Origin of the sequence: Arthrobacter sp. NEB 688, from assembly GCF_013201035.1 — a bacterium.
In the GTDB taxonomy this organism is placed as follows: Bacteria; Actinomycetota; Actinomycetes; order Actinomycetales; family Dermatophilaceae; genus Phycicoccus.
In genome coordinates this window covers 3403989-3461115 of sequence record NZ_CP053707.1, presented here as the reverse complement: position 1 = coordinate 3461115, position 57127 = coordinate 3403989, and the positions used below count along the sequence as shown (strand labels likewise).

The following is a 57127-nucleotide window of genomic DNA, read 5'->3' as shown; positions in this document are numbered from 1 at the left end:
CGCGGCGGGTCCCCGACGAGACGGAGACTCGGACGAGCGACGCGGACGCGGCGCTGGACTGGCTCACGGTTTCGACTCTCCCCTCGACGGCCGGCCCGGTGCCGGTCCCGACGCGCCCCGAGCATAGACGCGTGGGGTTCGGGGAGTTCTCCCCATCGACCCTTTTCACATGGCACCGTAGGGTCGAATGCAGGACGAGGGGCCGCACCGGAACCACGTCCGATGGACACCAGCCCTTCAGGGGGTCAGTGAAAACGGCTGCGGCACGATCGTCGTCGCACGAGGGAAGGACACAGCATGGGTGACCAGTTCAGGGCCGGCGCAGGCGTCGTCAAGGCCAGCGCCGACATCGTCTCGGCTGCGCGGGGGGACCTCCGCAAGCAGGTCAACGACCTGCGCACGCAGATGGAGGCCGTCAAGGCGCACTGGGAGGGGCAGGGTGCCGCCAGCTTCCAGAGCGTGAGCGAGGCGTGGAAGGTGCAGACGCAGGACATCGTCGACGTGCTCGACACGTTCGAGGCGAACCTCACCGGCACGCAGCGCCAGTACGACGCCGATGACGCCGCGGCGTCGTCGAACCTCAGCAAGTACAGCAGCATGCTCGGCAACGGCTGAGCCGACGAAGGGGACTGAACGATCATGGGTGACGGAATCAAGGTCGGCGGCGCCGGCATCGACGCGCTCGTCGACGACATGCAGAAGGGCCTCGGCCAGATCGAGGGCCGGCTCGGCGACATGAAGAACGACCTCAGCAAGTACGTCGAGCAGTGGGACGGTTCGGCCCGCGCCGCGTACTCGCAGGCCCAGGCCGACTGGGAGAAGCAGATCCAGGAGTGCAAGCAGCTCCTCATGGACGTCCGCCAGGCGGTCATCTCCTCCAAGGAGGACTACCTCGCCGGCGAGCTGCGCAACACCAACATGTGGGGCTGAGCGCCCGACGTGCACGCGCCGGGTGCCGGTGCCTCCTCGGGAGGCACCGGCACCGCGGCGTGACGGGGAGGACGACGGGGGCGAGGCGCCCGTGACGGAACGGACCGAGGAGACGACGTGCCACGACTCGACGACGGCGGACCGGGCGCTGGACCCATCCAGTACCCGAGCATCCTGCAGACGCTCGGGCTGGACTACGAGCAGGACTGGACGAGCTCGACCCACGACGCGCTGAGGACGGTGGAGTACACCGTCGCCTCGCGCTCGACCTTCGGGGAGATCCCGGAGGCGCAGGACTTCGCGACCGTCTACACGGCCGCGGCCCACATCTACGAGGCCACGCTGCGCGGCATCCGCGACGACCTCACCGCCGCCGCGCAGGCGCTGGCCCAGGCCGGCGCCGAGATCCGCGAGCGCGACGAGGCCTCCGGCGACGCCTTCCAGACCCTCCAGGCCCGCTGGGCCGGCGGCGACGGCTTCGCGTCCACGCAGCAGACCGAGCAGGCCGCGCAGGACGAGGCCGCGGTCGAGGGCGGCGCGGCGCAGGTGCGCATCGCCGAGGCCACGCCGGCGCCCGCCGACCCCGCGGACCCCGGTGTCGACACCGGCACGGACGGGGCACCCAGCAGCACCCCCTCCGGACCGTCGAGCGGCAGCGCCGCGCCGTCCACCCCGCCGCCCTCCAGCGGCATGGACGTCGGCTGATGCGTCGAGCCCACCTGCGTCGCACCGTCGTCGCCGCGGCCCTCGTGGCTGCGGCGAGCGGTGTCGCAGCCGTGCCCGCGACGGCCGGGACGACCGCCGGCGCACCGTACCGCCTCTCGGCGGCCGCGTCCCCCGGTGAGTGGTGGCGCTCGGCGATGGGCGTCGACGAGCTCAACCGCCGTGGCACGGGGAAGGGCGTCACGGTCGCCGTCATCGACGGGCCCATCGACGCCGACGTCCCCGAGCTGCGCGGGAAGGTCGTCTCCAGCCGGAGCTTCTGCACGGGGGCCCGCTTCGGCTCTCCGCTCCGCTCGCCGTCCGCCACGGGCAAGCCCGCCGAGCACGCCACGAGCATGGCGGCGCTCATCGCCGGCTCGGGGGAGGGGACGGGACCGGGAGGGCGCGGGATCCGCGGCATCGCGCCCGACGCGACGATCCGGCACTACGCCGCGATGTACCGGAACGACGAGGACAAGGCCACCTGCCCGCTGGTCGACGGCGCGGACGACGTCGACGAGGGCATCGCGCGGGCGATCGACCGCGCCGCCTCCGACGGCGCCGACGTCATCAGCATCAGCCTCATCGCGGGGTACGACCCGGAGCTCATCGACTCCGTCCTCAACGCCTACCGCGCCGACGCGATCGTCGTGGCGGGCACTCCCAACGACCGGAGCGGCGTGCAGTACCCGGGGTTGGCCAACGGGGTGCTCGCGGTGGTGGGCGTCGACTCGGCCGGGCAGATCCCGGAGTTCGGCGCGCGGAGGAGCAACGCCATCGCACTCGCGGCTCCCGCCAAGGAGGTCATGGCCGGGAGCTACGACGGCACCGGCTGGCACAGCGACACCATCGTCTCGGGGTCGTCGATCGCCACGGCGATCGTCGCCGGCGGCATCGCAGCGATGCGGTCCGCCCACCCGGGCGCCAGCGCCGGGCAGATCCTCCACGCGGTCAAGGACAACGTGGGGCTGCGCGAGAAGAAGAGCGGCAGCGGCTACGAGACCTGGTTCCGGCGCAGCGGGTCCGACCTCCCCACGGTCCGGACCGCCAACCCGGCGTTCGGATGGGGGATCTTCGACCCGGCCGACGCCGTGCAGGTCGACCCCTCGGCGCTGCCGAAGGACAACCCGTTCGTCCGCCAGGGCAAGAACGAGGAGCCGACGGCGCAGCAGGTCGCGACGTTCATGAGCCTGCCGGCGCCGACCCCGACGGGCTCCGCGAGCCCGTCGGCGTCTCCGACCGCCGGCGTGACGCAGTCCGGCACGCCTGCGCCCCAGGCGGCCCCGGCCGTCCGGGACGACGGCGGGAGCGGTCCGCCCTGGCTCCTCCTCGGCGCCGTGGGGCTCGTGCTCCTGCTCCTCGCCGGAGGTGGACTCGTGCTGCGCGGACGCCGTGCGGCCGCGGGAACGTCACCCGTACCGACCACCTCTGTCACCACGACCAGCACCACGACGACGGACGGCGCCGCGGGCGCCGAGGGGAGGAACCACTGATGGTCATTCCTGACGAGGGCCCGAGCAACCCGGCGCTGCCGGCCGATGCCGGACCCAACGAACGCAGGCTCTACGACATCTACGGCTTCTCCACGGTCCTCGTGCGGATGACCGCCGACGACTGGGGCACGACCGCCGACACGGTGAGCAACCTCGCGACCGAGGTGCGCTCGGTCATCACGAAGCTCCAGGGCGCGGACCGACCGTGGACCGGCCCGGCGGCCGACGGGGCCTACGCGACGCTGCACCAGCTCGCGGCGCAGCTCGACGCGCGGTCCGAGGAGATCACCGGCATCAAGCGGGGGCTGACCAAGGCGGCCGACGCCGCGGACACGGCGCGTCAGGCCTACCAGAACACGGTGCGCACGATCTCGACCGACGTCGACCGCTCGTCCTACGAGCGCACCCAGGCACGTCAGGGCGGTCAGCCCGCGCCCGACGGCAAGGTCTTCGACCAGGCGGGCTTCGACGCGGCCGTCGCCGCGCAGCGCGAGCAGCGCGAGCAGCAGTCCGCGACCGTCCTTGCCGCCTTCAGCGGTGACATCGGCACGGCGGCCAAGGAGATGCCGGTCGAGGCGAAGGACTCGGTGACCATCGACCCCGGGTCCTCCGGGGGGAGCCGTGGCGGCGGTGGGTACCCGTCCGGCGGCGGCCCGAGCGGTGGGTCGTACGTCGCGCCCTCGGGCGGTGGCGGCGGTGGCGGCGTCTTCCACGTGAACCACCCGACCGGCTGGGTCGAGGAGCCGGTCGTCGAGAACCCGCCGCCGACGACGACTCCCCCCACGACCACGCCACCCACGACCACCCCGCCGGTCGGGCCGCCGACCCCGGTGAGCCCCGTGAGCCCGACGCCGACCCCGGTCCACCTCGACGGTGGCACCACGGGCTCGGTGACGCCGGGTGGTCCCGGCAGCACCGGCTGGGCGGGCACGTCGCCCGCCGGTGGTTCGGCCTCGGGCGGCGCCGGAGGCCTCGGCGGCGCCGGCGCGGTCGGTGGCGGAGCCCTCATGGGCGGGGCCGCGCTGCTCGGCAAGGGCGTGCTCGGGCGGATGGGCGGCGGCGCGTTCGGCGCGGCCGGTGCCGCCGGACGCCCCGGCCTGGTGGCCGGCAGCACCGCGGCCGCGGGCCGCGGAGCCACCGGGGCAGCGGGTCGCGGGGCGACCGGCGCGGCCGGGCGCTCGACCGTCGCACCCGGGGGGCAGGGAGCCGCCGCGCGCGGTGGTGCGCGCGGCGCCGGGGCCGGCCGCGGCGCGGCCGGGGTCTCCGGGTCGCGCAGCACCGGGAAGTACGGGGTGCCGAAGGTCGGCGAGAGCGGCGGTCGCGGCGCGGGCGCCAAGGGCGCCGTCGGTGCGGCCTCCGGGGGGCGCGGTGGACGTCGGTCCCGCGACGAGCAGGCCCAGGACGTCGACCACCTGACGCACGAGGACGAGGAGACCTGGTTCGAGGGCGAGGACGACGCCACGCCGCCCGTGTGGCGCTGACGTCTCCACACCGGCCGCACCGGACGCCTCGACGCGAGCGCCCCTTCCCCGCCCGGGGGAGGGGCGCTCGCGCGTGCCGGTGTCATCTCGCCCTGCCGGTGTCATCTCACCTGGCCGGGGTGTCGTGGCGGGTCGGCGGGGCGAGGTCAGGGCGGCCGCGCGAGGTCGGGGCGGCGGGGCGAGGTCGGGCCGGTCAGCCGGAGGTGAAACGCCGCAGGGCCTCGACGAGGCCGCCGGCGAGCACCGCGAGCGGCAGGGCGAGGACGACCGCGAGCCCCTCGAGGCGGTCGGCGCCGCGGGAGAGCCGGGTCGAGGCCCAGCCGCCGGAGAGGGCGACCGCACCGACGATCGCGGCGACGCCGAGGACGACCGCGCCCGCGACGACGCCCCACCGCCAGCCGCCGTCCCAGTCGACGACGGCGACCGACGTCGAGAGCGCCAGCGAGGCCGAGGTGGCGAGCATCGCGGCGCGGGCCGTCCGGTCGCGCACGTGGCGCGCCTGGTAGCCGAGGGCCGCGGCCGAGGCGAGGAGGAGCGCCCAGCGCGCCCACGGCGCGAGGGTCGAGAGCGGTGGGGTGAGGGCGACGACCCATCCGGCGACCGCCGCAAGGGCGCCGAGGTAGGTGGTGCCGACCGACACCACCGAGCGGGCCTGGGCGACGCGGTCGCGGACGTCGGTGGCGGTGACCCGGCGGCGACGCGTGGCGTGCCGCTCGCGGACCGACCAGACGGTCGTCGAGAGGCGGTCGGTGTCGATGAGCTGGGTCTGGTCGACGTCGAGGCTGGCGCTCGGCAGCGCGCGGACGACGACCGGTACGAGCCCGACGACGAGGGCGGCGGCGACCGTGACCGGCTGCTCGGCGAGGACGGTCCCGGCGACGAGCGCGGCGAGCCCGCCGAGACAGGCGAGGGCCGTCCGCTCGGCGCGGTCCGCGGGGGAGCCGTCGGACGACGCGAGGGCGAGGACGACGGCCCCGAGCGCGGCCGCCACCGTGACGGCGACGGCGACCCTCGACGGCGAGGGCGAGAGCGGCACGAGCAGGCCCGCGGCCCCGGCCAGCGCGGGGGCCCCGACGAGCCGGACCAGCCCGGCGCCGCTGCGGTGGCGGGCGGTGAGGAGGACGGCGGCCACGGCAGCCGCGAGCAGCACGCCGCTCGCGGCCCAGCGCACGACGACGGCGTCGAGCAGCTGGTCCGTGGAACCCGCGGGGGCGACGAGCGCGAGGGCCGCGGCGACGAGGGCGACGAGCGCGCTGGCCGCGACGAGCACCGGGCCGAGGTCGGACGCCCGCCGGGCCGCGCGCCGGGCGGGGCTGCGCCGGCGGCGGCGCGGGTGGTGCAGGGCGGAGCGGCTGACGGTGGCGTCGACGTCGTCGACGGCGTCGCGGCGCTGGGTGGCGTCGTCGACGAGCGAGAGCCCGGGGTCGGCGGTCGCGACCGACGGTGAGCGCGACCCGCCGGCCCACGCGGGGGCCGACGGCCGGGCGCCGGGTGCCGCGGACGAGCGGTCGAGGCTGACGACGCCCCGGTGCACCGCGTGGGTCGTGGTCCGTACGACGGTGAGGACGGCGCCGGCGGGCAGGTCGCCGGAGATCCGGTCCTGCGGCCCGAGCACGTGGCCGGCAGCCGTCGCGACCGAGCTGGGCGTCGCGCTCGAGGAGATGCCGAGGACCGAGAGGACCTCGCTGACGCGGGTGCCGACGGGGACGACGAGGTCGTAGCTGCGCTCGTCCGCGACGAGCGTCAGCTGCTGCGTCGTCCCGTCCATCGGGCCCTCCCGTCGTTCTCCCGCACTCGATCCGGCCCGGTCCGGGCCACTCCCCGCGGGGAACAGTATCCACGGGTACGGTAGGCCGAGCGCCAGAAGCACCACGGGAGGGGAAGCAGCATGTCGGTGCCCGCACGCAGCGGCACGCGAGAGCAGGCACCGGAGGTCCCCTCGGGGCGCCTCGTGCTCCAGCCACCCCCCGAGATCACCCCGTCCGAGGGCGCCAGCGGCCTGCTCATGCAGGCCGTGCCGATGCTCGGGTCGCTGGGCTCGATCGGCTTCGTCGCGCTGTCGCAGCAGGGCGCCCGAGCCTGGCTCACCGCCGGGATGTTCCTCGTCGCCAGCGTCGGCTTCGTCCTCGCGAGCGGCCTGCGCCAGCGCCAGCAGCACTCGGCCGGCGTCCTCGCCGCGCGCCGCGAGTACCTCGCGTACCTCCAGGAGGTCCGCGGCACCATCCGCGACGCCGCGGCCCGCCAGCGCGAGGCGGCCCTCTGGGACTACCCGGACCCCGCCGCGCTGCCGGTCATCGCGGCGGAGGGCACCCGCGTCTGGGAGCGCCAGGCCTCCGACGTCGACTTCCTCCAGGTCCGGATGGGCACGACGTCCCAGCCGCTCTGCCTCGAGCTCGAGCCGCCGGAGACCCCGCCGCTCGCCCAGCTCGACCCCGTCGCCGCGTCGGCGCTGCACCGCCTCCTCTCGACCCACCGCGTCCAGCCCGGCCTGCCCGCCTCGGCGGCGCTGCGCGCGTGGCCGCACGTCGAGGTGACGGGGGACGCCGACCCCGCGCGCTCCCTCGCCCGCTCGCTCGTCCTCCAGGCGGCGATGCAGCACGCCCCCGAGGACCTGGTCATCGCCGCCCTCGTCTCGCGGGAGGCGCGCGCCGAGTGGGAGTGGCTCAAGTGGCTGCCCCACGCCCTCAGCCCGCGCGAGCACGACGCGGTCGGGCCGGTCCGCCTCGTCGGGGAGTCGGTGCACGATCTCCTGCCGCTGCTGCCGCAGGAGATCGTCGAGCGCCCGCGCTTCGGCCCGAGCGAGCGGGGCGCCCTGCCGCACGTCCTCCTCGTCGTCGACGGCGGGCACGTGCCGCCCGGCAACCCCGTCGTCACGCCCGACGGCGTCCTCGGCGTCACCGTCCTCGACCTGCCCGAGCAGTGGGGCGAGCTCGACTCCGGGACGACGCTGCGCCTGGCCGTCGGCCCGCGCACGACGAGCGGGCCGCGCGCCGGCACCGCGCCGCTCGAGGTCATCAGCCTCGCCCGCGGCGTGGCCCACGGTGTCGCGGACCAGGTCTCGACGACCCGCGCGGAGGCGGCCGCCCGCCGCCTGGCCCCGCGCTACACCGCCGACGAGCCCGAGGCCCGCGACGCGCTGAGCGCCTCCACCGAGCTCGTCGACCTGCTCGGCACCGGCGACGTCCGCGACTTCGACGTCGACACCGCGTGGCGGGCCCGGCTGCAGCGCGACCGCCTCCGCGTGCCGATCGGCGTCGACGAGAGGGGTCTTCCCGTCGCGCTCGACATCAAGGAGTCGGCGCAGCAGGGCATGGGCCCGCACGGCCTCGTCATCGGGGCCACCGGCTCCGGCAAGTCCGAGCTCCTGCGCACGCTCGTCCTCGCGCTCGCGATGACGCACTCGCCGGAGTCCCTCAACTTCGTCCTCGTCGACTTCAAGGGTGGCGCGACCTTCGCCGGGATGGCCGACATGCCGCACGTCTCGGCGGTCATCACCAACCTCGGCCAGGAGCTCACGCTCGTCGAGCGCATGCAGGACGCGCTCCAGGGCGAGATGACCCGCCGCCAGGAGCTCCTGCGCTCGGCCGGCAACTTCGCCAACGTCACCGACTACGAGCGCGCCCGCGCCGGCGGCGCCGACCTCGAGCCGCTGCCCGCGCTGCTCATCGTCGCCGACGAGTTCTCGGAGCTGCTCGCCGCCAAGCCCGAGTTCGCGGACCTCTTCGTCGCCATCGGCCGCCTCGGCCGCTCCCTGTCGATGCACCTGCTGCTCTCGTCGCAGCGTCTCGAGGAGGGGCGCCTGCGCGGCCTCGAGTCGCACCTGTCCTACCGGATCGGCCTGCGCACGTTCTCGGCCGGCGAGTCCCGCACCGTCATCGGCGTCCCCGACGCGTACGAGCTGCCGCCCGTCCCGGGCCTGGGCTACCTCAAGCCGGACCAGACGACCCTGACCAAGTTCAAGGCCGCCTACGTGTCCGGGCCGCCGAAGGGCCGTCGGCGCCGCGCCACGAGCGAGACCGGCGGCTCCGGGTCGTCCGAGATCCTCCCGTACACCCTCGCCACCGTCGCCGCGGGCCGGCGCGCCCCGGTCGAGGCCGCGGCCCCCGCCCCGCAGGAGACCGCCGAGGAGCGGGCCGTCTTCGACATCGCCGTCTCGCGGATGAAGGGCCACGGCCGCCCCGCCCACCAGGTGTGGCTGCCGCCGCTCGACGTCCCGAGCTCGATGGACCAGCTGTTCGGCGACCTGCGCGAGGACCCGGCGCTCGGCCTCACGAGCCCGTCGTGGCGCAGCCGCGGCGACTACGTGCTGCCCGTCGGCATCGTCGACCGTCCGCTCGAGCAGCGCCGCGAGCTCTTCGTCCTGCGCCTCGGCGGGGCCGGCGGCCACGTCGCCGTCGTCGGCGGGCCGCGCTCGGGCCGCTCGACGTTCGCCCGCACGCTCGTCACCGCCATCGCCCTGACGACGACCCCGCTCGAGAGCCAGGTCTACGTCCTCGACTTCGGCGGCGGCACGTTCACGCCGATGGCCAAGCTCGCCCACGTCGCCGGGGTCGCCAACCGCAGCGAGCCCGAGGTCGTGCGGCGTCTCGTCGCCGAGATCCGCGGCATCGTCGACGCCCGCGAGGCCTACTTCCGCGCGCAGGGCATCGACTCCATCGAGACCTACCGGCGCCGGCGGGCCGAGGGCCGAGTCGACGACGGCTACGGCGACGTCTTCCTCGTCGTCGACGGCTGGCCGACCGTGCGCGCCGAGTTCGACGAGCTCGAGGGGCAGATCACCGAGCTCGCGGGCCGTGGCCTGACCTTCGGCGTCCACGTCGTCCTCACGACCTCGCGGTGGATGGACTTCCGCAACCAGATCCGCGACGTCCTCGGCACCCGCGTCGAGCTGCGCCTCGGCGACCCGACCGACTCCGAGGTCGACCGGCGCGTCGCCGCCAACGTGCCCAAGGGGCGCCCCGGCCGCGGCCTGACGATGACCAAGCACCACTTCCTGGGGGCCGTCCCCCGGATCGACGACCGCGGCAGTGTCGACGACCTCGGCGACGGCGTCGAGGACCTCGTGACCCGCGTCAACGCCGCCTGGCAGGGTCCGCGCGGCCCGAAGCTGCGCCTGCTGCCCGAGGAGATCACCCTCGAGGCCGTGCGCGGGCTCGCCGGCCCGGACGAGCGCCGGCTCCTGCTCGGCGTCGACGAGGCCAACCTCGCCCCCATCGGCCTCGACCTCGCCGAGGAGCCGCACGTCTACCTCCTCGGCGACGGCGACAGCGGCAAGACCGCCTTCCTGCGCACCGTCGCCCACGAGGTCGCGCGCCTGCACACCCCGGACGAGGCGAAGCTCTTCGTCGTCGACTACCGCCGCGGCCTGCTCGGCGAGCTGCCCGAGGCGCACGTCGGCGAGTACCTGACGACCGAGGAGCAGACGGTCGCGGCCGTCGAGGGCATCACGGAGTTCCTCCGCACCCGCCTGCCCGGCCCGGACGTCACGCCCGAGCAGCTGCGCGCCCGCTCGTGGTGGTCCGGCGCCGAGGTCTACTTCCTCGTCGACGACTACGACCTCGTCGTCACCTCGTCCGGCTCGCCGCTGCGCCCGCTCGTGCCGCTGCTCGCGCAGGCCGGCGACGTGGGCCTGCACCTCGTCGTCACCCGCCGCAGCGGTGGCGCCTCGCGGGCGCTCTTCGAGCCGGTGCTCCAGAGCATCCGCGACCTCGGCAGCCCCGGGATCCTGCTCTCGGGCAGCCCGGACGAGGGGATGCTCATCGGTCGCGTCAAGGCGTCGCCGCAGCCGCCCGGCCGCGCGCGCATCGTCTCGCGGGACCTCGGCGACCAGGTGTTCCAGACCGCGTGGCAGCCTCCGCGCCACCGCTGACCTAGGCTGCCCGCATGGAGCCCGTGTACCGCCCCGTCATCCACGCGGCCAAGACCCTGTTCTTCCTCCAGGGCACCCGCTTCACCATCACCGGTGAGGAGAACGTGCCCCGGACGGGTGGCGCCGTCATGGCGATCAACCACACGTCCTACCTCGACTTCATGTACGCCGGCCTGCCGGCGTGGCCGCACCGCCGGTACGTGCGGTTCATGGCCAAGAAGTCGATCTTCACCCACGGCGTCGCCGGGCCGCTCATGCGCGGGATGCACCACATCCCCGTCGACCGGCACAACGGCGGCGACGCCTTCCGGCTGGCCGTGGCCGCGCTCAAGGCGGGCGAGATCGTCGGGGTCTTCCCGGAGGCCACGATGTCGCGCTCGTTCGAGCTCAAGGAGTTCAAGCCGGGCGCGGTGAAGATGGCCCAGGTGGCCGGCGTGCCGGTGCTGCCGACGACGATCTGGGGCGGGCACCGGGTCTGGACGAAGGACCACCCCAAGCGCCTCGGTCGCGCCGGCATCCCCGTGCACATCGCCGTCGGCGAGCCGATCACCCTCGAGCGCCGCGAGAACGTCACCGCCGCGACCGAGCGGGTCAAGGTGGCGATGCAGGCGCAGCTCGACGTGCAGCAGGCGGCCTACCCGACCCTGACCGGCGACGAGCTCGTCTACCTGCCGGCTCGCCTGGGCGGCGCCGCGCCGACCCTCGAGGCGTCGCACGAGGCCGACGAGCAGGACATGCGCCGCACCCGCGACAAGTTCACCGGCTGAGCCCGGACGTCGCGCCGGAGCATCCGCGTCGCCAGGGTGACGACGCGGTTCCTCCCCGGCATCGGGGATGCATCCGCGCCGTGAGGGAGGTTGCGCGCCGTCCTCCTGACCATGACGATCTCTGGCCACCGTCGCACTCGTCCTCTCCCATCTGCTCGGATGATGGATACCGCGTGGGGCGGGCGGTGGCAGGATGTGCGGTCCGTACCTAGCAGGGGGAATGCCACGTGGGCTTGCTGGACCTGTTCCGTTCTCGACGCGAACCGGCCACTGAGCCGATGCGACCTTCGTCCGGTGAGAGCGCTCGTCCGCAGGTCCCGCTGAGGTCCGACGCGGCTCAGCCGGCCTTCGCGGTGCTCGACGTCGAGACCACCGGGCTGGATCCGCATCAGCACCGGATCGTCGAGATCGCCGTCGTGACCACGGACGTCCGCGGCCGCGTCCAAGACGAATGGTCGACGCGGATCAATCCGCAGGGTCCTGTTGGGGCCAGCCACATCCATGGCATCAGCCAGGACGACGTCCGGGATGCGCCGACGTTCCCTGACGTCATCGGCGAGCTCAACCAGCGTCTTGCCGGGGTGGCGGTCGCCGCGCATCACGCACAGTTCGACCTGGCCTTCCTCCGAGGCGAGTACGTCCGCGCGGGGTGGGCCCTGCCGATCCTGCCCGCGCTGTGCACCCTGACGGCGTCCCAGCACTACCTGCCGCACCTGGACCGTCGGCGCCTGGCCGACTGTTGCTGGGCGGTGGGGCACCAGGTCGTCGGGGCTCACTCGGCCCTCGGAGACGCCCGAGCCACGGCGTCGCTGCTCGCCGCCTTCATGCACCCCGGGTCCGCGACCGCGCCGTTGCCGCAGCACCTCGACCTCCCCCGCCAGGGACGGGCCGTCTCGTGGCCGACCGGTCCGTCCGGACAGACCGCGACGGATCGGCGCGGTCCGGTCGTGCCTGCGCGGGTGCGAGCGACGTGGGCGGCACGGGCTGCCACGAACGAGCCGGCCGCCCTGGTCGACAGGTTCTCCCTCGGAGACGCTCTCGACGAGGGTGCGCCCGAGGGCGCGCTGGCCTACCTGGAGAAGCTTGCGGAGGTGCTCGAGGACGGAGAGCTGAGCACACAGGAGAGTGAGGACCTCGGGGCCGTCGCCACCACCCAGGACCTGACGGAGGAGCAGGTCGGCGCCGCACACCGCGCGTTCGTCGCGGCGCTGGCGCACGAGGCGCTCACAGACGGGAAGGTCACTCGCGCCGAGCGGGCTGAGCTGCACGCCGTGGCCGCGATGCTGCGTGTCGAGGCGGGTGTCGTCGCCACAGTCCTCGACGCAGCCGAGCGAGCACGGGTCGAACGACTTTCGACCGGTTTGAGGGAGCTACCTCCCGACTGGGAGCACGGGACGCCGCTGCGAGTCGGCGACAAGGTCGTGTTCACCGGATGCGACGACCACGAGCGCGATCGCCTCGAGGATCGATCCGAGAAGGTGGGGGTGCGCGTCATCAGCTCTGTCTCTGCACGCACCGCGATGCTCGTCAGCGACGGCTCCGTCGACGGGATCAAGGCGGCAAAGGCTCGCCAGCTCGGCACCCGGACAGTGGACCCTGCGCTCTACTCCGTCCTGTTGGAGCACCTCCAGCCCGCCGTACCCCGCGTGCAGGCTCCGGCGGTCTCAATCCGCTCGTCGCCACGAGCGGAAGCACCCTCCGACCGGTCTACCCAGATGGAGCCGGTCCCGGCGAGCGGGCCACGCGTCGAGCCCGCCGTCGTTCGTGCGTGGGCGCGAGTGCACGGGTTCGATGTGGGGGTGCGGGGCAGGTTGTCCACAGAGCTCCTCGTCGCGTATGCAGCGGCTCAGGAGTCTGCCTCGTCTGCTGCGTCGCCGGACGCTGTCGGGGACCGGCAGCTCTAGGGGCCGCAGCGTCGCCCTACGTTTCCAGAAGCCGTTTCCGAGTCGATACCCAGAGGAGACACGTGCCGATCTTCGAGGTCCAGCCCGGCGGCCTGATGCCTCTCGTCCAGACGTCCCTCGCCGCGGAACAGCTGTGGGAGCGCCGACATCTCCAGTCGTTCCTGCGACGGCACCTGCACGAGGTCGACGGCGCCAGCGACCTGATGGTCATCGCCGAGGAGTTCGCCGACTGGGCCGACTCCAAACGGCGCATCGATCTCCTCGCCGTCGACCGTCGGGGAAACCTCGTGGTGGTCGAGCTGAAGCGCGGCACCACGGGTGAGCACATGGAGCTCCAGGCGGTCCGATACGCCGCGATGGTGTCGACGGTGACTCTCGACCAGGCTGCACGAGCCTTCGCGCGCTTCCTCTCGTCCACCGGCGAGGTCACGGGGATGGAGGAGGCGCGCGAGCGCATCCTGCAGCACATCGACGCCGAAGATCCCGAGGAGGAGTTCGGCCGAGACGTCCGCATAGTTCTCGTCTCCGAGGACTTCTCGCTGGAAGTCACCTCGGCCATCATGTGGCTCAGCGCGAAGGGCGTCGACATCACTGCGATTCGCCTCGCTGTGCACCGGCTCGACGACCGTGTCCTGCTCGACTTTCTGCAGGTGATCCCCTTCAAGGGGGCCGAGGACTACCAGGTCAGGGTTCGCAACAAGGAACAGGCAGAGCAGGAGATCAGACGGAGCAAGGTCGACTGGAACGGCGAGTGGTACGTCGCGTACGGGGGTCGACCGTGGGATGAAGCGTTCAGGTACGGCTTCGTCAGCGCCGGTGGCGAAAGCCCGTCAGGACGCCTGTACAGCCGTGCTCTTGCCCGTCTCCCCGTGGGCGCCCGGATCTGGGTCCACGCCCCCGGCGTCGGCTATCTGGGAGTCGCGCAGGTGGATAGGCCCCCCGTTCCCTTCGCGGACTTCGAGGTCCGGACGAGTGAGGGATCGCGCCGGTTCTCCGTGATCACCGGGCATGAGTGGTTCGGGCCGGAGGAGGGAGACGCGACCGAGTACTTCGTCGCCGTGACCTGGCTCGACACGGTGCCGGTGGGGACTGCCGCTTTCAACGAGCCCGGTCTCTTCGGCAACCAGAACATCGTCGTGCAGCCGCGCGATCCGAAGTGGGCCCACACGGTGGATCGGCTCAAGGAGCGATTCCCCGGATGGGAGCGCGGGGCCTAGTGGGTCCCCGGGCAGGATTGTCGGCACCCGATGCGGCAACAACCCGGCCCGCCAGCGACAACCCCGTCACGATCCGACGTACGCAAGCGATCGGATCGGCACGCAAGAGGTCCCGCGGCTCCCGGATGCTGCGTGGCGCCGTGGGAGCTGATGCGCGCCGGAGCATCCGCGTCGTCACGGCGACGACGCGGTTCCTCCCCGGTATCGGGGATGCATCCGCGCCGGAGCTTCCGCGCCGTGGGTGTGACGGCTCGGGTCAGACGGAGTGGCCGAGGTGCGCGAGCGCCTGGCGCAGCAGGACGCCGTGGCCGCGGTCCATCTCGGCCTGGACGCCCGGGTCGAGCGCCTGCGCGGGCGTCAGCCAGGTGAGGTCGAGCGCGTCGTTCTGCGGGGCGCAGTCGCCGGCGACCGGGACGACGAACGCGAGCGAGACCGCGTGCTGGCGCGGGTCGTGGAACGGCGTGACCCCGGGCGTCGGGAAGTACTCCGCCACGGTGAACGGTTGGGGCGCCACGGGGATGCGAGGCAGCGCCACCGGCCCGAGGTCCTTCTCGATGTGCCGCAGCAGCGCGTCGCGGATGCGCTCGTGGTGCAGCACGCGGCCGGAGACGAGCTCGCGGCACACGCGGCCCTCGTCGTCCAGGCGCAGGAGCACGCCGAGCGCGGTGACCTCGCCGCGGTCGTCGACCCGGACGGGGACGGCGTCGACGTAGAGGATCGGCAGCTTCTGCCGGGCCGAGTCGAGCTCCTCGCGGCTCAGCCAGGCGGGGTCGCGGTCGAGCTCGAGGGGGTTCATGGAGGCGATTGTGCCAACTGGTCGGTCGTCCGCGACCGGGGGCTCGCCGGGGTGTCCGCACCCGCGGCCTCCTCGAACGCGACGGGGGCCTCGAAGGCGGCCCGCCGGGCGGCGCGGCGCAGGGCCCCGAGGACCGGCCGGGCGGTCACCGACACGAGGACGACGTTGGTCAGGGCGCGCCCGAGGTCCCACCCGAGGCTCGTCGCGAGGCTGAAGACGACGAACCGGTGCAGGTTCTCGAGCAGGGGCGCCCCGGGGACGAACGACAGGCCGCCGCCCGTGCCGGTCGAGAACGGCCAGAACGAGAGGTTGAGCAGGAAGCCGTAGGCCAGCCCGGCGAGCGCGCCGTAGGCCGCGAGCAGCACGATCTCCGCCTTGCCCCGGGCCCGCGGCAGCAGCCCGGCGCCCATCCCGACCCACGCGGCCCCGAGCATCTGGAAGGGCAGCCAGGGCCCGACGCCGCCGGTGATGAGCGCGGACGCGAAGAGGGTGACGGCGCCCTGGACGAAGCCGAACCCGGCGCCGAACACCCGCCCGCCGAGCACGAGGAGGAAGAACACCGTCTCGAGGCCCGCGGTGCCGGCACCGAGCGGGCGCAGGGCGGCGCCGACCGCCGAGAGCACCCCGAGCATCGCCACCGCCTTGACGTCCATCCCGCCCTCGGCGATCTCGGCGAGGACGACGGCGAGCAGCAGCGGCAGGACGAGCGCGAAGACGAGGGGCGCGTCGGCCGAGTGGGCGAGGCCGGAGGAGGGGTCGACGAGCAGCGGCCAGCCGAAGGCGATGAGCCCGGCGACGCTGACGAGCGCGACCGCGACGGTCGAGCGCGGGCGCATCCGGATGGCGCGGCCGGTACGCGGCCCGGCGGCGCTCACCGGGCACCCGCCGGCAGGGCGGCGCGGACGGCGTCGACGGTCAGCCACGGCCCGGGCCGCAGGACCTTGGCGACCTGGGGCGCGAACGCGGGGGAGGAGACGACGACCTCGGCGGTCGGGCCGTCGGCGACGACCTCGCCGGCGGCCATGACGACGACCCGGTCGGCGACCTCGGCGACGAACTCGACGTCGTGGGTCGCGACGACGACGGCCCGGCCGCGGGCGGCGAGGTCGCGCAGGGTGGCCGTCAGCGCGGCCTTCGCGGTGGGGTCGAGGCCGCGGGTGGGTTCGTCGAGCAGGAGGACCGGCGGGTCGGCGGTCAGCTGCACGGCGAGCACGAGCGCGAGCTTCTGCCCCTCGGAGAGGTCGCGCGGGTGGCGGTCGGCGGGGATGCCCGGGGCCAGCCGCTCGAGCAGCCCGGCGCACGTCCCGGCCGGGACCGCGCTCTCGCGGTCGGCCTGCGCGCACTCGCCGCCGACGGTGTCGAGGTAAAGCAGGTCGGTCGCGGTCTGCGGGACGAGACCGACGACGGCCCGGCGCCGGGCGGGCGAGAGCTCGGCGGGCTCGACGGGCGTGCCGGATGGCCCTGTGACCTCGACCCGCCCGGACGTCGGCCGGGTCGAGCCCTGCAGGGCCCAGAGGAGGCTCGACTTGCCCGAGCCGTTGCGGCCCATGAGCGCGGTGACCGCCCCGGCCGACAGCCCGAGGTCGACACCCGCGACGGCGATGACGTCGCCCGGATGACGCACGACGACGCCCGCGGCCCGCAGCAGCGGCGCGCCGTGCTCCGGCCCGGGCGAGAGAGGCGCGGGCGCGTCGGCCAGCTCCGAGCGCAGCCCGCGCGCGGCCCGCCGGGCGTCGCGGACCGAGAGCGGCAGCGGGCGCCATCCGGCCCAGCGGCCGAGCTCGACGACGGGGGAGGCGATGTCGCTCCACTCCATGACCTCGGCCGGCTCGCCCGCGCGCACGACGCCGCCGGCGCCGACGTGCAGGACGCGGTCGGCGTAGTGCAGCACCCGCTCGACCCGGTGCTCGGCGACGACGACCGTGACCGCGAGGTCGTGCACGAGCCGGGTGATGGTCGCGAGGACCTCCTCGGCGCCGGTGGGGTCGAGGGCGGAGGTCGGCTCGTCGAGGAGGATGACGCGCGGGTGGGCCGTGAGCACCGACCCGATGGCCACGCGCTGCTGCTGGCCGCCCGAGAGCTCGCGCAGGTTCGCGCCCCGCAGCTCGGGGATGCCGAGGACGTCGAGCGTCTCCTCGACGCGCTTGCGCATCGTCGTCGCCGAGAGCCCCAGCTGCTCCATCCCGTAGGCGAGCTCCTCCTCGACGGTGTCGGTGACGAAGCCGGCGAGGGGGTCCTGGCCGACGACCCCCACGAGGTCGGCGAGGTCGCGCGGGCGGTGCTCGCGGGTGTCGCGGCCGTGCAGGAGCACACGGCCGCGCAGCGTGCCGCCGGTGAAGTGGGGGACGCGCGCGCACATCGCGCCGAGGAGGGTCGACTTGCCGGACCCGGTACGCCCGACGACGAGCGCGAGCTCGCCCTCCTCGACGACGAGGTCGACGTCGCGCAGGACGGGGGCGTCGGCGCCGGACGGGGTCACGGACACGGACTCGAGGACGATCGCGTGGTCAGACACCGGCCATCTCCCGGGCGCCGCGCACGGGCACGCGCGACGGCGGTCGCGGCGGCTCGGGGGTGAGGAACGCGGGCAGGGCCGCGACGAGCAGGCCGACGACGGCGAGCAGCGGCAGGGCCGGGACGCCGAGCGGCTCCAGGGGCATCGCCAGGGCGTCGGGGGTGGTGCGGCCGACGACCGTGAGCACGGCGGCGGGCACGACGCCGCAGGCGACGGTCAGCCACTCCGGGCCGCCCCAGGGGTCGGGCCGGTAGGTCGTGGTGCGCACGTGCCGCCCGCCGAGCCAGAGGCCGGCCAGCGCGAGCGCCAGACCGACGACGAGCGCCGGCGTGCCCATGAGCGCGGGCGTGGACGCGTCGAGGACGCCGTAGAGGCCGACGGCGCTGAGCAGCAGCCCGAGCAGCGTGACGCCGCCGGTCACCAGCCGCTCGCGGGGCGCTGCCGCCCCGCTGCGGCCGTAGCCGCGCGAGTCCATCGCGGCGGCGAGCAGCAGCGAGCGCTCGAGGGTGTCCTCGAGCACCGGCAGGGCGATGGCGGGGACGGCGCGGATGCCCTTGCGCGTCTCGCCCCGCAGGTCGCGGGCCCGTCGCACGCGCTGCACCGACTCGGCGAGCTGCGGTGCGACGGAGACCGACACGACGACGGCGGCCCCGACCTCGTGGAGCGCGGTGGGCAGGCTGCGCAGCAGCCGCTTGGGGTTGGCGAGCGCGTTCGCCGCGCCGATGCACGCGATGATGACGGCGAGCCGGAGCCCGAGCGTCGCGGCGCCGAGCAGCCCCTCGAGGTAGACGTCACCACCCACCTGGATGCCCGCCGCCCACGACGGCAGCGTCGCCTCCGGCAGCGGCAGGACGCGGACGGTGCCGTACTTGAGGCCGACGAGGACGTGGAGCACGACCCGGACGACGATGATCGCCATCCCCAGCCAGAGATAGAGCCGGAAGGCCCGCGCCCACGGCGAGGACCCGCGGCGCGCCGACACGACGAGCGCCGCGACGGCGAGGGCCAGCAGGAGCAGCAGCGGGTTGGTCACCGCGCTGACCGCCACGGCGAGCCCGACCGCCCATCCCCACCAGGCCGCCGGGTGGACGGCGCGGGGGAGCGATCGGGTCACCGGGGCATCATCCCAGCCGGCTCAGCCCGCGCGGCGGCGCGAGACCCAGAGGGCACCGCCACCCACGAGCAGGACGAGGGCCGCGCCGACGGCGAGCGTGCCGAGCGACCCGCCGGAGTCGGCGGCCTCGGTGCTCGTCGGGGCCGCGGCCAGGCTCGGGGTGTCGGACGGCTCGGCGCCCGGGGTCGCCGCGGCCGTGGCCGACGGGGACGCCGACGCGCTCGCCGAGGCGGCGCCCGAGGGCGTCGCGGACGCCGAGGCCCCCGGCGTCGGGGCCTTCGTCGTGGTCGGGGCCTTGCTGCTCGAGGCCGAGGAGCTCGAGGACGTCGACCCCTTCGTCGACGACGAGCCCGACGTCGTGCGCGGGGCGCTCGTCGTCTTCCTCGGGGTCGAGGTGGGCGTCGAGGTCTTCTTCGGGATCGAGGTCGGCTTCGGGGTCGACGTCACCGTCTTCGCCGGGGGCACGGTGCCGGGGGCGCCGCCGGAGCCGAAGCTCCAGCCCTCGACGCTGCCCGGCTTCGGGTCGTAGGACCCGGCGCCGAGGCTGCTGTAGGTCCACGAGCCGCCCCGGGGGGCGTGGAAGTAGGCCCAGTAGGCCGAGGCCGGCGGGGTGGTGACGCACCCGACCGAGCTCGGCGAACCGTTGATGCGACAGACGAACCCGGGCTGGCGCTGCACCTGGGTCACCGAGAAGCCGGCCTTCGCGAGGGCGTCGAGACCGCTCGTCGGGTCGCCCGGGGCACAGGCCACGGTCGTCGAGGAGCCGAAGTCGACGACGACGGTGACGCCGGTGGTGCCCGAGCAGGCCGCGGCCGAGGCCGGGGCCGCCACCGCGACGGCCCCGGCGGTGGCCAGGGTCGCCGCGGCGGTGACCGCGAGGAGGCGGGTGAGGAGGCGACGCATCAGGCGTGCGCCCCCCGACGGCCGCGGGAGAGGGCGACGGCGACGCCGCCGAGGACGAGCAGGACGAGCCCGACGAGCACCGGCAGGAGGGGCTCGGAACCGGTCTGGGCCAGCGACCCGGTCGGCCCCGCCGCGACCGGGGCGTCCGTCGAGGTCGAGCCGGAGCCCGAGCCGGCCGTCGTGGTCGGGGTGCTCGTCGAGCCGCCGCCCGAGGTGGCGGTCGGCGAGGCCGAGCCCGTCGGGGTCGCGGTCGGCGAGGCCGGGGCGCAGGCGTAGGCCGGGGCCTCGGCGTCGGCGCCCGTGGCGGTCACCGTCCCGAGCGGGGTGCCGGACAGGGCGAGGAGCGCCTGGGCGGTGGACCGACGGTCCTGGTCGCCCGGGACGGCCTCGGAGCCCGCCTCCTCCTGGGCGTCGTAGGCCGCCTGGTCGTAGGCCACGCCACCGCGGAGGGCGGCGGGGAAGCCGCAGCCGTACTGGAGGTCGGTGAGGTAGCCGACGGCGGCGCGGGCCTGGGCGGTGCGCCCACCGGCGAGGAAGGCCTGCCCGGCGAGGCCGGTGCTGTTGGCGTTGACCCCGGAGGTGGGTCCGCCGCCACCCACGGCGCCGCTCGCGTCCTGGCGCGAGGCGAGGTAGTCGAGACCGGCGTTCGCGGCGGACGCGTGGCCACCGACGGCGAGCAGGGCCTGCACGGCCATCGAGGTCGCGTCCGGGTCGGCGTCCGCGACGTCGGTGCAGCCCTCGTCGCTCTCGTACAGCTTGAACGCGCCGTTGGCGCACTGCTGGTCGAGCAGGTACTGCACGGACTGGGCGGTGACCGGCTCCCCGGCCCGGGAGAGACCGATGAGCGCGAAGGACTGGCCGAAGGTGTTCGCGGACTGCGTGTACTTCGTGATGTCGGTGAAGCGTCCGTTGTCCTGCTCCAGGCCCTGGAGCGTCGCCACGAGGTCCACCCCGCCGAAGGCCGTGGGGTCCACCTGCTGGGCCACGGCGACGTTGAGGAGCTTGGCCACGGACCCCGCACCGACCTCGGTGGGGTCGCCGAAGCCGGTGTAGTCGACGAAGTGCTCGGCGAGGGTCTGGGTCGCGAGCGCGGCCTCGTCCTGGCCGGTCCCGGCGGCGTCGAGCGCGAGGACGGCGTCGGCCGTCACGCCGTAGTCGGGGTAGTTGACACCGTCGAACTCGACGGAGAGCACGTGGCCCCCGGCGCGCAGCTGCTCCTCGAGGTAGTTGGCGCCCACGAGCACGGGGTCGGTCGAGGTCGCGGGGCCCTGGGCGGCCGCGACGCCGTAGCGGCGGGCGTCGCCGCCGGGGACGACACCGGTCGCGGCCTCGTCCGTGGGGGAGGCCGAGGGCGTCGGGGAGGCCGGCGGCGTCGTGGCCGACGGGCCCGGCTCGGCGGTCGCGGTGGCCGAGGGGCTCGGCGCGACGGTCTCCGAGGGGCTCGGTGCCGGGGAGGCGTCCGGCGTGGCGGTCGCCGACGGCGAGCCGGTCGGGGTCGCGCTGGTGGAGGGGGAGGGCGACGCGTCGTCGGCGTGGGCCGCGACGGGGGCGCCGACGAGTGCCGCGGAGAGCAGCAGGGCCCCGAGCGCGCGGGCGCCGGGACGGAGCGTGGTGGGGGACATGGGGCCTTCCTGAGCGGTTCGTGACGAACGCCCGACCCACCGGGACACCCCGGCACCCGGGCTCCGTCCCGCATTCCTCGACGGGTGTGATGGAGCCGCTCGCGCCCGCTGGGCATTCCGACTCGTCACCCTCGCGGGTGACCTACGGCTGCGGGACAGTGCCGGACTCGGACCGGCTTCCCCCAGGCGGGTGCGTGTGGTGTCGCGCTTACGTGCGACGCGGTGAGCCTACCCCCACGGGAACTCGGTGGGTACCACGCGCCGGGCCCCGGTAGGATCACGCCCACAGGCGCTCGAGCCGTCATCAGCGGCGAGCCTCCGGAAGAACGGGACGCGAGTCCTCACTAGACCCGGACGTCGGGGTCACGTCACGACCTGGTGCAAGAGCGGTCGCCCCCGGGCGGCAAACGAGGTGGTACCGCGGTGGTGCCCGGCGAGCAGCCGGTGCCGTCGTCCTCGGCCAGGACGAGCCGACGACCCCGCAGGAGCAGCCCCGATGACCTACCCCCAGGTGTCCACGACCGGCGACCACATCGGTGCGGCCTTCGGCGTGCCCGCGAGTCCGCGCCTGCCCGAGGTCGAGGAGGCGGTCCTCGCGCACTGGGCGGCCGACGACACCTTCCGCGCCTCGGTCGAGCAGCGCGACCCGGGGGAGCGCGGCGAGAACGAGTTCGTCTTCTACGACGGCCCGCCCTTCGCCAACGGCCTCCCGCACTACGGCCACCTCCTGACCGGCTACGTCAAGGACGTCGTCCCGCGCTACCAGACGATGAAGGGCCGCCGCGTCGAGCGCCGCTTCGGCTGGGACACCCACGGCCTCCCGGCCGAGCTCGAGGCGATGCGCCTCAACGGCATCAAGACGACCGACGAGATCCTCGAGCTCGGCATCGAGCAGTTCAACGCGGCCTGCCGCGAGTCGGTCATGAAGTACACCGGCGAGTGGCGCGACTACGTGACCCGCCAGGCGCGCTGGGTCGACTTCGACCACGACTACCGGACGATGAACGCCGACTACATGGAGTCGGTCATCTGGGCGTTCAAGTCGCTCTACGACAAGGGCTACGTCTACGAGGGCTTCCGCGTCCTGCCCTACTGCTGGAACGACGAGACGCCGCTGTCCAACCACGAGCTGCGGATGGACGACGAGGTCTACCAGAACCGCCAGGACCCGTCGGTCACGGTCGGCTACCTCCTCGACGACACCGGCACCGACCCCGTCCTCGACGGCGCGCACCTGCTGGTCTGGACGACGACGCCCTGGACGCTGCCGAGCAACCTCGCGGCGATGGTCGGCTCGGACATCGAGTACGTCGTCGTCGAGGCGCCCGTCCCGGGCACCGACCGCACGGCCCGGTACGTCCTCGCCGAGGCGCGCCTGCAGGCGTACGCACGTGAGCTGGCCTCCGCCGAGGGCGAGTTCACCGTCGTCGGTCGCTACCGCGGCGCCGACCTCGTCGGACGCACCTACACCCCGCCGTTCTCGTACTACGCCGGCCACGCCAACGCCTTCCGCATCGTCGCCGCCGACGACGCCGTGACGACCACCGACGGCACGGGGGTCGTCCACACCGCCGGCGCCTTCGGCGAGGTCGACAAGGAGGTGACCGACCGCGAGGGCATCGAGGCGGTCATGCCGGTCGGCAAGGACGGCCGCTTCACCGCGCCGGTCGCCGACTACGAGGGCGTCCAGGTCTTCGACGCCAACGCGCTCGTCATCGACCACCTCAAGGCGGCCACCCGCGGCGAGGGCCCGACCGGGGCGGTCTCGCCCGGCACGGTGCTGCTGCGCCGCGAGTCCTACGACCACAGCTACCCGCACTGCTGGCGCTGCCGCGAGCCCCTCATCTACAAGGGCGTCGAGTCGTGGTTCGTCGAGGTCACCGCCGTCAAGGAGCGGATGGTCGAGCTCAACCAGCAGATCACCTGGACGCCCGAGCACGTCAAGGACGGCCAGTTCGGCAAGTGGCTCGAGAACGCGCGCGACTGGTCCATCACGCGGAACCGGTTCTGGGGCAGCCCGGTCCCGGTCTGGAAGTCGGACGACCCCGCGTACCCGCGGATCGACGTGTACGGCTCGTTCGAGGAGCTCGAGCGCGACTTCGGCGACCTGCCGCGCGACCGTGACGGCAACCCCGACCTGCACCGCCCGTTCGTCGACGAGCTGACCCGCCCGAACCCCGACGACCCGACCGGCCGCTCGACGATGCGCCGCGTCGAGGACGTCCTCGACGTGTGGTTCGACTCCGGGTCGATGTCGTACGCGCAGGTCCACTACCCCTTCGAGAACGCGGACTGGTTCGCGGGCACCGAGACCCAGGACGCGCACTTCCCGGCGGACTTCATCGTCGAGTACATCGGGCAGACGCGCGGCTGGTTCTACACGCTGCACGTCCTCGCGACGGCGCTGTTCGACCGGCCGGCGTTCCGGTCGTGCATCAGCCACGGCATCGTTCTCGGCAACGACGGCCAGAAGATGAGCAAGTCGCTGCGCAACTACCCGGACGTCCGCGAGGTCTTCGACCGCGACGGCGCCGACGCGATGCGCTGGTTCCTCATGTCGAGCCCGATCCTGCGCGGGGGCAACCTCGTCGTCACCGAGGAGGGCATCCGCGAGGGCGTCCGGCAGGTCATCCTCCCGCTGTGGAACGTCTGGTACTTCTTCTCGCTCTACGCGAACGCGGCGAACGGCGGCGCGGGGTACGAGGCGCGCTGGTCCACGGAGTCCACCGACCCCCTCGACCGCTACCTCCTCGCCAAGCTGCACGACCTCGTCGTCACCGTCGAGGCGCAGATGGACGCCTCCGACGTCCCCGGCGCCAGCGAGTCGGTGCGCCAGTTCGTCGACGTCCTGACCAACTGGTACATCCGTCGCTCGCGGGAGCGGTTCTGGGACACCGGGTCCGGTGACTCCGCCGCGGCCGAACAGGCGTTCGACACGCTCTACACGGCGCTCGAGGTGCTGACCCGCGTGGCCGCGCCGCTGCTGCCGCTCGTCACCGAGGAGATCTGGCGCGGCCTGACCGGCGGCCGGTCGGTGCACCTCGCCGACTGGCCGGTCGCGGCCGACCTGCCCTCCGACGACGCGCTCGTCGCGGCGATGGACCAGGTGCGCGCGGTCTGCTCGACGGGCTCCTCGCTGCGCAAGGCCGAGGGGCTGCGCGTGCGCCTGCCGCTGCGCGACCTGACCGTCGTCACCGCCGACCCGCAGGGCGTCGCCCCGTTCACGGCGATCGTCCGTGACGAGCTGAACGTCAAGGGTGTGACGGTGCTCGACGTCGCCGAGGCGCACGAGTCCGACTTCGGCATCTCGCAGCGCCTGAGCGTCAACGCCCGCGCGGCCGGTCCGCGCCTGGGCCGCGACGTCCAGGTGGCCATCAAGGGGTCGAAGTCCGGCGACTGGTCGGTGGCCGACGACGGCACCGTCACCTCCGGCGGGCTCGCGCTCGTCGAGGGCGAGTACACGCTCGAGACCGTCGTCGAGGGTGGCGCCGGTGGCTCGCTGGCGACGGCGATGCTGCCCGGCGGCGGCTTCGTCGTCCTCGACACCGAGGTCACGCCCGAGCTGGCCCGCGAGGGCATCGCCCGCGACCTCGTCCGCGCCGTGCAGCAGGCCCGCAAGGACGCCGGGCTCGAGGTCGCCGACCGCATCCTCCTCGAGGTGTCCGGCGACCCCGAGGTCGACGCCGCTGTCGAGGCCCACGGCGCGCTCGTCGCCGGCGAGACGCTCGCCGAGCGGGTCGACGCCCTCGACGCGCCGGACGGCGAGCGGGTCGTCGTCGTCACCGTCGGCGACGGCCACAAGGCGCACGTGCGGGTCACCCGCCGGTGACCTCGGCCCCCGCCCGGCCCGGCGCCGTCCCCCGGAGCCCCACGAGTATCGGGTCACCCGATACGGCCGCGCTTCACCCGGGAACGGTTCCTGGGTGAAGCGCAGCGGACCCGGGGAGGGCGGGGCGGATCCGGCTGACGACGGCCGGGTCACCGTGCTGTCGTGGCCCGCGGTCCCGCCGGCCGCCGGGCGGGTGCGGCTGCGGGAGTTCGGTGTCGACGACCTGCCGATGGTGCTCGACCTCGCGACCGACCCCTACGTGCCGGTCATCTCGACCCTGCCGGCCGGGGCCGACGACGCCGATGCCCGCGCGTACCTCGAGCGCCAGCACGGCCGGCTCGCGGAGGGGCGCGGCTTCAGCTTCTGCGTGGCCCTGGACGCCACCGACGAGGCGGTCGGCACGGCCGGGCTCTGGGTTGACGACCTCGCGCACGGCCGTTTCCGCGCCGGGTACACGGTCGCGCCGTCGTGGCGGGGCCGCGGCCTGGCGACGGACGCGCTGCGGGCGCTGACGACCTTCGCCTGGACTCTCGAGGTCGCGCACCGCGTCGAGCTGTACGTCGAGCCGTGGAACACCGCGTCCCTCGCGGTGGCCGAGCGAGTCGGCTACGAGCGCGAGGGCCTGCTGCGCGGCCACCACCGCCTCGGCGGCCGGTGGTGCGACATGCTCCTCCTCGCATCCGTCCGTCCCTGACCCCCCGCGCAGACCCCACCCCGCGCGTCCCCCGCGTATCGGGTCACCCGATACGGCCGCGCCTCACCCGGGAACCGTTCCGGGGTGGGGCGCGCCGTCGTCGGGTGAGGCGCCGTCCACCGGGCCCCGGCCGCGCCGGTCAGCGCTCCGGCAGGCCCGCCGCACGCCACGCCACGAAGCCGCCGTCCACGTCGGCCGCGCGCAGCACCCCGACGTCGCGCAGCGCCGCGGCGGCCAGCGAGGACGTGTAGCCCTCCTGGCAGATGACGACGACGCGCAGGTCGTCCCGGGCGATCGGCAGCGCGGCGTCGTTCGTGGCGTCGAAGCGCCACTCGAGGACGTTGCGCTCGACGACGAGCGCCCCCTCCGGCTCGCCCTCCTCGGCGCGCTGGGCAGCAGGCCGGATGTCGACGAGCACGGCCTCGCCGGAGGCGATCTCGGCGTGGGCCTGCTCCGGGGTCAGGCGCTCGATGCGGTCGCGCGCCGCCGAGAGCAGGAGGTCGACGCGGCTGGTCACCAGGCCTCCGCGGTGCGGGTGACGACGGGCTCGAGCACCCCGTCATGCTCCTCGTAGTCGGTCATCGACGCCAGCCGCGGGGCGTAGACGTGGAGCGAGACCGCCGGGTCCGGGCCCTCGTTGGAGACCCGGTGGACGTACTGGGCGCCGAAGCCGTGGCCGTCCCCGCGCCGGTGGACGTGCCGCAGCCCGCGCACGAGGCCGTGGGCGGCCGTGCGCTCGACGAGGGCGCCCTGGAGGACGACGAACGCGCCCGAGCTGCCGCCGTGGTCGTGCCACTCGGTGTGCTGGCCGGGCAGCCAGGTGAGCAGCCAGGCCTCGTGCCCCTCGGTCGCGAGGAGGCGGCGGTAGTACCGACGCTCGGGGTCGAAGTCGACGGCCGGGCGCCAGAGCGCGGGGTCGGCGGCCAGGCGCCGGGCGGCGTCGAGCGGGGTGGTCAGGGTGCGGGGACGGGCGATGACGGTCATGGCGAGGTCCTTCGGGCGTTGCGGGTCGGGGGAAGGGCCGCCGCGGCGCGCGAGGGCGCGGCCGTCGGGCGACGGGGGAGGAGCGAGGAGGTGGGATGAGCGGAGCGGTCAGCGCGGACAGCGGCGCCCCGCCGGTGCGGTCACCGGGCAGGACGACGGTCGGGACGGGCTCATGGAAGGACCGTACGACGAAAACCGCGGGTTATGCAATCCATAACCAGAGATTCGATGTGCGCCGGTAGCCGACGTCGTCCGGGGCTGTCGCCGGGATGGCTCGCCGGCGTAGCGTGACGGGTTGCCCGAGGACCCGCGCGCGGTCCGCCGGCGAGGAGGACCGATGGCTGCCGACGAGGTCGAGGGTGCCCGCACGTTCCGGCAGCCCGGCGAGGTGTACGACCTGTTCATGGGCCGCTACTCCCGGGCCCTGGCCCCGGTGTTCCTCGACGCCGCCGGCGTCACCGGACCACCCGGGAGCGCCCTCGACGTGGGCTGCGGCCCCGGCGCGCTGACCGAGGCGCTCGTCGCCCGGCTCGGGGCGCCCGCCGTCACGGCCGTCGACCCGTCCGAGCCCTTCGTCGCCTCGTGCCGCGCGCGCTGCCCGGGCGTCGACGTCCGGGCCGGTCGGGCCGAGGCGCTCCCCGTCGAGGACGCCGCCCATGACGCGGCCCTCGCCCAGCTCGTCCTGCACTTCGTCAGCGACCCCGCCGCGGCCGCGGCCGAGATGGTGCGCGCCGTGCGCCCCGGCGGCACCGTCGCCGCCTGCGTCTGGGAGTTCTCGGCCGGGATGGAGATGCTGCGCCTGTACTGGGACGCCGCGCTCGCGGTCGACCCCGACGCGCCCGACGAGGCCCGCACCCTGCGCTTCGGCCGCCCCGGCGAGATCACCGACCTGTTCACGGCCGCCGGCCTGACCGACGTCGAGGAGGGCGTCATCGGGGTCGGCTCGACCTACCGTGACGTCGACGAGCTGTGGTCGGGGTTCCTCGCGGGCATCGGGCCGGCGGGCAGCCATCTCCTCGGTCTCCCGGAGGAGCAGCGGGCCCGGGTCCGGGCGGGCGTCGAGGAGCGGCTCGGTGCCCCGACCGGTCCCTTCACGCTCGCCGCGACCGCCCGGTGCGCGGTCGGCCGCCGGCCCGCGTGAGCGCCCGCCGGCCGGGTCCCGCGGGGCGCCCGGGATGCGGGAGGATGGAGCGGTGAGCCCCGCCCCCGATGCCGCCCAGCGCGACGCCGCGCACGCCCTCGAGGTCCGCAAGCGCCTCCGCGAGGTCGAGGAGTCCATCCTCGCCCGCGCCCCCGAGCACGACCTGCAGCCCTCGCTCGACCGCATCGCCGCGGTCATGGAGCTCGTCGGCGACCCGCAGCGCACCTTCCCCGTCGTCCACGTCACCGGCACCAACGGCAAGACGAGCACGGCGCGCATCATCGAGTCGGTGCTGCGCGAGATGGGCCTCAAGACAGGCCGGTTCACCAGCCCCCACCTGCACTCGATGCTCGAGCGGATCGCCGTCGGCGGTCGCCCGGTCGACGCCGAGCGCTTCCTGGCGGCCTACGACGACGTCATCCCCTTCGTCGAGATCGTCGACGCGCGCTCGGCCGCCGAGGGCGGCCCCCGGATGACGTACTTCGAGGTCCTCGTCGCCGTCGCGTACGCGGCGTTCGCCGACCTGCCCGTCGACGTCGCCGTCGTCGAGGTCGGGATGGGCGGTGCCTGGGACGCGACGAACGTCGTCGACGCCCCGGTCTCGGTCATCACGCCCATCGACGTCGACCACCGTCACTTCCTCGGCGACACCCCCGCCGAGATCGCCCAGGAGAAGTCCGGGATCATCAAGGTCGACGGCATCGCCGTCTCGGGCGTGCAGGAGGACCGCGACGCGGCCGAGGTCCTCGTCGACCGCGCGACCGAGGTCGGCGCTCGGATCGTGTTCGAGGGCAACGACTTCGGCGTGGCGGCCCGCGAGGTCGCCGTCGGTGGCCAGCAGCTCTCGCTCAAGGGCCTGGCCGCCGAGTACCCCGACCTGTTCCTCCCGCTGCACGGCGCCCACCAGGCCCAGAACGCGGCGGTGGCGGTCGCCGCCGTCGAGGCCTTCGTCGGCGGGGGCGAGCAGGCGCTCGACATCGACGTGCTGCGTGCCGGCCTCGCCGCGGTCGAGTCGCCCGGTCGCCTCGAGATCGTCCGCCGCAGCCCCACCGTGCTCGTCGACGCCGCGCACAACCCCGCCGGGGCGCGGGCGCTGCGCGACGCGATGTCCGACGCCTTCACCTTCGTCAAGCTCGTCGGGGTCGTCGCCGTCATGGCCGACAAGGACGCCGCCGAGATGCTCGAGGTCCTCGAGCCGCTGCTCGACGAGGTCGTCGTCACCCGCAACTCCTCGGCCCGCTCGATGCGCCCGCGCGCGCTCGGCGAGCTGGCGGCCGAGATCTTCGGCGAGCACCGCGTCACCGTCGTCGACGACCTGCCCGACGCGCTCGACCGTGCGGCCGGCCTCGCCGACGAGGGCGGCGTCGCCGGTGGCGTCCTCGCGACCGGCTCGGTCGTCACGGCCGCCGAGGTGCGGATGCTCCTCGGCACGACCGACGTCTGAGCCGGCGGAGCCGGGGGCTCAGAGCCAGCCGGCCTCGCGGGCGACCCGCACGGCGTCGGCCCGGTTGCGCGCCGTCGTCTTGCCGATGACCGAGCTCAGGTGGTTGCGCACGGTCCCCTCGGACAGGTGGAGGGTGCGCGCCAGCTGGGCGATCGTCGCGCCGGACTCCGCCGCGCGCAGGACCTCGGTCTCCCGGGGGGTGAGCGGCGAGTCGCCGAGCGCGAGGGAGTCCGCGGCCAGGGCTGGGTCGACGACGCGCAGGCCGGCGTGCACGCGGCGCACCGCGTCGGCGAGGGCGTGCGCGGGGGTGTCCTTGACGACGAACCCCGAGGCGCCGGCCTGCATCGCCCGCCGCAGGTAGCCCGGCCGGCCGAACGTCGTCACGACGAGCACCCGCACGTCGGGGTGGCGCTCGCGCAGGAGCGCCGTGGCGTCGATGCCGTCGCCGCCGGGCATCTCGACGTCCATGAGGACGACATCGGGGGCGGTCTCGGCCACGACGCGCGCCACGTGCTCGCCGTCCTCGGCCTGCCCCACGACCTCGAGGTCGGGCTCGAGGTCCAGCAGCGCCGCGAGGGCGCCACGCACGAGGGCCTGGTCGTCGGCGAGGACGACGCGGATGGGGGTCACGGACGGCTCCCGGTGTCGGTGGCGGAGACGACGATCTCGAACCCACGGGGCTCGAGGCGCCGGGCGGTGAGGACGGCGCCGGCGGAGCGGGCGCGCTCGGCGAGGCCGCGCAGCCCGTGCCCGGCCGCGCGCGCCGACGGTCCGGGCGGCGCGACCCGGCCGTCGTCGGCCAGGCGCAGCCCGCCGTCGTCGATGGTGACCCGGCAGGTGCTCGCGCCGCTGTGCCGGATGACGTTGGTGACGCCCTCCCGCACGGTCCAGGCGTAGAGCTCGCGCAGGTCGGGGGCGACCCCGTCGACGCGGCGCGGGAGGTCGGCCTCGATCCCCGCGGACGACAGCGCGGCCCGGGCGCGGGCGATCTCGCCGGCGAGCGAGATCTCGCGGAAGCCCTCGACGGCGCCGCGGACGTCGGCCAGCGCCTCGCGCGCGAGCGACTCGACCTCCTCGGCCTCGGCCTTCGCGCGCGCCGGGTCGAGGTCGACGAGCCGGGCCGCGAGCTCGGCCTTGACCCGGATGACGGTCAGCGAGTGGCCGAGGATGTCGTGCAGGTCGCGCGCGACCCGGTTGCGCTCGTCCTCGACGGCGAGCCGGGCGTTCTCGCGCTGCGCCTCGGCGAGGTCGCGCGAGCGGCGGACGGCGACCATCCCGCTCGTGATGGCGAGCACGGCGAACGCGATGGCGAAGCTCAGGCTGTTGTCGCGCTCCCATCCCGGGACGCGGTGCGCGAGAACCTCGTACAGGACGGCGAGGCCGACCGCGATGCCGTAGGGGACCCATCCGCCGAAGGTCCACATCGCCGACACCGCGACGAACACCCACGTCGCGGTCGCCGTCTGGCCGATGACGAGCACGTTGCCGGCCGACAGGGCGGTGAGCAGCGCGAAGCGCGCCGCCCGCGGCCAGGGCGGCCCCTCCGGCGTCGTGACCCCGGAGCGGGAGACACCCGGCAGCGGCGAGGCCACGTAGTGCCACACGTAGACCGCGACGAAGAGGACGAGCAGCCCGACCCCGGACACGCGGGCCGTCCCGGTCCGGTGCCAGGCCGTGACGAGCGGCTCGAGGAGGTAGACGACCCAGATGAGGCCGATGAGCCGGCGCGCGACCCCCGCCGACGCCGGGACCGGCGCGACGAGGTCGTCCTCGTCGCGCCGGCTCGTCCAGGGCCGCCCCGTCACGCTCACAGGGTCTCAGACCCGGTCGGTGTCACGGCGGAAGCGCCACACGGCTCCGGCGACGAAGAGCCCGCCCCAGACGACGAGGTCGAGGACCCACGAGACGTGGAAGGCGTCGTGGGTGCCGGTGGTCGTCAGGGTGAGCGGCCAGTGCGCCAGCCGGCTCAGGCCGTAGATCGGGGTGTACTGCGCGACCTGCCCATAAAGGGAGTCGGTCGGCAGCGGCCCGGAGAAGAGGCCGCCGAGGATCGCCAGGACGGCCAGTAGGGGGCCGAGGAGCTGCATCGCGTTGTCGCTCGGCAGCAGGTAGCCCATGAAGAGCCCGAAGGCGGCGAAGACGAGCGACCCGACGACGATGACGACGCCCATCTGCCACCACGGCGCGAGGCGGGTCAGGTGCGCGGTGCCGGTCGCGGCGCCGACGACGAAGGTGACGAGCGTCGCGCAGGCGCCGAGGACGACGGCCACGAGCATCTTGACGAGCACCTGCGACACCGGCCGGGCCGGGGTGAGGCGCAGCTGGCGGCTCCATCCCGCCGCGCGCTCGATCGACACCGAGGCGCCGGCCGAGGTCGAGGCCATCACCGCGCCGTAGACGGCCATGCTCGCCATGACGTAGGCACCGACGTTGGCCACGGCGTGCGGGCCGAGCACGTCGTCCTGGCCGGTGATCTGGCTGCCGATGAAGACGAGCATCACGGCGGGGAAGACGAACGTGAAGACGAGCACCCGCCGGTTGCGCACGAGCCGCCGCAGCTCGAGGCGCAGCACGGTCGGGTTGAGCAGGGGGCGGCGCGGGGCCGGGCGGCTGGAGGCCGCGGTCGTCGCGGACGGCAGGGCGGTCATCGGGGGAGTCCTTCGGTCGTCGGGGCGGTGGAGTCCTCGCTCGTCAGGGCGACGAACGTGTCCTCGAGGCGGCGGCCGGCGATCTCGAGGTCGTGGGCCGCGGTGGTGGTCAGCAGGTGGCGGGCGAGGGCGTCGGAGTCGGTGCTCACGAGCGAGACGGCGCTGCCGCGCACCTCGACCTCGAGGACGCCGGGCAGGGCGCGCAGGGCCTCGGCGTCGGGGCCCGGGAGGGTGGCCCGCACGACCCGGCCGGCGCTCATCGCCCCGAGCTCGGCGGGGGTGCCGTCGGCGACGACGCGGCCGCCGCGGACGACGACGACGCGGTCGGCCCAGGCCTCGGCCTCCTCGAGGTAGTGCGTCGCGAAGACGACGGTGCGGCCCTGCGCGGCGTCCGCGTGGATGGCCTGCCAGAACGCGCGGCGGGCGCTGACGTCCATGCCGGTCGTCGGCTCGTCGAGGACGACCAGCTCGGGGTCGGGCACGAGCGCCATCGCGAAGCGCGTGCGCTGCTGCTCGCCCCCCGAGCAGTCCTTGATCCGTCGCCCGGCGATCGCCGTGACGCCGGCCGCCTCGAGGGCCTCGTCGACCGGCCGGGACGCCGGGAAGAGCGCCGCGGTGTACTCGACGCTCTCGCGGACGGTCAGGTCCTTGAGGAGGCCGCCGGACTGGAGGACCGCCGAGACGAGGCCGCGGTCGACGGCCTCGCGCGGGTGCATCCCGAACACGGCGACGTCGCCGTCGGTCGGGGTGCCGAGACCGAGCACGAGGTCGATCGTCGTCGACTTGCCGGCCCCGTTCGGGCCGAGCAGCGCGACGACCTCCCCCTGCCCGATCGTGAGGTCGATGCCGTCGACGGCCCGCACCTCGCCGAAGTGCTTCGTGACTGCCCTGAGGGTGATCGCATCCATGGGACGACCCTCCCGTGGCACGGCCGCCCGCGCCCCCGACGGCCATCACGACCCCGGGGTGACGTCCGGGCACGGACCGCGCGTGACGGATGTCAGGGCGGCCGGGGACGGGCACCTACGCTGGGGGCATGAGTCCCCTCCTCAAGCTCGTGCTCGTCGTGGCCGTGCTCGTGGCCGTCTGGTACGTCGTGCGCGCGGTGCGGGCCCAGCAGGGCGGCGCCGACGTGACGTTCACCCCGGTCGAGGAGCTCGCGCCCGACGTCCGGCAGGTCATCGACGCCTCGCTCGCCCAGGGGCAGGCCGTCGCCGCGATCAAGCACTACCGGGCCGCGACCGGCGCCGGGCTCGCGCAGTCCAAGGCCGCCGTCGAGACCTACCGCTGGAAGCACGGCGGCCCCGCCCGATGAGGAACCTGCACCTCTACGGCACGCAGGGGAAGCTGACCTTCCGGCTGCTCGCCGTCGCGCTCGTCGGGCAGGCGGTCGTGCTGTCGTTCTTCGCGCTCGTCGTGCGCGCCCAGGCCATCGCCGACGGCCGCGCCGCCGACGGCGGTCGCCTGCTCTGGGTCGGGCTCGGGCTCGCGCTCGCCGCCGTCGTCGCCGGTGGGCTGATGCGCCGCCCGTACGGCATCACCCTCGGCTGGCTCGTCCAGCTCGCGACCTGGCTCAGCGCGCTCCTCGTCCCGGCGATGATCGGTGTCGCGGTGGTCTTCACGGCCCTGTGGGTCCTGCTCCTCGTCCAGGGGGTCAAGGCCGACGCGCTCGTCGCGCGGCACGAGGCCGAGGTGGCGGCCGGGGGACCCGTCGCCGCGGACTAGGCTGCCCGCGTGACCACTGAACGCTCGCTCGTCCTCGTCAAGCCCGACGGCTACGCCCGCGGCCTCACCGGTGAGGTGCTGCGCCGCATCGAGGCCAAGGGCTACCGCCTCGCCGCCCTCGCGGTCGTCAGCCCGACGACCGACATGCTGCACCGCCACTACGCCGAGCACGAGGGCAAGCCGTTCTTCGAGCCGCTCGTCGAGTTCATGTCCTCCGGCCCGGTCACCGCGGTCGTCATCGAGGGCGAGCAGTGCATCGCCGGGTTCCGCGCGCTCGCCGGCGCCACCGACCCCACGAAGGCCGCGCCCGGCTCGATCCGCGGCGACCTCGGCCGCGACTGGGGTGCCAAGGTCCAGAAGAACATCGTCCACGGCTCGGACTCCCCGGAGTCGGCCGCGCACGAGATCGCCATCTGGTTCCCCGAGCTCTGAGCCCCACCCGCGCCCGGGATCCCGGGCGCACCACGGGCCCGCCGCCGCACCTCCCGCCCCACGCACCCCGGGTGCCACAACGGCCCCTCGTGCCCCCCGCGTATCGGGTGACCCGATACGCCCGCGCCTCACCCGAGAACCGTTGTCGGGTGAGGCGCAGCCGTGTCGGGGGAGGCCGCAAGAAGGCCACTCCCGCGCGCCCCGGCAGTCCCTCGGGTCACTCCCGTCACACCAGGCGCCGGGATGGCGCAGCGCCTCGGGCGTCCCCGGCGTTGCGTCCCGGGCCGGGCGACGCGCGCCGCCTAGCCTGCTCGCCATGAGCGGCTGGTCGACGGGATGGTGGCGGGGGAGGGACCTCGCCATCGACCTCGGGACCGCCAACACCGTCGTCTACGAGCGCGGCCGCGGCGTCGTCCTCGACGAGCCGTCGGTCGTCGCCGTGCGCGCGGGCACCGGCGAGCTCGTCGCCGCGGGCCGCCGCGCCAAGGAGATGCTCGGCCGCACCCCCGAGGCCGTCACCGCGGTCCGGCCGCTGCGCGACGGCGTCATCTCGGACGCCGACGTCACCGAGCGGATGATCCGCTGGTTCGTCGACCGGGTCGCGCCCTCGCGGCTGCGCCGGCCGCGCGTCGTCGTCTGCGTGCCGAGCGACATCACGAGCGTCGAGCGGCGCGCGCTCGAGGACGCCACGCTGCGCTCGGGCGCCCGCCGCGTCCACGTCGTCGAGGAGACGATGGCCGCCGCGATCGGCGCCGGCCTGCCCGTCGAGGGCACCGAGGCCTCGATGGTCGTCGACATCGGCGGGGGCACGACCGACGTCGGCGTCATCAGCCTGGGCGGCATCGTCGTCAGCCGCACCGTGCGCATCGGCGGGGACGAGATCGACGAGTCCCTCGTCTCGTTCGTCAAGGCCGAGTACTCGCTGCTGCTCGGGGAGTCCAGCGCCGAGCGGCTGAAGATCGCCGTCGGCTCGGCGTTCCCGCTCGTCGAGGAGCTCTCCGAGCGAGTCCGCGGCCGCGACCTCGTGACGGGGCTCCCGAAGACGGTGAGCATCGGGTCGGCCGAGGTCCGGCGCGCCATCGAGACCCCGGTCGCCCGGATCGTCGACCTCGTCCGGTCCGTCCTCGACGTCTGCCCGCCCGAGCTCGCCGGCGACGTCGTCGACCGCGGCATCGCCCTGACCGGTGGCGGCGCCCTCCTGCGCGGTCTCGACGAGCGCCTCTCGCACGAGCTCGGCGTGCCCGTGCGGGCGGCCGAGGACCCCCTGCACGCCGTGGCCCGCGGCGCCGGCCGGTGCGTCGAGGAGCTCGCCACGCTCGAGCGCGTCCTCGTCGACACCCGACGGCCGTGACCCGCGACCGACGCCACCCGCGCGGCCGGCGCGTCGCGGCGACCCTCGTGCTGGCGACCGGGCTCGTCCTCGCGCTCGACCTCTCCGGCGCCGTCGACACCGCGCCGGTGCGCGGGCTCGCGGCCGCCGGGCTGGGGCCGCTCGAGCGGGCCGTCGGGCCCCGCGACGACGAGGTCTCGCGGCTGCGGGCCGAGAACACCCGGCTCGCCGCGCGCCTCGCCGACACCGAGCAGCGCCTCGCCGCCGCCGGACGGGCGCAGGGGATGCTCGACGCCCCCGCGCTGCGCGGGCTGCCCGTCGTCGCGGCGCGGGTCGTGGGCGTCGGCCCGTCCGGCCCCGCCGGACCCGAGCGGGTGACCCTCGACGCCGGGGCCCGCGACGGGGTCGAGGTGGACCGCGCGGTCGTCACCGCGGACGGGCTCGTGGGCCGGGTCGTGTCGGTCGGGCCGTGGACGAGCGACGTCCTGCTGCTCGGCGGCCCCGAGGTCGTCGTCGGTGTCCGCGTCGGCCCGCGGGGCGTGCTCGGGGAGGCGTCCGCCGCGGCCCCCCCGGGCTCGCCCGCCCCGGCACCCGGGACCCTCGCCCTGGCCCCCGTGGCCGGCGGCTCGGTCGCCACCGGCGACACCGTGACGACCCTCGGCAGCCCCGGTGGGCGCCCCTTCCCGGCGGGTCTCGTCGTGGGCACCGTCACCGCGGTCGACGACGCCCGGGGCCGCCTCTCCGCCGGCGGGGTCGTCACCCCTGCCGTCGAGCCTTCGAGCCTCGACGTCGTCGGCGTCGTGCTGGGTCCCCCTCGCGCACAGCCCCGCCCGTCCGCGACGGCGGGCGGCTGATGCGTCCCCTCGGCCTCGCGGTGCGCGGCGTCGTCCTCGTCGTCGCGGCCGTGCTCCTCGCCGCGCTGGCCGCCCGTCACGTCCGTCCCGTCCCGGACCTCGTCGCGGTCCTCGTCGTCGCCTGGGCGCTGTGGCGCGGGCCGGTCGCCGGCGCCGTCGCCGGGCTGGCCGGGGGCTGGGCGCTCGACCTCGTGCCGCCCGGGTCCGGTCTCCTCGGGATGCACGCGCTGGCCTACGCCGGCGCCGGCCTGCTCGTCGGCATGCTGCGCGTCGAGGGGCCGGTCGGTGCGCCGCGCGTCGCCGGGGCCGCGCTCGTGGTGTCGGGCGTCGTCGAGGGGGTCGACGTCGTGCGCGCCCTGTCGGTCCAGGCGCCGGTCGACCTCGCCGAGGTCGCCCTCCGCGTCCTGCTGACCGCCACCGCCGCCGCCCTCCTCGTCCCGCTCGTCGTGCGGGCCGAGCGGGCGGTGCTCCGCCGGAGGTTCGGATGAGCCCCGTCGGACGACGCGGCCGCGTCACCGCGGTGCTCGTCGCCGTCGTCCTCGCCTTCGCCGGGCTCGTCGCCCGGCTCGGGGAGGTGCAGCTCGCGCAGGCCGACGACCTGACCGCCCGCGCGGCCGCCCTCGACACCCGCACCGTCGTCGTGCCCGCGCTGCGCGGGCGCATCCTCGACGCCCACGGCCGCGAGCTCGCCGGCAACCGGACGAGCACTGTCGTCACCCTCGAGCGCCGGGTCGTCGCCGACGACCTCGACGCCGTCCGGGCCGAGGTGCGCGAGGTCGCCCGGGTGCTCGGACGACCGGCCGACGACCTGCTCGGGCGCCTCTGGCTCTGCGGCGAGGACGGCGCGCCCGCGGCGCCGGCCTGCTGGGCGGGCTCCCCGCAGGTGCCGGTCCCGCTCGCCGTCGACGTCGACCCCGCGCGGGCCCTCTCGCTCGTCGAGCGGCCCGACCGCTTCCCGGGCGTCGCGGTCACGTCCGTCCCGGTGCGGACCTACCCGCGGCCGGCCGGCGCGCAGGCGGCCCAGGTGCTCGGCTACCTCGGGCGGGCGAGCGAGGCCGACCTCGCGGCCGACCCGACGCTGGACGCGGACGACCTCGTCGGCCGGGCCGGCCTGGAGCAGCAGTACGACCGGGCGCTGCGCGGCACCCCCGGCCGCACGATCGTCTCGGTCGACGCGCGCGGCCTCGTGACCGGGGTGGTCTCCCGCGTCGAGCCGGTGCCGGGGCGCGACCTCGTCACGTCCCTCGATGCGGTGGTCCAGGCGCGCGCCGAGAAGGCGCTCGACACCGAGATGCGCGGGGCGCGTGGCCGGGGCTGGCCCGCCGACTCCGGCGCCGTCGTCGTGCTCGACCCACGCTCCGGCGCGGTGGCGGCGCTCGCCAGCCTGCCGACGTACGACCCCAACGTGTGGACGGGCGGCATCTCGTCCGCCGACTACCGCCGGCTCACCGACCCCGCCGCCGGCACCCCGATGCTCTCGCGCGCCACCGACGTCGGGTTCGCCCCCGCCAGCACGATGAAGCCCGCCTCGGTCGCGGCGGCCGTCCGCGACGGGCGCTCGCTGAGCGCCACCTACGACTGCCCGGCGGTCTACCGCATCGGCGACCGCGACTTCCACAACTTCGAGACCGAGCCGCGCGGGCGCATCAGCCTCGCCACCGCGATCGAGGTCTCCTGCGACACCGTCTTCTACCGGCTCGCGCACGACGCGTGGCGGCGCCAGGGCGGCCCGGACGCGCCGGCCTCCACCCGCGACCCCTTCGCCTCGACCGCCCGCGGGCTCGGGATGGGCAGCGCCACCGGCATCGACCTGCCGAGCGAGTCGCCGGGGCGCGTGCCCGACCGCACGTGGCGGCGGGCGCAGTGGGAGCAGCAGAAGGACGACCTGTGCCGGCGCGCCCGCACCGGCTACCCGGAGGTCGGCGACCGCGAGCGGCGGCGCTTCCTCACCGAGGTCGCCCGCGAGAACTGCGCGACCGGCTGGCAGCTGAGGGCCGGCGACGCGGCCAACTTCTCCATCGGCCAGGGCGACGTCCTCGCGACACCGCTCCAGATGGCCGTCGCGTACGGCGCGATCGCCGACGGCGGCACCGTGCGCACCCCGCGCGTCGGAGCGGCGCTCGTCGACCCGGTGACGGGGGAGCGGACCGCCGTCGAGGCCGGGCCGACCCGCCGCGCGCCGATGAGCCCCGCGACCGACCGCTACCTGCGCGCCGCGCTGCGCAGCGTCGTCACCTCGGGCACGGCCGCGCCGGTGTTCGCCGGGATGCCGGCCGACTGGCCGGTCGCCGGCAAGACGGGGACCGGCGAGGTCGTCGGGAAGCGCGACACGTCGTGGTTCGTGTCCTACGCGCCGGCCGGCCGGCCGCGCTGGGTGGTCGCCGCGGTCGTCGCTCAGGGCGGCACCGGTGGCTCGACCGCCGCGCCGGTGACGCGTGCGGTGCACCTCACCCTGCGCGGGCTGGGCTGAGCGAGAGGCCGGTCGATGCGGGTGCCTCCCCGACCACCCACCGCACGGTCGGGCTCAGCCCGTGACGAGGTCCTCGTCGCGCACCCGGGTCGGCGTGTGCTCGGCCACGAGGTAGCCGTACTCGACGGTCCTGACGTCGGTGTAGAGGAGCCGTGCGGGGTTGCCCGCGACGATGCTCCCGGACGGCACGTCCTTGGTGACGACGGACCCCGCGCCCACGACGCAGTGGTCGCCGATGGTCACCCCGGGCAGGACGATCGACCGCCCGCCGATGAAGCAGTGGCTCCCGATCCGGGTGTCGGCGTAGAGGCCCCGGATCATGTCGTGGGCGAGGACCTTCACGTCGAACGCGACGTAGGTGTGCTCCCCGACGTGGATCCCCGCCGGGTGGGTGAGGTCGAACGAGGCCGAGAGCGACATCTCGACCGTGGGGTGGATGTCCATGTGCCAGACCCGGCGCAGGTAGGCGACCTTGGACCGGACGGCGACGCGACGGGCGGCCCGGAGGCGGTTGAGGCTCATCCGGCCATGGTGCCGGACGGCGCGGCCCCGGCCCCGACGCGCCAGCGGGCGAGCTCCTCGACCGCGTCCGGGTCACGCAGGACGACGGAGGCGTCCGCGGCGAGGTCACGGCCGACGAGCAGGTCGAAGATCTGCTGCTGGTGGTCGTCCACGTGCTCCTCGAGGTGGGCCAGACGGGGGAGCAGCACGGGGACGCGTCCGGCGTCGAGGATCTCCATCGCGGTCCCGACCCCCGCGTGCGACACGACGACGTCGGCGCGACGCAGCTCGCTCGCGAACTCGTCCGCGGGCAGGTAGCGCGACGCCGTGCCGGGCAGGCCCTCGCGGTGCGAGGCGCCGAGCTGCCACGTCACCTGCGTCTGGGGTCGCCGCCGGACGAGCCCGAGGACGAGGTCGACCAGCCGGTCGAACCGGAAGGGCTCGATGGTGCCCACCGTCACGAGCACCCGCAGGGGCGCGTCGGGGCGCGTGGTGGGGGTCCGCTCGTAGGTGGACAGGACGGTCGGCCCGAGACGCCAGGGCGACGAGGCCCATCCGGGGTGCTGCGTGTAGAGCCCGACCCGGGGGTTGGTGGCGACCATCCGCCCGGTGAGCGACGGGCCGCGGACCCGCGACACGCTCTCGAGGTAGACCGCCGGCATCCTGCGCGCCGTGGCGGGGGTGAGGACGGCGGTGGCCAGGGCGGCGCCCGTGGAGAGCGCGCCGTCGACCGTCCGGAGCAGGCGCGACGCCGTCGGGACGGCCTTGGCCGTCGCCAGGAAGTCGCGCGGCCCGATGTACGGGACGTAGTGAACTTCCCTGTCCACCAGCAGATCCCGACTCTGCGGCGTGTCGAAGGTCAGCCAGGGGCTGTCCGGTGCGACCCCCAGGACCGGCGCCAGCTTGACGAGCTGGGCGAGGTGCCCTCCCGTGGACGCAGCGAGGAGCACACGCCTCCCGCGCAGCTCCTCGAGACGTGACCGCATGACCTTCCCCCTCCATCGCCCATCCCCGACGGGCCGAGACGATGTCACGTCCGGGGGCCCTGCGAGAGTCCCCACAAATGGGGACGTCGACGGGCGCGGAAGTGGTCGGAGGGCCCGTGACGGCTCGGGTACTGTCTCCGTCGCACGGGGGGTGAGCTTCGTGTCGGTGGCAGGGACCGGGGCGGGGAGAGCATGGCGGACGAGCAGGGCGCGGACTACTGGAGCGTGGGCCGGGTGACGGGGCGCTGGCGCCTCGTCGTGCCCCTGGCCGTCGTCGGGGCCGCCATCGGCGCGGGCGTCGGTCTGGCGGTGCCGCCCACGTACACGGCCGAGGCGCGGCTGGCGGTGGGCAGCGGGTCGATGAGCGACCTCAACATCCCGGGGTTCCCCACGGCCTCCGCCTCGATGGCGGCGAACTACGCCCGCTGGGTCACCTCCGCCGGCGTCGTCGGGCTGCGCCTGCCCGCCGGCACCGACTCGGTCACGGCGTCGCCGTTCCCCGAGTCCAACGTCCTGCGGGTCGAGGCCACCTCCGGGGAGGCACGGACGGCGCTGGCCGCCGTCGAGGCGACCGCCGAGACGCTGCGGGCTCAGGTCGATGCCGCGGCGCAGGCGCAGGACGCCGACGCGGTGCTCGACCAGGCGGTCGAGCAGTCCCTGGCGGTGCGCGAGGCGGACACGGCGCTGGACGACGCGACCGCCACGGTCGTCGAGCTGCGGGAGAGCCGCTCGGCGGACGACCCCGACCTCGCCGACGCACGGGCCGCCAAGGTGAAGGCCGACCAGGACGCCGCCCGGGCCGCCCTCGTCCTCGGCGGGCTCCAGGACCGCTACCGGCGGCTGGTGTCGCAGCAGTCGACCGAGGCGCAGCTCAGCCTCGTCGGCAGCGGTGGGCAGGTCGTGGGGTCCGACCGGTCCGCCGCGACGCAGCGGCTGGCGCTCGTGGGGCTCGGGCTCGGGGTCCTCGTCGCCCTCGTCCTCGTCCGGGTGCTCGACGGTCGTCGGCCCGCGCGCTCCTCCAGGGCTCGACGTGTCGACGGTCCTGCGGCCTGACGCGCGCCCTGTCCCGCGCGGACGGCGCCTCGTCCCCGGCCTCGCCACCGCGCGGGGCGTGGCCCTCGTCCCGCTGCTGGTGCTCGCCGGGCTGGCGTCGAACCTGTTCTCCGGCAACGCCTGGCGGATCGGCCTGCCCCTCGGCCCGGACCGCCTCCTCCTCGGGGCCGCGATCCTGATGGCGCTGCTGGAGGGGCGACGCCGGGCCGTGCCCGCGCGCGTCGAGTGGCTGATGCTCGCGTTCTCCGCCTGGGTCCTGCTGTCGATGCTCACCCACCCGGAGCCGTTCGACTCCGTCGCCGTGTACGGGTTCGTCGACCGGGTGGCGATGCCCTTCGTCCTCTTCGCCCTCGGCGGGGTCGTGTTCTCCACGCCGGAGCGGCGCGACCTCCTGCTGGCCGTGCTCACCGCGATCGGGCTCTGGCTGGGCCTGACCGCCCTGCTCGAGATCGCCGAACCGGGGCTCGTCCTGCCCCGCTACGTCGTCGACCCAGACATCGGCCTCGGCTTCGGCCGCGCGCGGGGACCGTTCCTGTCGCCCGAGGGGATGGGCGCCGCCCTCGCGCTCTGCGGGGCCGCCGCGGTCGCCCTCGCGGTGCGCCGGCCCCGGTGGCGCACGCTCGCCGGCGCGGTCGCACTGCTCGACCTCGTGGGCGTCGGGCTGGCCCTCACCCGGGCCATGTGGATCGCCGCCGCGCTCGCCCTCGTCGTGGCGTTCGTCCTCGCACCCGCCCTGCGCCGCGTCATCACCTCGGTCGTGGTCGCCGGCGGCGTGGGCCTCTTCTCGCTCCTCGCCGCGGTTCCCGCCGCCTCGACGGTCCTCACCGAGCGTGGGTCCGACGCGCGCCCCGTCTACGACCGCCTCGGCAGCAACGAGGCCGCCGGACGGATCCTCGCCGACCTGCCGTGGACGGGCATCGGCTGGCGACGCTTCTTCCCCGAGGCGGCCGAGTGGGTGCGCCAGGCGGACACCTACCCGATCAACAACGTCGTCATCGAGGTGCACAACGTGCTGCTGTCGCGCGCGGCCGAGCTGGGCATCCCCGCCGCCGTCTGCTTCGTCGCCGTCCTCGTCCTCGGTCCGTTCGCCGTCCTGGGGCAGCGGCCGCAGGGTGACCTCGCCGTCTGGCGGGTGCTGTCGGTCGCCTGCCTGACCGTCTGGGTCGTCGGAGGGTTCTTCGGCCCGATGGCGACGCCGTTCCCGACCTTCGTCGCCTGGCTCGTCGCCGGGGTGGCCCTCGGCTCGGCCGCCGTCCCCGTCACGTCACGACGCACGACCCCGTCAGAGGAGGCGCTCGCGTGAGCGTGGACACCGCAGGACCGGCCCGGGTGACCGTGGTCATGGCCGCCTACAACGCCGAGCGGACCATCGGCGCCGCCATCTCCAGCGTGCTCCAGCAGGACCACCCTGACGTCGAGCTCGTCGTCGTCGACGACGGCTCGACGGACCGGACGCTCGCCGTGTGCCGCGGCTACGGCGACCTCGTCACCGTGCTGACCGGCCCCAACGCGGGAGCGGCCGCGGCGCGCAACCGCGGGGTCCGCGCCGCCCGCGGTGACCTCATCGCCTTCTGCGACGCCGACGACCAGCTCCTGCCGGCGATGGTCTCGCGCAGCGTGGCCCTGCTGGCCGCGAGCCCGGAGCGCACGATCGTGACGAACGACGCGCTGCTCTCCACCGCGGTCGGCATCGTGCCGGGCCGGACCCTCCTGCGCGGCAAGGTGCCCGCCCCGGACCGTCAGCGCCTCACCATCCTGCAGCGCAACTTCGTGGGCATCTTCTCGGTCTTCCCCCGGCGGCTGTTCGACGAGGTCGGCGGGTTCGACGAGGAGCTGCGCCAGCTGGAGGACTGGGACCTGTGGCTCCGCGCGGTCTTCGCGGGGTGGCGCGTCGTCGAGCAGTCCCGGCCCTCGGCCATCTACCGGATGTCGGCCGGCTCCCTGTCCACGGACGCCGGGCGGTTCGACGCCGGCGAGCGCCTCGTGGCCCGCCGCGCAAAGGAGCTGTGGCACGGCGTCCTCACGGACGAGGAGCGCCGCTACCTGCGCCGTCGTGGCGAGGGGGTCTCCTCCCAGCGGCTGGCCGCCCTCGGCGCGGACGCGCTCGCGGCGGGGGACATCCGGCAGGCCAAGCGGCACCACCGTCGCATCCTGCCGCTGCTCGTCGAGGACCGGCGCGCGCGGCTGCACGCCCTCGTCGTGGGCTTCGTCCCCGGTGCTGCCCGGGCGATGCGCGCGCGGCACGTGGCCCGGGAGGCGCAGCTGCGTCGGGTCGGCGCGTCGTCGACCTCCGGGGCCGACACGGTCGGCACGCGGGAGCCGGCGTGCTGAGGCGCGGGCTCGCCTACGTGGCGTACTACGGGTGGGCGCGACGGCTGCCACGCAGCACCGCGCCCGGAGGGAGCCTCGGCCGCACGATGCGCGGACGGCTCGCGGGCGCTCTGCTCGACCGCGCGGGCGACGACGTCAACGTCGAGTCCGGGGCTCGGTTCGGCTCCGGCAGAGGGATATCGCTCGGCTCGCGCAGCGGGCTCGGTGTCGACTGCGACCTGCACGGCACGATCAGCATCGGGGACGACGTGATGATGGGTCCGCGCTGCACGATGCTCAGCCGCGACCACGCGTTCCCGCGCACCGACGTGCCGATGAACGTCCAGGGCTTCGCCGAGGACCGGCCCATCCGGGTCGAGGACGACGTGTGGATCGGGGCCAACGTCACGATCACCGCCGGCGTCACCGTCGGCCGGGGCTCCGTCCTCGCCGCGGGGGCCGTCGTGACGCGTGACGTCCCCGCCTTCAGCGTCGTCGGCGGCGTCCCGGCGCGGGTGCTGCGCAGCCGGCTCGACGGGGAGGGTAACCGTGCCTGACGAGGGGACGCCCAGAGGTGGGGTGAGCGTGGTCATCCCGGCGCACGACGAGGAGTCCCGGCTGCCGCGCTGCCTCGCGGGCCTCGAGCCGCTCGTCGGCCCGCTCGCGCTCGACGTCGTCGTCGTCGCCAACGGGTGCACCGACCGCACCGCGGAGGTCGCGCGCGCGCACCCGTGGGTCACGGTCGTCGAGCACCCCGTCGGGTCGAAGGTCGAGGCGCTCAACGCGGGCGACGCGGCCGCCCGCGGGGCCGCGCGGGTCTACCTGGACGCCGACGTGCGGGTCGACGCCGAGGGGCTCACCGACGTCGTCCGCCTCGTCTCGGGCACCGACCCGCTCGTGTGCGCGCCGCGCGTGGCGTACGACCTCACCGGCTGCTCGTGGCCGGTCCGCGCCCACTACCGGGTCCAGGCCCTCGTCCCCGCGACCCGGGACGGGGTCGTCGGGCACGGCCTCTACGCGGTCTCGGCGGCCGGCCGTCGACGCTTCGACCGCTTCCCCGACCTGCACGCGGACGACCTGTTCGTCAGCTCCCGGTTCGGCGTCGACGAGCGGGTGCGGGCGGCGGGAGAGGTGCGGGTCTGGCCGCCGCGGGACCTCGCCTCCCTCGTCCGGGTGCGGACGCGGGTGGCCCGTGGCAACGCCTCCGCGGCGCCCGCCGCCGGGACCGGCGCCGCAGGTCCGGGTCGCACCACGCGGCAGACGATCGCCTCGCTCGCGGGCCTGCTCGTGCGGCGTCCGCTCCTCCTCGCCGACCTCACGGTCTTCGGGGCCGTCGCCGTGACCGCCCGTCTGCGGGCGCGCGCGGTGCGCGGCTCGGGGGGCTGGGCGACGGACACGACGGCGAGGCAGGGCTCGTGAGCGACGCGGCGAGCGGGGCGACCGCGGCGGTCGAGACGACCGCTGCGGCCGGGACGCGCCGGGTCGCGTACCTGACGACGCGCTACCCCGCGATCTCCCACACCTTCATCGCCCGCGAGGTCGCGGCGCTGCGCGAGCGCGGCTTCGAAGTCAGCACCTTCGCCATCCGTCCCACGCCCGCCGAGGACCTCGTGTCCGACCCGATGCGTGAGGAGGCCGCGCGGACGACGGCGCTCGTGGGTGGTGGCGCCGGGGGAGCGGCGCGGGCGCTCCTCGCGCTCGCCCGCCGACCGCGCGCGGCCCTCGCCGGCCTGCGGGCGGCCCTCGCCTGGGGCGACCGGACCCCGCGCGCGAGGCTCTGGCAGCTGTTCTACCTCGGCGAGGCCGCGGTGCTCTTCGAGGCCATGGCCCGTCGCGGCCTGCGCCACGTGCACGTGCACCACGCCAACGTCCCGGCGGACGTCGCCCGGCTCGCCTGCCGGATGGGTGACGCCGTCGACGGTCCGGGCTCGTGGCGGTGGACGCTGAGCCTCCACGGGTCGGCGGAGTTCAGCAAGATCGAGCAGTGGGACATCGCCGCCAAGATCACCGACGCCCACGCCGTCGCCTGCATCAGCGACTACTGCAAGGCGCAGGTCCTGCCCTTCGTCGACGAGGCCCACTGGCCGCGGCTGTCCGTCGTACGGATGGGGGTCGACCCGCAGCGGTTCGCCCCCTGCGGGTCGCCCACCGACGAGCCGTCCGCGCGCCCGCTCCGCCTGCTCACCGTGGGGCGGCTGGACCCGGTCAAGGGCTTTCCGGTCCTGCTGCGCGCCGTCGCCGACCTCGTGGCGCAGGGGCGCGCCGTCGAGCTGCGGGTCGTGGGACAGGGCCCGATGCGGGACCGACTGCTCGCCTCGGCGGCCGGGCTCGGGCTGCCGGGCGAGGAGATCTTCGTGGGAGCACGGAACGAGGCCGAGGTCGTCGAGGAGATGCGGCGCGCCGACGTCTTCGTCATGTCGTCGTTCAACGAGGGCCTGCCCGTCGTGCTCATGGAGGCGATGGCCTCCGGCCTGCCGGTCGTGACGACCGCCGTCGGAGCCGTCGGTGAGCTCGTCACCCACGGGGTCGACGGGCTCGTCGTCCCTCCGACCAACGCCGCGGCGCTCGCAGCGGCGGTCGCGACGCTCCAGGACGACCCGGAGCGGCGCCGGGCGATGGGCCGCGCGGGCCGGGAGGCCGTCTGCGAGGAGTTCGTCCTCGCGCGCACCGGTGACGCGATGGGCGACTTCCTCCGGGCCACCGTGGTGCCGACGTGAGCCGGTCGGAGGGGCGGATCGGCCGCAGCGCCGCGTGGCTGACCGCCGCGCAGCTCGCGCCGGTGGCCGTCAACATCGCCCTCACCCCGTTCGTCATCGGCCGGCTCGGCGAGACGCGGTACGGGCTGTGGCTCGTCGCGAGCGGTGTGGCGATGTTCTTCGGCCAGGTCGACGGCGGGGTCTACCGGACGGCGCTGCGGTACTTCTCGGGGTTCGCCGCGCGCCGGGACGTCGAGGGCGCACGCAACCTCGTGGTCTCGCTCGTCCTCCCTGTCCTGGCGCTCCAGCTGCTCACGCTGGCGCCGCTGCTCGTCGTCGACCGCCGGGTCGCAGCCTTCTTCAGCACGCCGCCGGACCTCCTCGACGAGACGACGCACCTGCTGCGCGTCGTCACCCTCGTCGTCGCCGTGGCCCTGCTGCGCGGGATCCTCGTCGCCCTCCTCCACAGCCACATGCGGTTCGCCCTCACCGCGGGGGCGACGTTGCTCAGCTACGTCGGGTACGCGGTGACGATGTTCCTCACGCTGCGGGCCGGCGCGGGACTCGACGGGGTGGCGCTCGCCTACGTCGTGCAGACCGCCGTGGCCACCCTCGTCATCGTCCCGAGCGCGCTGCGGCTCGTGCCGCTGCGCGGGGCCCGGCTGGTCGGTGCCGACGAGGCGCGGGACTTCGCCCGCACGGCCTGGCGCGTCCAGGCCTCGGGTCTTCTCACCGTCTTCTCGACCCAGGGCCTCCTGCTGCTCGTCGGGCGGGTGCGACCCACCGAGGTCGCCGCGTTCGGGCCGGGGGCGACCTTCGCGCAGAACCTCCGCACGCTGCCGGCCAACGCCCTCGGGCCGGTCCAGGCCCGGCTCGGCGCGGTCGTCGCGAGCGAGCCGGCACCGGTCGCGGCCTCGGTCACGCACGGGATCCAGGCGATGTGGGTGCGGGTGGTCGTCGGGCTGGCCGCCGTCGCCGTGCCGGCCGCGTACCTCGGCATCAACGCGTGGCTGCCCATCGAGGGGTCGCTCCCCGGCGAGGTGGCCGCCCTGCTCGTCGTCGCGCACCTCGTGGCCCTGCTGCCGCAGGTGCAGCTCCAGTGGGCGGTGGCGTCCGGGCACGCGGGCGTCGAGGCGCGGGCGACCGCCGTCTCCGTCTCCCTCATGATCCTGCTCTCGGCCGCGGTCGTCCCCGTCGTCGGGTCGGTCGGGGTCGGCCTGGCGGCGCTGGTGGCCAACGCGGTCGGCCTGTGGCGGGTGCACTCGCTCATCCACCGGGCGGGCGGGCGGCTGCGCTCACCGCTGCGCGACGTCCCCGTGCTCGCCGCGGTGACCGCGCTCGTCGTGACCGCCGCCGTCGAGGCCGGGCTGCGGCTCGTGGCCTCGGGGGTGCCGTTGCTCGAGTCCGGCCCGCTCGCGCTGCTGCTCGCGGGCGCCGGGACCCTGCCCGGCCTGCTCCTCTACCTCTGGATGACGGGCCTGCTCCGCCGAGGACTGGAGGCCTGGCGGGCGCGCCGGGCGCACGCCGACGACATCGAGCCGGCTGCCGCCGCTCTGGCCGGGACCACCGACCGCCACCCGCCCGCCACTCAGTAGGGTGGGACCCATGGCTGACTTCGATGTCGTGGTGCTCGGTGCTGGTCCCGGTGGGTACGTCGCGGCGATCCGCGCCTCCCAGCTCGGGAAGAAGGTCGCGGTCGTCGAGAAGAAGTACTGGGGCGGGGTCTGCCTCAACGTCGGCTGCATCCCCTCGAAGGCGCTCATCAAGAACGCCGAGCTCGCGCACACGCTCCAGCACGAGAAGGAGCTGTTCGGCATCGAGGGCGAGGCGACGATGAAGTACGGCGCCACCCACGCGCGCTCGCGCAAGGTGTCGGCCGGCATCGTCAAGGGCGTCCACTTCCTCATGAAGAAGAACAAGATCGAGGAGGTCGACGGCTGGGGGACCCTGACCAGCGCCACCTCGATGGACGTCGCGCTCAACGACGGCTCGACCCGTCAGCTGACCTTCGACCACCTGATCATCGCGGCCGGCGCCGTCACCCGGATGCTGCCCGGCGTCGAGGTGTCGCAGAACGTCGTCACCTACGAGGAGCAGATCCTCGACGAGAACCTCCCCGGCTCGATGGTCATCGCCGGCTCCGGCGCCATCGGGGTCGAGTTCGCGTACGTCATGAAGAACTTCGGCGTCGACGTCACGATCGTCGAGTTCCTCGACCGGATGGTTCCGACCGAGGACGAGGAGATCTCCAAGGAGCTCCTCAAGCACTACAAGAAGCTGGGCGTGAAGATCATGCTCTCGACGAAGGTCGAGGCCGTCGAGGACACCGGCTCCGGCGTCCGCGTCACCGTCTCGCCCGCCGCGGGCGGCGACCAGCAGGTGCTGGAGGCCGACAAGTTCATGTCGGCCATCGGCTTCGCCCCGCGCACCGAGGGCTACGGCCTCGAGGCCGCCGGCGTGCAGCTGACCGAGCGCGGCGCCATCGCCATCGACGAGTACGGCCGCACGAACGTCGAGAACGTCTACGCGATCGGCGACTGCACCGCGAGGCTGATGCTCGCGCACGTCGCCGAGGCCCAGGGCGTCGTCGCCGCCGAGCACCTCTCCGGCGCCGAGACGATGCCGGTCGAGTACGACTTCATCCCGCGCGCGACCTACTGCCACCCGCAGATCGGCTCCTTCGGCTACTCCGAGGCGCAGGCCAAGGAGAAGGGCTACGACGTCAAGACGGCGAAGTTCCCGTTCAGCGCCAACGGCAAGGCGATGGGCCTCGGGGATGCGGTCGGCTTCGTCAAGATCGTCGCCGACGCCGAGCACAACGAGATCATCGGCGCCCACATGATCGGCCCCGACGTCACCGAGCTGCTGCCCGTGCTGACCCTCGCGCAGAAGTGGGACCTCACCGCGGACGAGGTGTCGCGCAACGTCTTCGCGCACCCGACGCTGTCCGAGGCGGTCAAGGAGGCCGTCGAGGGCATCGCCGGCCACATGATCAACCTCTGACCGAGGCGCTTCACCGCCCCACGTACCTCACCCGCCTCCACGTTTCGGGGTCACCCCGAGACGTCCACGAGACCCCGGCTCCGAGCCGGGGTCTCGTCGACGTTCCGGGGTCTCGAGCCGGCGAGGACCCTCGCTCGACCCGGGGGTCTGGTCAGGCACCGCCGATCGTCGCTACCCTTCGGCCACCGGCGGGAGGAGAGGGACATGCCCGAGAACGGCGAGCTGCGGCGAAACCCCGTGACCGGAGCGCGCGAGATCTACTTCGAGCCTCCGGGTGAGTGGGAGCCGTTGGGGGCGGACACCGCCCCGGACCACCGTGTCCCCGAAGAGGACCTCGGGACGGCCGCCGAGGCGCCCGAGGACGAGGGCGTCGGCGCGTGACGACGCCCCCCTCCGCGGGGTCCTGGTCCCTCGCGGCCACGGTCAAGCCGGCCGTCGACGGTCCGGCGCCCGCGGCGGAGGACCCGACGCTGCCCGCCCCCCGGGAGTGGGCAGCGGGCGCGGAGGCCGTCCGCACGACGGTGAGGTGGGTCATCACGGCCCTCGCCGCGGTGGGTGCCCTGATGTTCGCCAAGGGCTTCGTCGCCACCCCTGAGCTCAGCTGGCAGGAGCACCCCTACCAGCTGGGCGCTGCGTTCCTCGCCGGTGTCACCGGCCTCGTGGGGGTCGGATGGCTGATCGCCCAGGCCACCGACCTGCTCCGTCCGCAGATGTACGAGCTGCACCGGCTCCCGCCGGAGTTCGTCGAGGAGATCGAGTCGGCCGGCACCGGGGTCGCTCTGCCGGTGCGGGTCCGGACGGTGGCGGACCTCCAGACGAGGCTGCGCGGCGTGCGCGCGGCCCTGTTCGAGGTCGACGGGAACCTCGTCACGGCGAGAGCCACCGCAACGGACCGGGCGGGCAAGGCGGGGGAGGCGGCCGCCAGGGCGGCGGTGGCCGAGCTGGAGGAGGACCGCCGCATCCTCACGCACAACCTCGCGGTCTACACCCACTCGCGGTCCCAGCTCCTGGCCCAGGCGGAGTACTTCACCCTCTCCCGAGGCCTCACGAGGTCCGCAACCCAGCGCATGGTGGGCGCCGGCGCCATGGCGGCGATCGGCGGCATCGCCTACGTCCTCGCGCTGTCGGACCCGGGGGAGCAGCCGCAGCCACCCGCTGCGCCGGTGGTCGGCGAGATGGTGCGCGTCGAGTCCGATGCGGGGTCGCAGCTGTGGTCCCTGCTCGGTCTCGCGGGGTGTCAGGCCGCGAGCGACGCGCCGCGCGTCCCGGTCGTCGTCGGTGGGGGCGACGGCAGCACGGCGTCCCCCTACTCCGTGACGACGCTCCCGACCTCGACGTGCCGTGCGCAGACGTTCACGGTGACGGACGCCGCGGCACTCGTCACCGTCCCGAAGGCCGTGAAGATCACCTACGCACCGGCCTCGGCATCGCCCACCGGCGGCTGACGGCCTCTCTCGACGACCCCGCACGTGCGGGCTTGCCGTGCTCCGGACCGGTTCCCGACAACGACAACCCCGCACGTGCGGGGTCATCGGTGCCGCCGCGCCGCGTGGTGGACGGTGGAGGGCGAGCGACCCGACGTGGGCACAATGGCGCCATGACGCCCGAGGAGTTCCGCGCCGCCGGACACCAGCTCATCGACTGGATCGCCGACCACCGCACCCGGGTCCCCGACCTCCCGGTCGCGGCGCAGGTCCGCCCGGGCGAGGTCCGCGACGCGCTGCCGGCCCACGCGCCGACCGCCCCCGAGGCCTTCGCCGACGTCCTCGCCGACCTCGACCGCGTCGTCGTCCCCGGCGTCACCCAGACCCAGCACCCCGGCTTCTACGGCTGGTTCCCGAGCAACGCGAGCCTCGCGAGCGTCCTCGGCGACATCGCGTCGGGGGGCGTCGCGGCCCTCGGCATCACGTGGCAGTCGGCGCCGGCGCTCACCGAGGTCGAACAGGTCGTCACCGACTGGCTGCGCGACCTCTGCGGCCTCGCCCCGGAGTGGAAGGGCGCCATCCAGGACACCGCCTCGACCGCCGGCCTCGTCGCCATGCTCGCCGCCCGCGAGCGCGCGAGCGACGGCTCCGAGCACCGCGGCGGCCTCCAGTCCCTCGACGCCCCGCTCGTCGCCTACTCCTCGCCGCAGGCGCACAGCTCGGTCCCCAAGGCCGTCCTCCTCGCGGGCTTCGGCGCCGACAACCTGCGCTACGTCGACGTCGACCCGGTCACCTACGCGATGGACCCCGAGGCGCTGCGCCGCGCGATGGCCGACGACGTCGCGGCCGGTCGCGTGCCGGCGGTCGTCGTCGCCGCGGTCGGCACGACCGGCACGACGGCGATGGACCCGGTGCCCGCCATCGTCGAGGTCGCGCGCGAGCACGGCGCGTGGGTGCACGTCGACGCGGCGATGGCCGGCTCGGCGATGCTCCTGCCCGAGATGCGCCACCTCTTCGCGGGTGTCGACGACGCCGACAGCCTCGCGTGGAACCCGCACAAGTGGATGGGCACCGTCCTCGACACCTCGCTCCTCTACGTCCGCGACGTCGACCACCTCGTCTCGGTGATGTCGACGACGCCGAGCTACCTGCGGGCGAGCACCGACGACCAGGTCGTCCAGTACAAGGACTGGGGCATCCCGCTCGGCCGGCGCTTCCGCGCGCTCAAGCTGTGGTTCCACCTCCGGCTGGACGGCGTCGAGGCCATCCGCGAGCGGCTGCGACGCGACCTGGCCAACGCGCGCTGGTTCGCCGAGCAGGTCGAGGCCGAGCCGGGATGGCGGGTCCTCGCGCCCGTCGAGCTGCAGACGGTGTGCGTCGTCCACGAGCCCGAGGGGCTGACCGGGGACGACCTCGACGCCCACACGCTCGCCTGGCTCGACGCCGTCAACGCGACGGGGCGGGTCTTCCTCGGGGCGAGCAAGCTCGACGACCGCTGGATGGTCCGGGTGTCGATCGGCGCCGAGACGACCGAGCGGGCCGACGTCGAGGAGCTCTGGCGCCTGCTGCGCGAGGCCGTCGCGGACCGCTGAGCAGCGCGCCGTCCCGGCCGGCCGGACCGAGTTTGCGCGAAGTCACCCGTCGAGCAGCGCTCTCGGTGTCACACTCACCACGAGTCCGTGGGAGGTAGTGGAATGGCGCAGGTCAGGCACACACGCAGCCACGTCGTCGCCGGCCTGACGCTCGGCCTCGGCGCGGCGATCGTCATGCTCGGGACGCTGCTGCCGGTGTACACGGTCGACCGGGGCACGGTCGCCCCCCGGGTGTGGGCGCTGCTCGGGCTGCGCCCCGACGGGGCGTCGGTGCGCCTCGACGACTCGTTCCGCACCTACCTGCTCATGACGGGTGCCTGGGCGCTGCTCATGGGCATCGCGCTCATCATCACCCGGATGCGGTTCGTCGGCGTCGTCTGGCGGCTCGCCGCCGTCGTCGGCCTGACGGCGGGGTCGTTCGTGACCTTCGCGTTCTGGGTGCTCGTCCTGCGCCCCGGTGCGTCCGTCGGTCGCCCGTCGTGGTTCGCGGCGGCGGCCCCGGAGGTCGTCGACGCGTTCTCGGACGCGACGGTCGACGCGGGGGTCGGGCTCTACGTGCTGACCGTCGGCTGCGCGGTCGGGGTGCTCGCCGCCCTGGTCCCGACGTTCCACACCCGGCGGGTCATCAAGGACGCGAACAGCGCCGGCGGGGGGCTCGCGCCGGGCTGGTACGCCTCGCCGACGAGCCGTCGCCGCCACCGGTACTGGGACGGCGAGAAGTGGACCGTCGGCGCCTGAGCCGCAGGCCGGTCCGTCGGGGTTAGCCTCGGCGGGTGACCGACTCCCGCCGTGCCCCGTCCGCCACGCTCGCCGCGGTGGCCGCCGTGCTGCTCGCGCTGGTGGTCGTCCTCGGGCTGCTGGCCCTCGTCGTCGGGTGGGTCGCCGTGCTGGTCCTCGACGACGGCGTGAGCCGTTGGGTCTGGGGGCTCCTCGGCGCCCTCCTGCTCTGGCGCCTCGTGCCGCGCCCGGCGCGCGTCGACCGGCGCGCGCTCCCCACCTCGCGCGACGAGCAGCCCGCGCTGCACGAGCTCGTCGACGCCGTGTCCGCCGAGGTCGGCGTCGCGGCCCCGGCCCGCGTGCTCGTCGACACGGGCGCCGCGACACGGGTCCACCCCACCGGCTACCTCGGGGGAGCCGCTCTCGTCGTCGCCCTGCCCGAGTGGACGGCCCTCGACCCCGGGGAGCGGGTCGCCGCGCTCGCCCACGAGCTGCGCTGCTCGCGGGTGCGGCGGGGCCCGGCCGGCATCCTCGTGCGGGTCGCCGGGGACGTGCTCTCGGGGGCCCGGACGATCCTCACGCCCGTCAAGGCGGTCACCGCAGACCGCAAGGCCGTCGAACAGGCGACCTCGACGATGGGCTACTTCGGGCCCGGCGACGAGATGGCGGGCAACCTCATGCGTCGCCAGGCGTCGGCGGCCGTCGGCGGCGCCGGCATGCAGGTCGTGGCGGTCCCCTTCCGTGCGTTGCACGCGGTCCTCGACCGGGCCTGGCGGCCGACGCTGCACCACGCCGCGTCCGAGGCCGACCGGCGCGCCGCCGCGCTCGCCGGCCCCGCGGCCGTGCGGGGATGGCTGCTCGCCGGCGTCGGCGTACCCCGCGGTGCGACGGCCGCCCACAACGCCGCGCACACGCCGGGCGTTGACGTCTTCCTCGCCATCGAGGCCGCGCAGCGCCCGACGCCGGCGGAGCTGCGGGCCCGGCTGGATGCCGCCCCGGCCGCGGCGGTCGACCTCGAGCACCCGCCCACCCGCGAACGCGTCGCCGCCCTGGAGTCCGGCGACGTGCCGGTCTCCGACGGATGGGTCGAGCGCAGCACGGTGACCGCCGCGGCCGTCGAGCTCTTCCGGATGCGGGCCGCCCTCGGCGAGCGCTACCGCGAGGAGCTGGTCCACGGCCGCTCCTGACCGCCGGCCCACCGGCCCGTCAGCGGTCCAGCACCTCGGGCAGCGGCTCGGAGTGCACGACGACGAGCGCGGAGACGGCACGGGTCAGCACGACGTAGAGCCGCCGCAGCCCGGTGCGCTCGTCGGGCTCGGCGCGGACGATGGCCGCCGGCTCGACGACGACCACCCGGTCGAACTCGAGCCCCTTGGCGATGCCCGCCGGGACGAGCTCGACCTGCCGGTCCTCGTCGTCCCCGTGCTCGGCGTCCAGGCGACCGTGGGGGAGGCCGGCCGCGGTGAGCGCCGTCGAGATCGCGGGGACGAAGGCATCCGGCACGATGACCCCGACCGAGCCCGGCTCGTCGGTGAGCGCTCGGACGGCGTCGACGACCTCGTGCGAGCGGCGCTCGGGGTCGGCCTCGCGCACGTCGAGGCGGCCGGGGTCGTCGCGCACCGAGACCGGCGCGCCGAGGCCGGGGGCCATCAGCGGCAGCAGGCGCGCGGCGTAGTCGATGACGAGACCCGGCACGCGGAAGCCGCGGTCGAGGACGACGAGCACGTGCTCGGGGCGGCCGAGGTGCGCCATCGCCGCCTCCCACGACGGCGTGGCCCAGGGCGTCGTGCCCTGCGCGATGTCACCGAGGACGGTGAGGCTGCCGGTCGAGGCGCGCCGGCCCACCGCGCGCAGCTGCATCGGCGAGAGGTCCTGGGCCTCGTCGAGGATGACGTGGCCGAGGCTCGGGGTGCGCTCCAGGAGGTCGGCCAGCTCGTCGAGGAGCGCCATGTCGGCGCGGGTCCACCGAGCGGCTCCCTTGGTGCGGGGCGGGCTGTGCCACAGGAGCATCCGCTGCTCGTCCTCGGCGAGGACGCCGTCGGCCGCCGCGGCCAGGGACTCGGCGTCGGAGAGGAGGCCGAAGAGGACGGCGGTCGGGTCGAGGGCGGGCCACAGCTCCTTCGTCGCGGCGCGCACCGGGGCGGAGCGGGCGAGGGAGTCCTGGACGGTGTCGCCGGGGAAGTCGCCGGACCGCTCGATCTGGAGCATCACGAGGTGGGCGAGGCGCTGGGGGAGCAGGTCGCGCCCGGCGGAGTAGCGGACGCCGCGGCCCACCAGCGCATCGAGCTCGTCCTGGACCTCGTACGCGGGGACGCGCCAGCGGCGGGAGCCGCGCGGCACGACGAGGGCCTCTTCTGCGCGGGAGACGCTGCGCCACACCGCAGCCCGGAGCACGTCGGCCATCCGCGCGTCGCCCTTGAGGATCGCCACCTCCGTCGGGTCCTCGGAGCGGACTCGCCCGTGGTCGAGCAGCGTGTCGACGGTGGCGTGCCGCACCCGCACCTCGCCGAGCGAGGGGAGGACGGCGCCGATGTGGTCGAGGAAGGCACGGTTGGGCCCGATGACGAGCACGCCGGCCCGGTCGAGCTGGCGGCGGAACGAGTACAGGAGCCACGCGGCGCGGTGCAGCCCGACGGCGGTCTTGCCGGTGCCCGGGGCGCCCTGCACGCAGATGCTCGTCGCGAGGTCGGACCGCACGATCTCGTCCTGCTCGGGCTGGATCGTCGAGACGATGTCGCGCATCGGCCCGGAGCGCGGCCGCTCGATCTCGGCGGCGAGGATGCCGCTGCGGTCGGCGACGTCGCCGGCCACGAGGCGCTCGTCCTCGTACGCGGTCAGCCGTCCGCGGTCGACCCCGAAGCGCCGCCGCAGCTCGACGCCCATCGGCTCGGCGGGGGAGGCGCGGTAGAAGGCGGTCGAGATCGGTGCGCGCCAGTCGACGACGACGGGATCGCCGTGGTCGTCGCTCACGTGGCGGCGCCCGACGTGGAAGGTCTCCTCGCCGTGCTCGGTCCGGCAGTCGATGCGGCCGAAGAAGAGCGTCGTGCGCGGGTCGTCCTGGAGCGAGGCGACCCGGCGTGCGAGGACGAGGTCGAGGTAGGCGGCGTTGAAGGCGTCCGCGGCGGTGCTCACGTCGAGCCGCTCGGTGGTCTCGCGCATCCGGCGCAGCTCGTCGCGGGCGTGCTCGAGGTGCGCCTGCTCGCGGGCGAGGACGTCGTCGGTGGGGTCGGTGGGTCGGTCGGCGGTCGTCGTGGGCACGGCGGGTCCGCCTCCTGCGGTGTGTGGGGTTCCCATGCTGGCGAACCGATGATGGTACACCCGGTGGGGAGGGTCGCGTCCAGCCGTCGGGACGACCGTCAGACGGTCCGGGGGACCGCGCCCGTCCACGTGAGGACGCGGCACATCGCGTGGTGCACGCCGTCACCGTCGGGGTGGAACATGATCGGGCAGCCGCCGGCGATGACGGTCGCACCGGCCGCTCGCGCGAGGTCGACGGCCTCCGGCGAGACCGACCCGGCCCCGGTCGACCGGTGCAGCCAGATGCGTCGCACCCCGGAGTCCAGGGCCTGCTCGACGCTGTCGAGGGCGTGGGCGGCCGACGTCGCCACGACCACCGCGTCGACCCCGCCGGGCACCGCCTGGACGCAGGCGTACGCAGTGTCCCCTTCGACCTGCGTCGCGTGCGGGTTCACGGCGAACACCTCGTAGCCGTGCTCACGCAGCCAGGTGTAGACCGTGTTGGCCCCGTGCCCGCGTGGGGTGCGCGAGACCCCGGTGACGGCGATGCGGTGCTGGGCGAGGACGTCGCGGGCGGCGTCGCGGACCGGTGTGGTGAGGGGTGAGGTGGCCATGACGGGCCTCCTTGTCGGTGGACTCGATGCTTCCACCGTCCTCGCCGCTGCGCTGTTCCGTGGGTCACGCGCGCGGTGTCGGTGCTCGGGTCCACACTCGGCGCATGGACCGATCAACGTTGCCCGTCCA

The 57127-nt window shown here is 74.9% G+C and carries 52 protein-coding genes and 1 riboswitch (2 of these 53 only partly in view); of the genes, 34 read left to right on the top strand and 18 right to left on the bottom strand.

Annotation, left to right across the window (positions count from 1 at the left end; genetic code table 11):
• Window positions 1–67: the 5' end (the start) of a type VII secretion integral membrane protein EccD gene (gene eccD / locus HL663_RS16285; protein ID WP_173029344.1), read on the bottom strand. It extends 1268 nt beyond the left edge of the window; only the first 67 of its 1335 coding nucleotides appear in the window; it begins with the start codon at window positions 65–67; its stop codon lies off the left edge, out of view.
• Window positions 68–297: 230 nt separating this feature from the next.
• Between eccD and HL663_RS16280 the strand changes: the two genes are divergently transcribed.
• The 5 genes from HL663_RS16280 (at window position 298) to HL663_RS16260 (ending at window position 4606) form a co-directional block, all read left to right on the top strand.
• Entirely contained in the window at window positions 298–615 is a 318-nt protein-coding gene (locus HL663_RS16280) for a WXG100 family type VII secretion target (RefSeq protein ID WP_173029343.1), read from the top strand.
• 24 nt (window positions 616–639) lie between these two features.
• Window positions 640–930, top strand: a complete 291-nt coding sequence (locus HL663_RS16275; protein ID WP_173029342.1) for a WXG100 family type VII secretion target — start codon at window positions 640–642, stop codon at window positions 928–930.
• Window positions 931–1047: 117 nt separating this feature from the next.
• Window positions 1048–1635: a hypothetical protein gene (locus tag HL663_RS16270; protein ID WP_173029341.1), complete on the top strand. Its 588-nt coding sequence runs from the start codon at window positions 1048–1050 to the stop codon at window positions 1633–1635.
• Entirely contained in the window at window positions 1635–3125 is a 1491-nt protein-coding gene (locus tag HL663_RS16265; RefSeq protein WP_173029340.1) for a S8 family peptidase, read from the top strand. The genes HL663_RS16270 and HL663_RS16265 overlap by 1 nt, the downstream gene beginning before the upstream one ends.
• Entirely contained in the window at window positions 3125–4606 is a 1482-nt protein-coding gene (locus tag HL663_RS16260; protein ID WP_173029339.1) for a hypothetical protein, read from the top strand. Before HL663_RS16265 ends, HL663_RS16260 begins: the two co-directional genes overlap by 1 nt.
• Window positions 4607–4799: 193 nt before the next feature.
• Here the strand turns inward: HL663_RS16260 and HL663_RS16255 are convergent, their stop codons facing one another.
• The gene (locus HL663_RS16255) at window positions 4800–6374 is read right to left on the bottom strand and encodes a hypothetical protein (RefSeq protein ID WP_173029338.1); all 1575 of its coding nucleotides are present in this window, start codon (window positions 6372–6374) and stop codon (window positions 4800–4802) included.
• Window positions 6375–6494: 120 nt separating this feature from the next.
• Between HL663_RS16255 and eccCa the strand changes: the two genes are divergently transcribed.
• The 4 genes from eccCa (at window position 6495) to HL663_RS16235 (ending at window position 14363) form a co-directional block, all read left to right on the top strand.
• Window positions 6495–10475, top strand: coding sequence for a type VII secretion protein EccCa (gene eccCa / locus HL663_RS16250; RefSeq protein WP_173029337.1), 3981 nt, complete (start codon window positions 6495–6497; stop codon window positions 10473–10475).
• Window positions 10476–10489: 14 nt separating this feature from the next.
• Entirely contained in the window at window positions 10490–11242 is a 753-nt protein-coding gene (locus tag HL663_RS16245) for a lysophospholipid acyltransferase family protein (RefSeq protein ID WP_173029336.1), read from the top strand.
• Window positions 11243–11595: 353 nt separating this feature from the next.
• Window positions 11596–13146: an exonuclease domain-containing protein gene (locus tag HL663_RS16240; RefSeq protein WP_173029335.1), complete on the top strand. Its 1551-nt coding sequence runs from the start codon at window positions 11596–11598 to the stop codon at window positions 13144–13146.
• A 62-nt stretch (window positions 13147–13208) separates the two neighbouring features.
• Window positions 13209–14363, top strand: coding sequence for a DUF8606 domain-containing protein (locus HL663_RS16235; RefSeq protein ID WP_173029334.1), 1155 nt, complete (start codon window positions 13209–13211; stop codon window positions 14361–14363).
• A 256-nt stretch (window positions 14364–14619) separates the two neighbouring features.
• On the opposite strand, the gene HL663_RS16230 is transcribed toward HL663_RS16235, so the two are convergent.
• From HL663_RS16230 to HL663_RS16205, 6 genes are read right to left on the bottom strand one after another with little or no spacing between them, the layout of a single operon-like run.
• Window positions 14620–15159, bottom strand: coding sequence for an NUDIX hydrolase family protein (locus tag HL663_RS16230; protein WP_173029333.1), 540 nt, complete (start codon window positions 15157–15159; stop codon window positions 14620–14622).
• Complete coding sequence (locus tag HL663_RS16225) at window positions 15156–16034, bottom strand: ECF transporter S component (protein ID WP_286175722.1); 879 nt, start codon at window positions 16032–16034, stop codon at window positions 15156–15158. The genes HL663_RS16230 and HL663_RS16225 overlap by 4 nt, the downstream gene beginning before the upstream one ends.
• Window positions 16031–17674: an ABC transporter ATP-binding protein gene (locus HL663_RS16220; RefSeq protein ID WP_216842602.1), complete on the bottom strand. Its 1644-nt coding sequence runs from the start codon at window positions 17672–17674 to the stop codon at window positions 16031–16033. The genes HL663_RS16225 and HL663_RS16220 overlap by 4 nt, the downstream gene beginning before the upstream one ends.
• Entirely contained in the window at window positions 17667–18788 is a 1122-nt protein-coding gene (locus HL663_RS16215; protein WP_173029332.1) for a CbiQ family ECF transporter T component, read from the bottom strand. Before HL663_RS16215 ends, HL663_RS16220 begins: the two co-directional genes overlap by 8 nt.
• A gap of 21 nt (window positions 18789–18809) precedes the next feature.
• Window positions 18810–19691 carry a hypothetical protein gene (locus HL663_RS16210; RefSeq protein ID WP_173029331.1) on the bottom strand — a complete coding sequence of 294 codons (882 nt, stop codon included), beginning with the start codon at window positions 19689–19691 and terminating at the stop codon, window positions 18810–18812.
• Window positions 19691–21313, bottom strand: a complete 1623-nt coding sequence (locus HL663_RS16205; protein WP_173029330.1) for a prenyltransferase/squalene oxidase repeat-containing protein — start codon at window positions 21311–21313, stop codon at window positions 19691–19693. The genes HL663_RS16210 and HL663_RS16205 overlap by 1 nt, the downstream gene beginning before the upstream one ends.
• A gap of 110 nt (window positions 21314–21423) precedes the next feature.
• Window positions 21424–21496: riboswitch (cobalamin riboswitch) on the bottom strand.
• A gap of 313 nt (window positions 21497–21809) precedes the next feature.
• Here HL663_RS16205 and ileS point away from each other — a divergent pair.
• Together ileS and HL663_RS16195 are read left to right on the top strand one after the other, a co-directional pair.
• On the top strand, window positions 21810–25142 hold the full coding sequence (ileS, locus tag HL663_RS16200) for an isoleucine--tRNA ligase (protein WP_173029329.1): 3333 nt from the start codon (window positions 21810–21812) through the stop codon (window positions 25140–25142).
• Between the two features lie 94 nt (window positions 25143–25236).
• Window positions 25237–25836, top strand: a complete 600-nt coding sequence (locus HL663_RS16195; protein ID WP_286175721.1) for a GNAT family N-acetyltransferase — start codon at window positions 25237–25239, stop codon at window positions 25834–25836.
• A gap of 139 nt (window positions 25837–25975) precedes the next feature.
• Here HL663_RS16195 and HL663_RS16190 read toward each other — a convergent pair whose 3' ends face one another.
• Window positions 25976–26353 (bottom strand): rhodanese-like domain-containing protein, encoded by a 378-nt coding sequence (locus HL663_RS16190; protein ID WP_286175720.1) that lies wholly within the window; start codon window positions 26351–26353, stop codon window positions 25976–25978.
• The gene (locus tag HL663_RS16185; RefSeq protein WP_173029328.1) at window positions 26350–26820 is read right to left on the bottom strand and encodes a cysteine dioxygenase; all 471 of its coding nucleotides are present in this window, start codon (window positions 26818–26820) and stop codon (window positions 26350–26352) included. Before HL663_RS16185 ends, HL663_RS16190 begins: the two co-directional genes overlap by 4 nt.
• A 337-nt stretch (window positions 26821–27157) precedes the next feature.
• Between HL663_RS16185 and HL663_RS16180 the strand changes: the two genes are divergently transcribed.
• Window positions 27158–27961 (top strand): class I SAM-dependent methyltransferase, encoded by an 804-nt coding sequence (locus tag HL663_RS16180; protein ID WP_173029327.1) that lies wholly within the window; start codon window positions 27158–27160, stop codon window positions 27959–27961.
• A 52-nt stretch (window positions 27962–28013) separates the two neighbouring features.
• A complete protein-coding gene (locus HL663_RS16175; protein ID WP_502709033.1) occupies window positions 28014–29405 on the top strand; it encodes a bifunctional folylpolyglutamate synthase/dihydrofolate synthase in 1392 nt (463 codons plus the stop codon).
• Window positions 29406–29423: 18 nt separating this feature from the next.
• Here the strand turns inward: HL663_RS16175 and HL663_RS16170 are convergent, their stop codons facing one another.
• From HL663_RS16170 to HL663_RS16155, 4 genes are read right to left on the bottom strand one after another with little or no spacing between them, the layout of a single operon-like run.
• Window positions 29424–30035 carry a response regulator transcription factor gene (locus HL663_RS16170; protein WP_173029325.1) on the bottom strand — a complete coding sequence of 204 codons (612 nt, stop codon included), beginning with the start codon at window positions 30033–30035 and terminating at the stop codon, window positions 29424–29426.
• Window positions 30032–31210 carry a sensor histidine kinase gene (locus tag HL663_RS16165; protein ID WP_173029324.1) on the bottom strand — a complete coding sequence of 393 codons (1179 nt, stop codon included), beginning with the start codon at window positions 31208–31210 and terminating at the stop codon, window positions 30032–30034. Before HL663_RS16165 ends, HL663_RS16170 begins: the two co-directional genes overlap by 4 nt.
• Before the next feature lie 12 nt (window positions 31211–31222).
• Complete coding sequence (locus HL663_RS16160; protein ID WP_173029323.1) at window positions 31223–32053, bottom strand: ABC transporter permease; 831 nt, start codon at window positions 32051–32053, stop codon at window positions 31223–31225.
• Entirely contained in the window at window positions 32050–32961 is a 912-nt protein-coding gene (locus HL663_RS16155; protein WP_173029322.1) for an ABC transporter ATP-binding protein, read from the bottom strand. Before HL663_RS16155 ends, HL663_RS16160 begins: the two co-directional genes overlap by 4 nt.
• Window positions 32962–33089: 128 nt before the next feature.
• On the opposite strand from HL663_RS16155, the gene HL663_RS16150 reads away from it, so the two are divergent.
• The 7 genes from HL663_RS16150 to mrdA all read left to right on the top strand — a co-directional run bounded on the left by HL663_RS16150 (window position 33090) and on the right by mrdA (window position 38864).
• Entirely contained in the window at window positions 33090–33368 is a 279-nt protein-coding gene (locus tag HL663_RS16150) for a hypothetical protein (protein WP_173029321.1), read from the top strand.
• Complete coding sequence (locus tag HL663_RS16145) at window positions 33365–33778, top strand: DUF4233 domain-containing protein (RefSeq protein ID WP_173029320.1); 414 nt, start codon at window positions 33365–33367, stop codon at window positions 33776–33778. Before HL663_RS16150 ends, HL663_RS16145 begins: the two co-directional genes overlap by 4 nt.
• A 9-nt stretch (window positions 33779–33787) precedes the next feature.
• Complete coding sequence (ndk, locus tag HL663_RS16140) at window positions 33788–34210, top strand: nucleoside-diphosphate kinase (RefSeq protein ID WP_173029319.1); 423 nt, start codon at window positions 33788–33790, stop codon at window positions 34208–34210.
• A gap of 316 nt (window positions 34211–34526) precedes the next feature.
• The gene (locus HL663_RS16135; protein ID WP_173029318.1) at window positions 34527–35561 is read left to right on the top strand and encodes a rod shape-determining protein; all 1035 of its coding nucleotides are present in this window, start codon (window positions 34527–34529) and stop codon (window positions 35559–35561) included.
• Window positions 35558–36394 (top strand): rod shape-determining protein MreC, encoded by an 837-nt coding sequence (gene mreC, locus HL663_RS16130; RefSeq protein WP_173029317.1) that lies wholly within the window; start codon window positions 35558–35560, stop codon window positions 36392–36394. Before HL663_RS16135 ends, mreC begins: the two co-directional genes overlap by 4 nt.
• Complete coding sequence (locus HL663_RS16125) at window positions 36394–36882, top strand: hypothetical protein (protein ID WP_173029316.1); 489 nt, start codon at window positions 36394–36396, stop codon at window positions 36880–36882. Before mreC ends, HL663_RS16125 begins: the two co-directional genes overlap by 1 nt.
• Window positions 36879–38864: a penicillin-binding protein 2 gene (mrdA, locus tag HL663_RS16120; RefSeq protein ID WP_173029315.1), complete on the top strand. Its 1986-nt coding sequence runs from the start codon at window positions 36879–36881 to the stop codon at window positions 38862–38864. The genes HL663_RS16125 and mrdA overlap by 4 nt, the downstream gene beginning before the upstream one ends.
• A gap of 54 nt (window positions 38865–38918) precedes the next feature.
• Here mrdA and HL663_RS16115 read toward each other — a convergent pair whose 3' ends face one another.
• Window positions 38919–39386, bottom strand: coding sequence for an acyltransferase (locus tag HL663_RS16115; RefSeq protein WP_173029314.1), 468 nt, complete (start codon window positions 39384–39386; stop codon window positions 38919–38921).
• Entirely contained in the window at window positions 39383–40351 is a 969-nt protein-coding gene (locus HL663_RS16110) for a glycosyltransferase (protein ID WP_173029313.1), read from the bottom strand. The genes HL663_RS16115 and HL663_RS16110 overlap by 4 nt, the downstream gene beginning before the upstream one ends.
• Before the next feature lie 192 nt (window positions 40352–40543).
• Between HL663_RS16110 and HL663_RS16105 the strand changes: the two genes are divergently transcribed.
• The 13 genes from HL663_RS16105 (at window position 40544) to HL663_RS16045 (ending at window position 54333) form a co-directional block, all read left to right on the top strand.
• Window positions 40544–41404 carry a YveK family protein gene (locus HL663_RS16105; protein WP_173029312.1) on the top strand — a complete coding sequence of 287 codons (861 nt, stop codon included), beginning with the start codon at window positions 40544–40546 and terminating at the stop codon, window positions 41402–41404.
• The gene (locus HL663_RS16100; RefSeq protein ID WP_173029311.1) at window positions 41382–42707 is read left to right on the top strand and encodes an O-antigen ligase family protein; all 1326 of its coding nucleotides are present in this window, start codon (window positions 41382–41384) and stop codon (window positions 42705–42707) included. Before HL663_RS16105 ends, HL663_RS16100 begins: the two co-directional genes overlap by 23 nt.
• On the top strand, window positions 42704–43735 hold the full coding sequence (locus tag HL663_RS16095) for a glycosyltransferase (RefSeq protein WP_173029310.1): 1032 nt from the start codon (window positions 42704–42706) through the stop codon (window positions 43733–43735). The genes HL663_RS16100 and HL663_RS16095 overlap by 4 nt, the downstream gene beginning before the upstream one ends.
• Complete coding sequence (locus tag HL663_RS16090) at window positions 43729–44271, top strand: acyltransferase (protein ID WP_286175718.1); 543 nt, start codon at window positions 43729–43731, stop codon at window positions 44269–44271. Before HL663_RS16095 ends, HL663_RS16090 begins: the two co-directional genes overlap by 7 nt.
• A 22-nt stretch (window positions 44272–44293) precedes the next feature.
• Window positions 44294–45133, top strand: a complete 840-nt coding sequence (locus tag HL663_RS16085; protein WP_173029309.1) for a glycosyltransferase family 2 protein — start codon at window positions 44294–44296, stop codon at window positions 45131–45133.
• Window positions 45130–46431 carry a glycosyltransferase family 4 protein gene (locus HL663_RS16080; RefSeq protein ID WP_173029308.1) on the top strand — a complete coding sequence of 434 codons (1302 nt, stop codon included), beginning with the start codon at window positions 45130–45132 and terminating at the stop codon, window positions 46429–46431. The genes HL663_RS16085 and HL663_RS16080 overlap by 4 nt, the downstream gene beginning before the upstream one ends.
• On the top strand, window positions 46428–48005 hold the full coding sequence (locus tag HL663_RS16075; RefSeq protein ID WP_173029307.1) for an MATE family efflux transporter: 1578 nt from the start codon (window positions 46428–46430) through the stop codon (window positions 48003–48005). Before HL663_RS16080 ends, HL663_RS16075 begins: the two co-directional genes overlap by 4 nt.
• A 10-nt stretch (window positions 48006–48015) precedes the next feature.
• A complete protein-coding gene (gene lpdA / locus HL663_RS16070; RefSeq protein ID WP_173029306.1) occupies window positions 48016–49413 on the top strand; it encodes a dihydrolipoyl dehydrogenase in 1398 nt (465 codons plus the stop codon).
• A 204-nt stretch (window positions 49414–49617) separates the two neighbouring features.
• Window positions 49618–49794, top strand: a complete 177-nt coding sequence (locus tag HL663_RS16065; RefSeq protein WP_173029305.1) for a hypothetical protein — start codon at window positions 49618–49620, stop codon at window positions 49792–49794.
• Window positions 49791–50858, top strand: a complete 1068-nt coding sequence (locus HL663_RS16060; RefSeq protein ID WP_173029304.1) for a hypothetical protein — start codon at window positions 49791–49793, stop codon at window positions 50856–50858. The genes HL663_RS16065 and HL663_RS16060 overlap by 4 nt, the downstream gene beginning before the upstream one ends.
• Before the next feature lie 152 nt (window positions 50859–51010).
• Entirely contained in the window at window positions 51011–52429 is a 1419-nt protein-coding gene (locus tag HL663_RS16055) for a pyridoxal phosphate-dependent decarboxylase family protein (protein WP_173029303.1), read from the top strand.
• A 102-nt stretch (window positions 52430–52531) separates the two neighbouring features.
• Window positions 52532–53167, top strand: coding sequence for a DUF2510 domain-containing protein (locus tag HL663_RS16050; RefSeq protein ID WP_173029302.1), 636 nt, complete (start codon window positions 52532–52534; stop codon window positions 53165–53167).
• 35 nt (window positions 53168–53202) lie between these two features.
• Complete coding sequence (locus HL663_RS16045) at window positions 53203–54333, top strand: M48 family metalloprotease (protein ID WP_173029301.1); 1131 nt, start codon at window positions 53203–53205, stop codon at window positions 54331–54333.
• Between the two features lie 19 nt (window positions 54334–54352).
• On the opposite strand, the gene HL663_RS16040 is transcribed toward HL663_RS16045, so the two are convergent.
• Both HL663_RS16040 and HL663_RS16035 read right to left on the bottom strand, forming a co-directional pair.
• Window positions 54353–56440, bottom strand: coding sequence for a HelD family protein (locus HL663_RS16040; protein ID WP_173029300.1), 2088 nt, complete (start codon window positions 56438–56440; stop codon window positions 54353–54355).
• A 62-nt stretch (window positions 56441–56502) separates the two neighbouring features.
• Complete coding sequence (locus tag HL663_RS16035; RefSeq protein ID WP_173029299.1) at window positions 56503–56997, bottom strand: CoA-binding protein; 495 nt, start codon at window positions 56995–56997, stop codon at window positions 56503–56505.
• A 104-nt stretch (window positions 56998–57101) separates the two neighbouring features.
• Here HL663_RS16035 and HL663_RS16030 point away from each other — a divergent pair, with 104 nt between their 5' ends.
• Window positions 57102–57127: the 5' end (the start) of a VOC family protein gene (locus HL663_RS16030; RefSeq protein WP_173029298.1), read on the top strand. It continues 418 nt past the right edge of the window; only the first 26 of its 444 coding nucleotides appear in the window; it begins with the start codon at window positions 57102–57104; the stop codon falls past the right edge of the window.

Bases quoted from the DNA above. Each gene is read 5' to 3' on its own strand.
- HL663_RS16230 (WP_173029333.1), bottom strand. From the start codon at position 15,159: ATGAACCCCCTCGAGCTCGACCGCGACCCCGCCTGGCTGAGCCGCGAG.
- HL663_RS16065 (WP_173029305.1), top strand. From the start codon at position 49,618: ATGCCCGAGAACGGCGAGCTGCGGCGAAACCCCGTGACCGGAGCGCGC.
- HL663_RS16280 (WP_173029343.1), top strand. From the start codon at position 298: ATGGGTGACCAGTTCAGGGCCGGCGCAGGCGTCGTCAAGGCCAGCGCC.
- HL663_RS16125 (WP_173029316.1), top strand. From the start codon at position 36,394: ATGCGTCCCCTCGGCCTCGCGGTGCGCGGCGTCGTCCTCGTCGTCGCG.
- HL663_RS16255 (WP_173029338.1), bottom strand. From the start codon at position 6,374: ATGGACGGGACGACGCAGCAGCTGACGCTCGTCGCGGACGAGCGCAGC.
- HL663_RS16155 (WP_173029322.1), bottom strand. From the start codon at position 32,961: ATGGATGCGATCACCCTCAGGGCAGTCACGAAGCACTTCGGCGAGGTG.
- HL663_RS16115 (WP_173029314.1), bottom strand. From the start codon at position 39,386: ATGAGCCTCAACCGCCTCCGGGCCGCCCGTCGCGTCGCCGTCCGGTCC.
- eccCa (WP_173029337.1), top strand. From the start codon at position 6,495: ATGTCGGTGCCCGCACGCAGCGGCACGCGAGAGCAGGCACCGGAGGTC.
- HL663_RS16055 (WP_173029303.1), top strand. From the start codon at position 51,011: ATGACGCCCGAGGAGTTCCGCGCCGCCGGACACCAGCTCATCGACTGG.
- HL663_RS16275 (WP_173029342.1), top strand. From the start codon at position 640: ATGGGTGACGGAATCAAGGTCGGCGGCGCCGGCATCGACGCGCTCGTC.
- HL663_RS16205 (WP_173029330.1), bottom strand. From the start codon at position 21,313: ATGTCCCCCACCACGCTCCGTCCCGGCGCCCGCGCGCTCGGGGCCCTG.
- HL663_RS16260 (WP_173029339.1), top strand. From the start codon at position 3,125: ATGGTCATTCCTGACGAGGGCCCGAGCAACCCGGCGCTGCCGGCCGAT.
- HL663_RS16150 (WP_173029321.1), top strand. From the start codon at position 33,090: ATGAGTCCCCTCCTCAAGCTCGTGCTCGTCGTGGCCGTGCTCGTGGCC.
- lpdA (WP_173029306.1), top strand. From the start codon at position 48,016: ATGGCTGACTTCGATGTCGTGGTGCTCGGTGCTGGTCCCGGTGGGTAC.
- HL663_RS16245 (WP_173029336.1), top strand. From the start codon at position 10,490: ATGGAGCCCGTGTACCGCCCCGTCATCCACGCGGCCAAGACCCTGTTC.
- HL663_RS16210 (WP_173029331.1), bottom strand. From the start codon at position 19,691: ATGCGTCGCCTCCTCACCCGCCTCCTCGCGGTCACCGCCGCGGCGACC.
- HL663_RS16050 (WP_173029302.1), top strand. From the start codon at position 52,532: ATGGCGCAGGTCAGGCACACACGCAGCCACGTCGTCGCCGGCCTGACG.
- mrdA (WP_173029315.1), top strand. From the start codon at position 36,879: ATGAGCCCCGTCGGACGACGCGGCCGCGTCACCGCGGTGCTCGTCGCC.
- HL663_RS16035 (WP_173029299.1), bottom strand. From the start codon at position 56,997: ATGGCCACCTCACCCCTCACCACACCGGTCCGCGACGCCGCCCGCGAC.
- HL663_RS16180 (WP_173029327.1), top strand. From the start codon at position 27,158: ATGGCTGCCGACGAGGTCGAGGGTGCCCGCACGTTCCGGCAGCCCGGC.
- HL663_RS16265 (WP_173029340.1), top strand. From the start codon at position 1,635: ATGCGTCGAGCCCACCTGCGTCGCACCGTCGTCGCCGCGGCCCTCGTG.
- HL663_RS16185 (WP_173029328.1), bottom strand. From the start codon at position 26,820: ATGACCGTCATCGCCCGTCCCCGCACCCTGACCACCCCGCTCGACGCC.
- HL663_RS16110 (WP_173029313.1), bottom strand. From the start codon at position 40,351: ATGCGGTCACGTCTCGAGGAGCTGCGCGGGAGGCGTGTGCTCCTCGCT.
- HL663_RS16145 (WP_173029320.1), top strand. From the start codon at position 33,365: ATGAGGAACCTGCACCTCTACGGCACGCAGGGGAAGCTGACCTTCCGG.
- ileS (WP_173029329.1), top strand. From the start codon at position 21,810: ATGACCTACCCCCAGGTGTCCACGACCGGCGACCACATCGGTGCGGCC.
- HL663_RS16135 (WP_173029318.1), top strand. From the start codon at position 34,527: ATGAGCGGCTGGTCGACGGGATGGTGGCGGGGGAGGGACCTCGCCATC.
- HL663_RS16040 (WP_173029300.1), bottom strand. From the start codon at position 56,440: ATGGGAACCCCACACACCGCAGGAGGCGGACCCGCCGTGCCCACGACG.
- HL663_RS16160 (WP_173029323.1), bottom strand. From the start codon at position 32,053: ATGACCGCCCTGCCGTCCGCGACGACCGCGGCCTCCAGCCGCCCGGCC.
- HL663_RS16105 (WP_173029312.1), top strand. From the start codon at position 40,544: ATGGCGGACGAGCAGGGCGCGGACTACTGGAGCGTGGGCCGGGTGACG.